The sequence below is a fragment of the Pareuzebyella sediminis genome (genome assembly GCF_008367235.1).
GTDB classification, from domain to species: Bacteria; Bacteroidota; Bacteroidia; order Flavobacteriales; family Flavobacteriaceae; genus Pareuzebyella; species Pareuzebyella sediminis.
Genome location: NZ_VTZS01000003.1, coordinates 57,672 through 115,342, shown reverse-complemented (window position 1 = coordinate 115,342; position 57,671 = coordinate 57,672). Strand labels below are relative to the sequence as shown.

Annotated in this window: 45 protein-coding genes (2 of these 45 cut by a window edge); 28 read left to right on the top strand and 17 right to left on the bottom strand. The window is 40.9% G+C overall.

The features are described 5' to 3' along the window. The 3 genes in view from F2B13_RS11275 to F2B13_RS11265 are tightly spaced (at most 15 nt apart) and all read left to right on the top strand, a layout consistent with a single transcriptional unit that may run on beyond the window. Positions 1–816, top strand: partial view of a SusC/RagA family TonB-linked outer membrane protein gene (locus tag F2B13_RS11275; RefSeq protein WP_149304218.1) — the final stretch only. The gene continues 2,217 nt to the left of window position 1, outside the view; the window shows 816 of its 3,033 coding nt (coding positions 2,218–3,033); its start codon lies beyond the left edge, outside the window; its stop codon occupies positions 814–816. Between the two features lie 15 nt (positions 817–831). Beyond that, positions 832–2,271, top strand: a complete 1,440-nt coding sequence (locus F2B13_RS11270; protein ID WP_149304217.1) for a RagB/SusD family nutrient uptake outer membrane protein — start codon at positions 832–834, stop codon at positions 2,269–2,271. Then, positions 2,258–4,648 (top strand): zinc-dependent metalloprotease, encoded by a 2,391-nt coding sequence (locus F2B13_RS11265; protein ID WP_149304216.1) that lies wholly within the window; start codon positions 2,258–2,260, stop codon positions 4,646–4,648. The genes F2B13_RS11270 and F2B13_RS11265 overlap by 14 nt, the downstream gene beginning before the upstream one ends. A 117-nt stretch (positions 4,649–4,765) precedes the next feature. Here F2B13_RS11265 and F2B13_RS11260 read toward each other — a convergent pair whose 3' ends face one another. The 4 genes from F2B13_RS11260 to F2B13_RS11245 all read right to left on the bottom strand — a co-directional run bounded on the left by F2B13_RS11260 (position 4,766) and on the right by F2B13_RS11245 (position 6,957). Next, on the bottom strand, positions 4,766–5,020 hold the full coding sequence (locus tag F2B13_RS11260) for a DUF6520 family protein (RefSeq protein ID WP_149304215.1): 255 nt from the start codon (positions 5,018–5,020) through the stop codon (positions 4,766–4,768). Positions 5,021–5,079: 59 nt separating this feature from the next. Continuing rightward, the gene (locus F2B13_RS11255; RefSeq protein WP_149304214.1) at positions 5,080–5,529 is read right to left on the bottom strand and encodes a MauE/DoxX family redox-associated membrane protein; all 450 of its coding nucleotides are present in this window, start codon (positions 5,527–5,529) and stop codon (positions 5,080–5,082) included. Between the two features lie 96 nt (positions 5,530–5,625). Further along, complete coding sequence (locus tag F2B13_RS11250) at positions 5,626–6,552, bottom strand: helix-turn-helix transcriptional regulator (protein ID WP_149304213.1); 927 nt, start codon at positions 6,550–6,552, stop codon at positions 5,626–5,628. 18 nt (positions 6,553–6,570) lie between these two features. Further along, positions 6,571–6,957 (bottom strand): DUF7793 family protein, encoded by a 387-nt coding sequence (locus F2B13_RS11245; protein WP_149304212.1) that lies wholly within the window; start codon positions 6,955–6,957, stop codon positions 6,571–6,573. A 198-nt stretch (positions 6,958–7,155) separates the two neighbouring features. Between F2B13_RS11245 and F2B13_RS11240 the strand changes: the two genes are divergently transcribed. The 5 genes from F2B13_RS11240 (at position 7,156) to F2B13_RS11220 (ending at position 12,181) form a co-directional block, all read left to right on the top strand. Continuing rightward, entirely contained in the window at positions 7,156–9,561 is a 2,406-nt protein-coding gene (locus F2B13_RS11240; RefSeq protein ID WP_149304211.1) for an aminotransferase class I/II-fold pyridoxal phosphate-dependent enzyme, read from the top strand. A gap of 12 nt (positions 9,562–9,573) precedes the next feature. Continuing rightward, a complete protein-coding gene (locus F2B13_RS11235; protein ID WP_149304210.1) occupies positions 9,574–10,413 on the top strand; it encodes an RteC domain-containing protein in 840 nt (279 codons plus the stop codon). Between the two features lie 283 nt (positions 10,414–10,696). Next, entirely contained in the window at positions 10,697–10,975 is a 279-nt protein-coding gene (locus F2B13_RS11230; protein WP_149304209.1) for a helix-turn-helix domain-containing protein, read from the top strand. A gap of 2 nt (positions 10,976–10,977) precedes the next feature. Next, on the top strand, positions 10,978–11,517 hold the full coding sequence (locus F2B13_RS11225) for a hypothetical protein (protein ID WP_149304208.1): 540 nt from the start codon (positions 10,978–10,980) through the stop codon (positions 11,515–11,517). Between the two features lies 1 nt (position 11,518). Beyond that, positions 11,519–12,181: an ATPase gene (locus tag F2B13_RS11220; protein ID WP_149304207.1), complete on the top strand. Its 663-nt coding sequence runs from the start codon at positions 11,519–11,521 to the stop codon at positions 12,179–12,181. Between the two features lie 5 nt (positions 12,182–12,186). On the opposite strand, the gene F2B13_RS11215 is transcribed toward F2B13_RS11220, so the two are convergent. Next, the gene (locus F2B13_RS11215; RefSeq protein ID WP_149304206.1) at positions 12,187–14,328 is read right to left on the bottom strand and encodes a KAP family P-loop NTPase fold protein; all 2,142 of its coding nucleotides are present in this window, start codon (positions 14,326–14,328) and stop codon (positions 12,187–12,189) included. 216 nt (positions 14,329–14,544) lie between these two features. Here F2B13_RS11215 and F2B13_RS11210 point away from each other — a divergent pair, with 216 nt between their 5' ends. The 14 genes from F2B13_RS11210 to F2B13_RS11145 all read left to right on the top strand — a co-directional run bounded on the left by F2B13_RS11210 (position 14,545) and on the right by F2B13_RS11145 (position 31,519). Next, positions 14,545–17,364: a TrlF family AAA-like ATPase gene (locus F2B13_RS11210; protein ID WP_149304205.1), complete on the top strand. Its 2,820-nt coding sequence runs from the start codon at positions 14,545–14,547 to the stop codon at positions 17,362–17,364. A 2-nt stretch (positions 17,365–17,366) separates the two neighbouring features. After that, complete coding sequence (locus tag F2B13_RS11205) at positions 17,367–18,686, top strand: hypothetical protein (RefSeq protein ID WP_149304204.1); 1,320 nt, start codon at positions 17,367–17,369, stop codon at positions 18,684–18,686. Beyond that, on the top strand, positions 18,659–19,339 hold the full coding sequence (locus F2B13_RS11200; RefSeq protein WP_149304203.1) for a condensin complex protein MksE: 681 nt from the start codon (positions 18,659–18,661) through the stop codon (positions 19,337–19,339). Before F2B13_RS11205 ends, F2B13_RS11200 begins: the two co-directional genes overlap by 28 nt. Next, on the top strand, positions 19,329–22,625 hold the full coding sequence (locus tag F2B13_RS11195; protein WP_149304202.1) for a hypothetical protein: 3,297 nt from the start codon (positions 19,329–19,331) through the stop codon (positions 22,623–22,625). Before F2B13_RS11200 ends, F2B13_RS11195 begins: the two co-directional genes overlap by 11 nt. Continuing rightward, the gene (locus F2B13_RS11190) at positions 22,615–23,556 is read left to right on the top strand and encodes a hypothetical protein (RefSeq protein ID WP_149304201.1); all 942 of its coding nucleotides are present in this window, start codon (positions 22,615–22,617) and stop codon (positions 23,554–23,556) included. Before F2B13_RS11195 ends, F2B13_RS11190 begins: the two co-directional genes overlap by 11 nt. Before the next feature lie 134 nt (positions 23,557–23,690). Continuing rightward, a complete protein-coding gene (locus F2B13_RS11185; protein ID WP_149304200.1) occupies positions 23,691–24,437 on the top strand; it encodes a hypothetical protein in 747 nt (248 codons plus the stop codon). 310 nt (positions 24,438–24,747) lie between these two features. Next, a complete protein-coding gene (locus F2B13_RS11180; protein WP_149304199.1) occupies positions 24,748–25,035 on the top strand; it encodes a hypothetical protein in 288 nt (95 codons plus the stop codon). Position 25,036: 1 nt separating this feature from the next. After that, positions 25,037–25,315: a hypothetical protein gene (locus F2B13_RS11175; RefSeq protein WP_149304198.1), complete on the top strand. Its 279-nt coding sequence runs from the start codon at positions 25,037–25,039 to the stop codon at positions 25,313–25,315. After that, positions 25,308–27,728 carry a TraG family conjugative transposon ATPase gene (locus tag F2B13_RS11170; protein WP_149304197.1) on the top strand — a complete coding sequence of 807 codons (2,421 nt, stop codon included), beginning with the start codon at positions 25,308–25,310 and terminating at the stop codon, positions 27,726–27,728. The genes F2B13_RS11175 and F2B13_RS11170 overlap by 8 nt, the downstream gene beginning before the upstream one ends. Then, positions 27,715–28,320, top strand: a complete 606-nt coding sequence (locus tag F2B13_RS11165; protein ID WP_149304196.1) for a conjugal transfer protein — start codon at positions 27,715–27,717, stop codon at positions 28,318–28,320. The genes F2B13_RS11170 and F2B13_RS11165 overlap by 14 nt, the downstream gene beginning before the upstream one ends. Continuing rightward, on the top strand, positions 28,320–29,159 hold the full coding sequence (locus F2B13_RS11160; protein WP_149304195.1) for a hypothetical protein: 840 nt from the start codon (positions 28,320–28,322) through the stop codon (positions 29,157–29,159). The genes F2B13_RS11165 and F2B13_RS11160 overlap by 1 nt, the downstream gene beginning before the upstream one ends. A 12-nt stretch (positions 29,160–29,171) precedes the next feature. After that, the gene (locus tag F2B13_RS11155) at positions 29,172–29,798 is read left to right on the top strand and encodes a conjugal transfer protein TraK (RefSeq protein WP_149304194.1); all 627 of its coding nucleotides are present in this window, start codon (positions 29,172–29,174) and stop codon (positions 29,796–29,798) included. Then, the gene (traM, locus tag F2B13_RS11150; RefSeq protein ID WP_149304193.1) at positions 29,779–30,696 is read left to right on the top strand and encodes a conjugative transposon protein TraM; all 918 of its coding nucleotides are present in this window, start codon (positions 29,779–29,781) and stop codon (positions 30,694–30,696) included. Before F2B13_RS11155 ends, traM begins: the two co-directional genes overlap by 20 nt. A 16-nt stretch (positions 30,697–30,712) precedes the next feature. Beyond that, complete coding sequence (locus F2B13_RS11145) at positions 30,713–31,519, top strand: DUF4138 domain-containing protein (protein ID WP_149304192.1); 807 nt, start codon at positions 30,713–30,715, stop codon at positions 31,517–31,519. Here the strand turns inward: F2B13_RS11145 and F2B13_RS11140 are convergent, their stop codons facing one another. From F2B13_RS11140 to dinB, 9 genes are all read right to left on the bottom strand, one after another. Further along, the gene (locus tag F2B13_RS11140; RefSeq protein ID WP_149304191.1) at positions 31,520–33,094 is read right to left on the bottom strand and encodes a type IV secretory system conjugative DNA transfer family protein; all 1,575 of its coding nucleotides are present in this window, start codon (positions 33,092–33,094) and stop codon (positions 31,520–31,522) included. It lies immediately after the preceding gene. Positions 33,095–33,105: 11 nt separating this feature from the next. After that, on the bottom strand, positions 33,106–34,134 hold the full coding sequence (gene mobB / locus F2B13_RS11135; protein WP_149304190.1) for a MobB family relaxase: 1,029 nt from the start codon (positions 34,132–34,134) through the stop codon (positions 33,106–33,108). Between the two features lie 6 nt (positions 34,135–34,140). Continuing rightward, the gene (locus tag F2B13_RS11130) at positions 34,141–34,563 is read right to left on the bottom strand and encodes a BfmA/BtgA family mobilization protein (protein ID WP_149304189.1); all 423 of its coding nucleotides are present in this window, start codon (positions 34,561–34,563) and stop codon (positions 34,141–34,143) included. A 418-nt stretch (positions 34,564–34,981) separates the two neighbouring features. Next, the gene (locus F2B13_RS11125; protein ID WP_149304188.1) at positions 34,982–35,179 is read right to left on the bottom strand and encodes a hypothetical protein; all 198 of its coding nucleotides are present in this window, start codon (positions 35,177–35,179) and stop codon (positions 34,982–34,984) included. A gap of 141 nt (positions 35,180–35,320) precedes the next feature. Then, on the bottom strand, positions 35,321–35,770 hold the full coding sequence (locus F2B13_RS11120) for a JAB domain-containing protein (RefSeq protein WP_090294766.1): 450 nt from the start codon (positions 35,768–35,770) through the stop codon (positions 35,321–35,323). Between the two features lie 61 nt (positions 35,771–35,831). After that, positions 35,832–36,173 (bottom strand): single-stranded DNA-binding protein, encoded by a 342-nt coding sequence (locus tag F2B13_RS11115; protein WP_149304187.1) that lies wholly within the window; start codon positions 36,171–36,173, stop codon positions 35,832–35,834. Between the two features lie 604 nt (positions 36,174–36,777). After that, on the bottom strand, positions 36,778–37,338 hold the full coding sequence (locus tag F2B13_RS11110; protein ID WP_149304186.1) for a hypothetical protein: 561 nt from the start codon (positions 37,336–37,338) through the stop codon (positions 36,778–36,780). 179 nt (positions 37,339–37,517) lie between these two features. After that, positions 37,518–40,499 (bottom strand): DNA polymerase III subunit alpha, encoded by a 2,982-nt coding sequence (locus tag F2B13_RS11105; RefSeq protein WP_149304185.1) that lies wholly within the window; start codon positions 40,497–40,499, stop codon positions 37,518–37,520. After that, the gene (gene dinB / locus F2B13_RS11100; protein WP_149304184.1) at positions 40,499–41,713 is read right to left on the bottom strand and encodes a DNA polymerase IV; all 1,215 of its coding nucleotides are present in this window, start codon (positions 41,711–41,713) and stop codon (positions 40,499–40,501) included. The genes F2B13_RS11105 and dinB overlap by 1 nt, the downstream gene beginning before the upstream one ends. A gap of 119 nt (positions 41,714–41,832) precedes the next feature. On the opposite strand from dinB, the gene F2B13_RS11095 reads away from it, so the two are divergent. Next, a complete protein-coding gene (locus F2B13_RS11095; RefSeq protein WP_149304183.1) occupies positions 41,833–42,591 on the top strand; it encodes an SOS response-associated peptidase in 759 nt (252 codons plus the stop codon). A 47-nt stretch (positions 42,592–42,638) separates the two neighbouring features. Here F2B13_RS11095 and F2B13_RS11090 read toward each other — a convergent pair whose 3' ends face one another. Next, positions 42,639–44,435, bottom strand: coding sequence for a ParB/RepB/Spo0J family partition protein (locus tag F2B13_RS11090; protein ID WP_149304182.1), 1,797 nt, complete (start codon positions 44,433–44,435; stop codon positions 42,639–42,641). Positions 44,436–44,833: 398 nt separating this feature from the next. Here F2B13_RS11090 and F2B13_RS11085 point away from each other — a divergent pair, with 398 nt between their 5' ends. The 5 genes from F2B13_RS11085 to F2B13_RS11065 all read left to right on the top strand — a co-directional run bounded on the left by F2B13_RS11085 (position 44,834) and on the right by F2B13_RS11065 (position 55,599). Beyond that, positions 44,834–49,279 (top strand): DUF3883 domain-containing protein, encoded by a 4,446-nt coding sequence (locus tag F2B13_RS11085; protein WP_198440113.1) that lies wholly within the window; start codon positions 44,834–44,836, stop codon positions 49,277–49,279. A gap of 236 nt (positions 49,280–49,515) precedes the next feature. Then, complete coding sequence (locus tag F2B13_RS11080; protein ID WP_149304180.1) at positions 49,516–49,725, top strand: helix-turn-helix domain-containing protein; 210 nt, start codon at positions 49,516–49,518, stop codon at positions 49,723–49,725. Next, positions 49,722–52,424 (top strand): DNA methyltransferase, encoded by a 2,703-nt coding sequence (locus F2B13_RS11075; RefSeq protein ID WP_149304179.1) that lies wholly within the window; start codon positions 49,722–49,724, stop codon positions 52,422–52,424. The genes F2B13_RS11080 and F2B13_RS11075 overlap by 4 nt, the downstream gene beginning before the upstream one ends. Before the next feature lie 3 nt (positions 52,425–52,427). After that, positions 52,428–54,392, top strand: coding sequence for a DEAD/DEAH box helicase (locus F2B13_RS11070; RefSeq protein WP_149304178.1), 1,965 nt, complete (start codon positions 52,428–52,430; stop codon positions 54,390–54,392). Further along, a complete protein-coding gene (locus F2B13_RS11065; RefSeq protein ID WP_149304177.1) occupies positions 54,385–55,599 on the top strand; it encodes a GIY-YIG nuclease family protein in 1,215 nt (404 codons plus the stop codon). Before F2B13_RS11070 ends, F2B13_RS11065 begins: the two co-directional genes overlap by 8 nt. A 127-nt stretch (positions 55,600–55,726) precedes the next feature. Here F2B13_RS11065 and F2B13_RS11060 read toward each other — a convergent pair whose 3' ends face one another. Further along, on the bottom strand, positions 55,727–56,818 hold the full coding sequence (locus F2B13_RS11060) for a Fic family protein (protein WP_149304176.1): 1,092 nt from the start codon (positions 56,816–56,818) through the stop codon (positions 55,727–55,729). A 127-nt stretch (positions 56,819–56,945) separates the two neighbouring features. Next, positions 56,946–57,671, bottom strand: partial view of a hypothetical protein gene (locus F2B13_RS11055; protein ID WP_149304175.1) — the 3' portion only. Its footprint extends 468 nt past the window's final position; only the last 726 of its 1,194 coding nucleotides appear in the window; its start codon lies off the right edge, out of view; it ends in the stop codon at positions 56,946–56,948.

The following is a 57,671-nucleotide window of genomic DNA, read 5'->3' as shown; positions in this document are numbered from 1 at the left end:
ATTCCTTTGGCAGCCACTACGGGGTTTTCAGAACTGACCGGAAATTTCGATGCCATAGTAGAGAATACAGGATTTGAATTGGACCTAAGAACCGTAAATATAGAATCCAAAAAATTCAAGTGGTCCACGATTATTAATCTGACGGTTCCCAAAAATAGATTAGTGGATTTTGATGGATTGGAGAACTCCACGTTTGCCAATAGATATATAATAGGTAAGCCCCTATCCATTGTAAAATTATACCATTCCCTTGGAGTTGATCCTGAAACAGGGGTTTATATGTTTGAGGATTATAACGATGATGGGAATATCAATAGCCAGGAAGACAAGGAATGGGTCGAGGACCTGGCCCCTAAGTTTTATGGGGGATTGGGCAATACCTTAAATTTTGGAAACCTGACGTTGGATTTCTTTTTCCAGTTCAAAAAACAAAGGACCTTCAATACACTTCAATTCGGTGTTATACCGGGTCGTAAGGGGAATATACCCATGGACCTATATGATCGTTGGCGACAACCTGGGGACATAACAAGCTTCTCACGAGCCTATAGTGGCTTGGTACCCACAGGCGGGCTGGACAATTTCCAACAGCAAAGCAATGCCTCGGTTTCGGATGCCTCCTTTGTTCGGTTACGAAACATTTCACTGAATTATAGCATCCCTAAATTGCAGGAAGGCCTTGATATCGATGTATACCTACAAGGGCAGAATCTCTGGACCATTACAGGCTATAAGGGACCTGACCCAGAGCAGCCAACCAGTACCCGATTGCCGTCATTGCGTCAGATAACCCTTGGATTCCAACTCAGTTTTTAACCTTAAACCCATAACATGAAACGATTTAAACATATAACCTATAAAATACACCTCCCATGCACAGTTCTAGATGGTGCCCATCAATGGAGGAAACGAGTGGCCCAATTTTTTATACTGGCTCTAACCGTAGTGGGATGTACTGATTTTGTGGATGTAGACCCCCCTAAGAACAACTTGGTATCAGAAACCGTGTTTGACAACGCGTCCACGGTGGAATCCGCACTTTCCAATCTCTATTTTGGTATGCGTGAAGAGGGAATCGTGTCCGGGACAACGGGAGTGACACCCGTGTTGGGCATTTATGGGGACGAATTGGATTATTATGGCTTTAGTGCCGATTTAATCCAATTGTATCAGAATGATGTACCGGCTGCAAACGGCATTACAACGAATTGGTGGCGCCAGGCCTACCATCTGATTTATGGAGCCAACGATATAATCCGGGGTGTGGGTGAATCAGAGGCATTGACTATAAGTGAAAAAAACAGGTTCATTGGGCAGGCATTGTTCATCCGTGCTTATCTGCACAGTCAATTGGTATTTGCCTTTGGGAACATACCTTACATCACTTCTACCAATTATTTGGAGAATGGCAAGGTATCCCGAACTCCTGCATCAGAAGTTTATCAAAATGTCATTACAGATTTAACGGAGTCAGCAACAGCGTTGGATGGCAATGATTTTACTTCAACTGAAAGGGTTTACGCAGATAGAGACGTGGCCAAGGCATTATTGGCGAGGATGTACCAATATATTGAGGACTGGGAGATGGCGGAATCCTTGGCCTCTGACCTTATTACCTCCTATGGCTTGGAAGACGATTTGGACAAGGTTTTCGTTAAAGCCTCTCCGGAAACGATTTGGCAGCTTAAGGCAGATACCGAATTTCCTTTGAACACCTTGGAAGGGGAACAGTTGATCATCAAGTCCATTCCGGGACAGTCTTATGCTTTGACAGACGATTTCTTGATGGCTTTTGAAACCAATGACCTGAGAAGGGTTTATTGGGTGGGTAGTATGTCGGATTTGGACAACACCATTAAGTTATTCTTTGCACAAAAGTACAAAGCCGATATCAACGAATCCGAATCCTTGGAGTATTCCATTCTGTTCCGTTTGGCGGAACAGTATTTGATCCGAGCTGAAGCCAGGGCCCATTTAGGCAATATCGCTGGTTCGCAGTCGGACCTTAATGTTATCCGAAACCGTGCTGGACTTCCAAAATCTACGGCCAATACCAAGGACGAGCTACTGGATGCCATTCTCCAAGAACGAAGAATAGAACTATTTACCGAACAGGGGCTACGCTGGTTCGATCTCAAACGTACAGGTTTGGCTAACCAGACAATGAGCCTAATGAAATCCAATTGGCAGGCAACGGATGTCCTCATGCCCATACCAGAGTCAGAGTTGGAGGCCAATCCCAATCTAAAGCCACAAAATGATGGATATTGAACAAAATGTTTATGCAGTGCATTTAGGTCCAGAACCTAACTCTAATGGAACCTTTTCCAAATTGATATTGACCATGGGACGGTTACTCGTTTTGGCTTGTATAGCGATTCTTCCGATTACGACTTTTGCAAGGAATACTTCGGTAATTCTGGCAAATGGTCAGTACGGCGGATTTCTTGAAAAAGAGAACCACTTTTTGACGGTTACCATGGAGCAAGATCAGGTTTATCTAAACGTACCTGAGAAGGTTTTGGATAGACCGGTTCTATTTGTTCGTTATGATAACGGAAATGATCGCTTGTTTTTACAAGTGGTCTGGTCACTGCATGGGGACAAATTACTCTTGAAGGCACCCGTAATCCATTCTACTGCAGGGATTTCCATTCCCATTCAACCAAACATTTCCCTTTCCGATAATATCCTCGGTATCTTTCCCCGTGAAAAGGGGAAGGAAAAACCGGGAAACTATACAGTGAACATAACTGATCTTTTACTGCAACAAATGATTGAATGGGAACCAGGCTTTTCGGAAAAACTGGTTCCCGAAATCTCCTTGTTGTTGGGTGCCAAAAACCTAACCGATGAAGTGATCATCAAGGTCCGAAGAGGATTGGTCAAGGGAGGATCTAAAATATCCATACCTACCTTTTATGGATTCGCTCTGTTGCCGGAGCCAATGAAGGCAAGAAGGTTTGATTATCGGATGGGATTCTATGATGAGGAGACCACTGGTATTCATTTCCATATGAGAAATAGCCTCGCCAACATAGCCAGATGGCGTTTGGAAAAGAAGCATAAGGACCTAGAGATCAGTGCTCCGGTAAAACCCATCACCTTTATCATTTCTCCTGATGTCCCCAAGAAGTGGAGGCCCTATGTCAAAGCAGGAATTGAGGAATGGTTACCAGCCTTTGAGGCGGCAGGTTTCAAGAATGCCCTTGTGGTCAAAGAAGTTGACAGTCTGGATGAATGGACGACCCACAGCCTCCACTCCAACATTGTGTATTGGTCAATGGGAAAATACATGAGGGGTTCCGAATATGAGGATTATGGGGCCACTGTGGCAAGGATCATTGACTTGAGGACCGGGGAAATTTTGCGTGGTGACATCTTTATAGGAGCCTCGGAACGGACCGCCATGGAAAGGTACTTTGTCCGTCTAGCACCATTGGACAAAAGGGCCCAACAATTTCCGTTACCCGATGAAATTGTTGGTTCCATGTTCCAAGTAACAGTTGCTCATGAAGCAGGTCATATTTTTGGGCTTAAGGATGCCAACTATGGAGAATATACCTATCCGTGGGATAAAATGAACGATAGTATATGGCTCAGGAACATGGGTTATACCCCAAGCATCATGAATTATGCGAGACCATCGAATATTCCCCAACCAGAGGACAGTATTTCTCCTTCACTTTTGGTTCAAAAAGTGGGTCCTGCCGATAGGTACAATATCATGTGGGCCTATACTGAATTTGAAGAGGATACGTCAACGGAGCAGGAAAGCTTGGCCTTGGAAAAAATGATCCGGTGGCAGGATTCTGTACCCTGGTATCGTTTCCACAACGCCATATTCGAAACCCTTGGTCCCGCAGCTTCGAACGAAGTGGTCGAAACCAACAATCCTGTCCGTAGTACCGAATTGGCCTTAAAAAATGTCGAAAGGGTAATCTCCCTTTTGCCCAAGGTGACCCAAGACCAAAACGATAATGCGCTTTTGGGTCGATTGTATGAAAAGACCATGGAATTGTGGTACAACCATATGGTCCATGTTTCGACCCTGATCGGAGGATATGACATTCACTACAAACCTTTGGGGCATGAAGGGAAGATGTACACCCCTATTCCTTGGAAAAAGCAATCGGAGGCAATTGATTTTCTATTGGTCAATGCCTTTGATCCACCCAAATGGTTGACCCATCCCGAATTTGAAGAAAAAACAAGGTATTCCACTTTTCCTGACAAGGTCATGGAATACCAACAAAGGATTTTACCGGAACTGATTATGGCACCTCGCTTGAAGCGACTGGAGTATATGGAGTACAGCCTTGACTCAGAAAATTTGGTCCAAACCTATCTCGACCAATTGCAATCAGGGCTGTTTTTGGAATTGCAATCTGGGTATACCGAAGTGGACCGGAGAAGACAGGCCCTACAAACCCTTTATATAGATCAATTGATTATGATTGTAGAACAGCAACGATCTGGATTGGACCCCCAACAACGGTTTTTTGCACATTCCGATTATATGAAAGCCCTGATCCTTGGGCGATTGATCGATTTAAAAAAGGGGATTGAAAAAGGACTGGAACAGCGATGGGACACAACCACTAAATCGCATTGGCAACGATGTCTGCAAAAAATCAATAGGATGTAAGCCCTCGTTGAAGAAACTTCATGGACATAGCTCAATACACTTGGTTCATGAAAGTATTTTGAATTAGTGAAAAAGGTGCCTTTTCCAAGGCACCTTTTAGTTTAGACATAAGAACCATTAAGGTTCATCCTTGGCCAAAGGGGTACTCCCAAAACTTGGCAAGGAATACAATTGGTAACCGTCATGAAGGCAAGGGTATTCCCCATCCTCATCACAACCCGCTTCAGCTGGAATGGATTTCCATTGTTGCACTGAAGTGTCATAATAATGGCCTTGTTGAAAAGTAACCTTTTCCTCCGTTGCAAAGGCCAGGCCAACCGCCAACAAAATGGCGAAGGCCGGTAAAACAAGTTTTAAAAAATTAGATTTCATAATACTTGGTATTAAAAGTTAATGCCTACTCTTTTATAGGTTTTCGGCTTCCCCTGTGACTACGTAGTATTTTGATGTGATTGCATGTTGTATTGTTTCTTTGTCCACAGGATCCCCAATAAGGCAAGGACCATAAAAGTGATATTCAATAGGATATGGTGCTTCCATCCCAAGGCCGATATGACCCCGCCACAAGAACATGGGATGGAATCACTGTATTTAAGAACTATAATGATATAGGTGGTGAATAGCCCCAATAGAATAAAGCTGGCATAAAATGCCATGGTTTGGTATTTAGGAAACCACAATATGCCAGCAATGACCAATTCCAGAAAAGGAACGACCCATGAAATCAAAGAGGCATAGGGGGAAATATAGGGCATCCGCTCCAAGCGCCATTGAAAGAGATCCAAATGGACCAATTTGCTTACCGCTGTATAAACAAAAAGGATGGTCAGCAAAAGGCTGAAGAGGGTAACAAGCTTGGAGTGAATTCCTTTGAATGACATATCATTTGATTTGATATGACAAAGTTCGGGAGTCTGATGTATCTCTAAGGGAGTATTTGTTATCTGAAACGGAGTAAATACATGATTTTAAGGGTTTTATAACCTTAAATCCGTAGGAGACATTCCATATTTGTCCTTGAATGCCCTTGAAAAATGTGTTTTGCTCTTGAATCCTGTCATTTGGATGATTTGCTTTATCGTTAAGGTGCTGTGTTGGATGAGGGTCCTAGCCATTCGAAGACGTTCCCTGATCAGAAATCTAAAAATGGTCGTACCGTAGATCTGTTTGAAACCATATTTCAGTTTGTACTCATTGGTGCCCTCTTGATGTGCAAGATCCTTTAAGGTGGGGAGATCCTTGTCCAAGTTGTTGATGATCATATCATGGACATCCCTGATGATTTGGATGTCCTCTGGGGTCAACGTGACCTTGTGTTCCTTGATGCCCTTGGTCACTTTGAGTTTATTTTTGGGCAACCCCGTTTCAAAGGGTTCCCCCTTGGAAAAGAAGACGGAGTTCAACAGGGTTTTTTGACCACCCCCATCCAGGGCCTGGTACACCGATATTTGACAATCCTTGGCCAGCAAAAGACCATCGTTCGTAATGAATTCCAGGAACAATACCGTTTCAGACCGCTCCCGCTTCAGATGTTTGGCCATCTTCTTGGTCCATCTTTCCCGGGACCTTTCCGTCATGAATTCAGTGATGTGTTTTCCGAAAAGATCCATAGGGGGATAGGACAATAGAGAACAGGTGCCGTTGGTGAGCAATTCGATTTGACCATTCCCATCTAAGATCATGGACAGTTGGATGACACATTGTGGGGTGTTGTGCGCATTTGCAAAACCTTGATGGATAAAGGCCGCCCCTATTTCCTCATTGACCATGTTCAGCATGACCACCAGGGAGGCGATATTGTCATTCTTGTCCATGGGTTCAATGGAATAGAAGAAATTGCCCTTGGCCATTTCCAAGAGCATCTTTTGTATCCGTTTTACCCTAAAGTCATCGCTGTTCGGCATATCCTTTCATTAAATTGATTAGTTATCATCGGTTTCCTTAATGCCCAAATAGGCCAAGGCCTCCGATTTTTTGGTAAAAGATTGTGTAGGCACCTTTTGGGAATGGGTGTCCAGATAAATGGCGCTGATCATGTCAGTAACCGGTGGATAGATCAAGAAGGCCAGTTTTTTGATCCAAAGGGAACCTTCCAGTGCCAAATAGTCCCTAGCGGCCTTATCGATATTCCTGACCTCCCGTATATCGCAGAGCACAGGCATCACTTTGCCTTCTTGTAATTCCATCCGATCCTTGACAATGAGCTCTGCTGCCTTAACATTGATACAAGGCACTTTCTTATATATGATGTGTAACAGATCATCGGTCAACAGATATACGGCAAAGGTGTTTTCATGTGTTTTTTTCATCTCTGGAAAACTGGTTAGCAAAATCAATTTACAAAATTACTGCAATTGAAGTTTTCACTGGAGGGCAGTTATTTGTAATAAAGGGCTTTCTGTTATCCGAAAAGGAGTATTTGTTATCTGAAAAGGATTAACTGGAATATGTATGCTTTATCAGCTTACAAAATCCGTTTCTTTTTATCACAAATAAAAACAAATAAAATGGCCAAGATCAAACACCACAATTTTTTGAACACCGTACATGAAGTATTCACCGATGCAAAACAAGCTGGGGTATTGCACCTTTATGCCGGGGGAAAGTCCTTTTCGGGAAGGACGATAGAAGTCGGCGGTAGGGAACTATACCATTTTGGGACCACGGGTTATTTAGGACTGGAACAGGATTCCCGCTTAAAGGAGGCCGCCATGAATGCCATAGAGAAATACGGCACTCAATTTCCACTCTCCAAGTCCTATATCTCCAATCCACTTTATAAGGAACTTGAAGGCTATATCAAGGAGATGTACGGTCAACCCATTGTCATCACCAAGAACAGTACACTCGGTCATCTGGGCGTCATTCCCAGCGCGGTGGATGACAATGATGTAATCATTTTGGACCATCAGGTGCATTGGAGTGTACAGAATGCGGCCAAGATGTTAAAGACACGAAGTGTTCCCATCGAAATGATACGCCACAATAATTTGGAGATGTTGGAGGACAAAATCAAGAAGTACCAACATTCCAAAAGACACATCTGGTATATGGCCGATGGCATCTATTCCATGTACGGGGACTATGCCCCTGTCACAGAATTGATGGCGCTTTCTGAAAAATACCCACAACTCCATTTTTATTTTGACGATGTCCACGGGATGAGTTGGGTCGGTAAAAATGGTACTGGTTATGTACTGGACCAATTAGGGGAATTACCGGAAAATGTGCTACTCTTCGGCACATTGAGCAAGACCTTTGGAGCCAGTGGTGCTGTATTGGTCTGTTCCAACCCACAACTATACGATAAAATAAAGACCTTTGGGGGTCCCTTGACCTTTTCTGCCCAATTGGAACCCGCTTCTGTGGCCGCTGCCATGGCCTCCGCGCAGATTCATCTTTCCCCCGAGATCTATGACCTACAGCAAGATTTGCGGGAACGGATTGATTATTTCAATGCATGCCTGTCCACAACCGAGCTACCATTAATAGACCAAAACGAATCACCGGTATTTTACATTGGCACAGGAATGCCCAAGACCGGTTACAATTTTGTGAACCGATTGATCCGTGAGGGCTACTATGTCAATTTGGGTATTTTTCCCGCAGTACCGGTAAAAAACACCGGGGTACGAATCACCATTTCAAGACATAACCAAAAGAAAGAAATCAAAGGACTGGCAGAAGCCATGGAATATCATTTTCCACTAGCCCTGGAAGACACCCAAACAAATGCCGAAAGGGTCTTCTATGCCTTTAAATTGGAACACAAGTCCCAAAGCAAACCGCAAGAGTCATCCGAACTGACCATCGAAATTTTCGATACTATTCATCAAGTTGATAAAACCATGTGGAACAAGTACATGGGAGGACAAGGTGTCTACGATTGGGAAGGACTGAAATTTTTGGAAAAGGCTTTTCAAGGAAACTCCCAAAAGGAACACAATTGGTCGTTCCGATATGTGATCATAAAGGACTCCAACGGCTTTCCCATCTTGGTAACCTTTATGACCCTTTCTCCGTGGAAAGATGATATGCTCGCCCAAGCATCAATATCGGCTGTCATTGAACAAGAGCGGAAAGAAAATCCATATCATTTATCGTCCATGGTCCTATCCTTGGGGTGTTTATTCACCGAAGGCAACCACCGTTATTGGGACGAATCACATCCATCCAATAAAGAAGCCATTGATGCCCTATTGGAACTCCTTGAAAAAATGGAACACCAATTCGGGGCAAAAATGACCGTTTTACGAGACTTTGAGGCAAAGACCTCTTGGCATGAAACGCTGTATGGCCATGGGTTCTTGCGGGTGCAGATGCCCAACTCCTGTACCCTGGACTTAACGGGGGTCGATTCCATGACGAAGTATATTGAACAATTATCCTCCAGAAACCGAAGGCATTTCCGGAAGGACATCCAACCCTTTTTGGAATTGACGCAATCCGAAATCATCTCCAAGACCAATGCTTTCCAAATACAGGAATTCAAACGTCTTTTTGGAGAAGTGCAAAAACGGAACCTTGGTCTGAACACCTTTTCATTTCCCGATAAGCTGTTTGAAGAAATGAACGATAATGAACTTTGGGAATTTATCGTACTGACCCCTAACGGGGAACCCAATATCATTCTCGGGGTGATGTTCTGTTATACCAATCAGAACAATGTCTATGTTCCTGCCTTCGTGGGTATGGATTACGACCTATTGGAAAATTATGCGACCTACCGTCAATTGCTATATCGAACCATTGAACGGGCAATTGCCATCAAAATCCCCAAAATCGATTTTGGGATGACCGCCTCTTTTGAAAAAAGAAAGCTGGGAGCGATGGTACATGAGAAATATGCCTATCTCCAGACCAATGACAATTTCATCTTGGAAATGATCGGGGTCATGGAAGGGCAGCAGTAATGGTACAATGTCATGAAATACCAAAAGTTGCTATTGGAATTTGAGGGCCAATTGGAAACCCTGGAAAGCGGGAACGGTGATATTCTCTTCAAGGCGGAGAAGGGCATTGCACTGGTGGAGAAATGTATCCGTAAACTGCAAAAGCAGATAGTGGGCCAGGATTTTGAAACACAGGCCGATGAGATCTATTTTTTTAAGCATGTAAAACCCCAGATCTTTAGCAAGCTCATCTATTACATCAAGCTTTTCAGCATTGAGAGCAAACGGCCCCGTGGAAAGGATGTAGCCCAGATCAAATACCTCCAGCAACAGATAGATAAGCTTCAGACCTTCTTTAACGATAATTTGGAATTCTATAATTATTACAGGCGTGGGGCCATGTCCATGGACGAACAGTATTTTGTCCGGGGCAATCGGGACCTGCGCATGCCCTTGGAATCCTTTCACTTTTTGATCGATGACCAGTTTTCCACCTGTCAGGACGGTACTGTGGCCACCATCATGGCCTATGACATGCTCATCGTTTACCTGAGAAAGGAAGTGGACGATCTCAACAACAATATGGAACCTACTAAGAACACACCTATGGAAAAGCCATCAAAATTATTTTGGACCGGGGGCAAAACGGAGCTTATCGAGCTCCTATATGCCCTGCACACCAGCAAATGCATCAACGGCGGTACCGTTGATATCAAGGAACTGGCCTCACATTTCGAGTACTTTTACAATGTGGACCTGGGCAATTACTATCACACCTTTATTGATATCCGCTCGCGGAAGAGCAGTCGGACGCGGTTTCTGGATCGGCTTATCGAGCTGTTAAACCAGCGGATGGAATCCTTGGAAGAATAGCACCTTGATTTTTCCCAAGTTGGTACCAACTTGGGAATTTTGGTTTTCAGCCGTTTTGAGGCCGTATTTTTACAGTTTCTAGCCTTTTTAGCACCATTGAAAAGTTCAATTGTACCCAAATCCATCCAAATTGTATGTCAAAAAAATCGTTCCCAAGTTGGTACCAACTTGGGAAGTTTTTCCAAAATGCTTTTTCAGTTTTGTGATGAAAGTCAAATCTATGGATGGGCCATCAAATGACATGGTATTCAGGAGGTGGTCCTTCCTTTAAAACACAAAACACATGGGAGCGACCATTATTACCACCGAAGACCTCATGGAGTTCAAAGTCGAACTGCTGGAGGACATCAAGGATTTATTGAACAACCAAAACAAGCAATCGAACAAAAAATGGCTCAGATCCAACGAGGTCCGAGAACTGCTGGGCATCTCGCCTGGCACATTGCAGAACCTTCGGATCAACGGCACCCTCCCCTACACCAAGGTCGGCGGGGTCCTCTATTACGAGTACCATGAAATTATGGAGGTATTGGAGCAGAACAAAATCCATAACCGGATCTAGGTTTGGAAGAAGTCAATTATATAAAACATCTCAATGGGGTTTTTGATCAATTCTCCAAGGACAGCCGACTGAACCCAACCCATATCAGTCTTTATGTGGCGTTGTTCCAGTTCTGGAACACCAACTACTTTAAACCGGAATTTTTTATCAACCGGGACGAAGTCATGCAGTGTGCCAAGATTGGGTCCAAATCCACCTACCATCGATGCATCAAGGAACTCGCCCATTGGAGCTATATCGTCTATACTCCATCCCACAACCCTTTTAAGGGAAGCCGTATCAAGATGTTCGATTTTGGGACAAGTACTGGACAAGTGGTGGACCCAAGCCGTACCAATATCAGGACAAGCAATGGACAAGCAGTGGTACCTATAAACAAACATATACAAACCTTGGAAAACCAAAAAAACAATAACAAACAGGCAGATTTTAAAATTTTGGATGTTGAGGATTTGGAAAACGGAAACAAACAGAAGGCCGGTGTCCCATTTCGGGACAACCTAAAGACCAAGACCCACAAAAACTACAACGAACCTTTGTAACGTGAAGTACAATACCCCACATATCATCACCGAGGGAGCCGTCCAATATCCACTGGGCACCCTGAAGGACAAGGAAATCCACTATGATTTTGAAAAAATCCTCATCTATCTTGATGCCAAGGGAAAACTTCTATTCGGGAAAAAATTCAAAATCCACCGAGAGGACCGGGATATCCTATATAAACTCAGCCTCTACTTCATCCAGGACAAAGCCCGTTGTACCCAAATGGGCATTGATATCCACAAAGGACTCTTACTCTCGGGACCTGTAGGCTGTGGCAAGACCAGCCTCATGAAACTAATGAAACACATCGTCCCACATCAACGACCCTATGAGATCATACCCTGCCGGAACATTGTTTTTGGTTTTAACCATATAGGTTATAAGACCATCGAAGATTATGGCACTTCCCAATTCTTCTGTTTCGATGACCTAGGTGTAGAACCCACCGGACGGCACTTTGGGCAAGACTGCAACGTCATGGGTGAAATATTGCTCTCCCGTCATGAACTCTTTATTGAAGACAAACGCAAGACCCACGCCACCACCAACCTCAATGCCCAGGAGCTGGAGGAACGGTATGGCACTCGCGTGAGATCAAGGATGCGGGAGTTATTTAATCTGGTTGCATTTGATAGGGCGAGCAAGGATAAGAGGAAATGAACACCTCATTCTTTTTCTTTGTCCATCAGGTACCAATAGACGAATTGATCGATATTCTGCTTTTCCGAATTATTGGTCTTATCATCCCATCCTTTGGCCTTGACCTCCAATTCCTTTAAGTCGAATTTATCGGGAATCAGGTCTTCTATTTTAGCGTAGATAGAGCCCATATCCAGATTTAGATGTTCTTTCAAAAATGTATAGTCCTCTTTTTTGAAAATTCCTTGTATGTGGTCGTTCCATAGATACGGAAAGCTTGTTATAAAACTAAATACATTTTCCTTGGATGAAAGGCTGTCCAAAATGAATTGCTGAAATTGACCGCTATCGTGCTTTGACCAAATTTCCATTATCATATTGGAAACATTTCTTTGTTTGTAGAATAGAGGTGAATCAGGCTCCCTGACTTTTTCGATGAGTACTGATTCCAAGTCTTTTAAATACGGTATATTAGGATTTTCCTGTAAGCGTCCCAAAAAATAACTTAGTTGGTAATAGTCAAGTTTTTTAGCTATGTTGAGACAGATTTCTCTGTTCCCAGAGGCTTCATCCGTTCTCAATTTTTCTCCAATATTTTGGATCAGCTGAATGGCATTGGAATACCCTTGTCCCTCTTTGAAAACCTGGATATTATCAATAATAAAAGGGATATATTTTTCATAATCCGGGGTTTTCATGCCATCCAACTCTGAACCCAGACGATAGACAACTTTATATTCATCTGAATTTGACAGCAAATCTTTCAAAACAGTCAGAGCCCCATCTTTATTGCCATCTTGGATATGGCTTTTTAAAGTGGAGAATTTAATTTCTGAGATTTTCCCTTTGGTGTGGAATGAAAAGTATTTCTCAAAATGGGAAATATGGTTGATCCTGAGTTGTTTGTTCAATTCTTTTTCAGATTTGATGTTTTTCGATCGATATCCGTAAACGGTTCCAGTTCTATCCATCGGAAATAGCTTATCAATGATATCATAGGCCTTTTCGCTTTGGTCTTTTAGAATTGACCGCACACCACTTTCGCTTTTACTTTTATCAAACTCGTTGTTGAAGGTAATAACAGAGGTTAATATGTAGTTTGAGATGTGGTCCCGGGCATAGTTTTTTATAGTTTCATAGGATTCGGGATGCTTTACTTTTAAATATTCGATCCAAAACAAATCGTGGGCATTTACTTCGTCACCGATCGCATAAAGGGAGATGGAGAATGAATTGACGATTCGGATTACTTCCCGTGGTGAACCAAAATAGGAAACATTCAGGCTTCTGATCAATTCATCAGACTCATCTTTTCTGATAAGTCTGCTCTTAATTGCGGACTTGACCTTTTCCTTGATGAACAGATCCAAGTCTGCCTTCTCCACCAAGGGAAGCTCTAATGGTATGTTGATGATTTTCTCCAAAAAAAATTTCCCGGATTCGATGTTGGGCCCGTATCTTTTATGGATTGCTTTGGCAACATGCTCTGGGTCCAAGCAAATGAGGAAAACCAAGTTTTTAAAATCAGCATTGATTTTAACAAGCTTTAGGAGCGTATATATTTCATTACGGTCAAGCCTGTCAACATCATCAATAAAAATGATTATTTTCTTTCCAGAATCACGTAAAGCTAAATTTATGTCCTTTTTCATTTCGTCAAGACTTTTGTCCTGTCCCTTAAGATCTTCTCCCAATGCCTTGAGTATATCATGGGGTTCAACCTTGACCCCTAGATTGAAAACACCTGGAATTCCGCCCGAAACGGATAGCCTTACCGACTTTAGGTAACGACTGTATTTGAGGATTTGTTCTCCAGCTTTCTTTAGGTATTCATTCCCGCTATAATGTAACTTTTTGCTTAATATCGTAAAGAAATCAAAGAGCATCTCCTCTTTGGTCTGGTATAACCACGGGTTGTAATGAAATTTTATGTAAGGTTTGTCCTTCTTGTCCTTTTGAAACACCTCTATGTGTTTCTCAATCAAGTTCAACAATGAGGTTTTGCCCACTCCCCATTTTCCATAAATTCCGATGGTCAATGGCTCAGGATTACTGGAGTAGCCTTGAATTATTTCCTTTACTTTTTCGGCAAAAGGATAATAATTCAAAAGATCATCGCTTTTTGACCTTACCGCTACTTCGTTGAGGATTACATTTTTGTTGCCCATCAATCAATTATTTATAAGTGTTAATAGGGTTTTGTACCTAAAATAGTTAACACTCAATATCAGCAAATTATTCCTGCTATTGAATGTCTTACAATTAATAGTAATATTTCTGAATCAGGCATGATATTTTTCTTAAATTTAAAATCCACATAAAATATCTCCCCCCAATAATAATTTATTAATCGGCATTTATGGCCATAAACGAGTTTATAATTCATGAATAAATTGTATCCGAAAGGTTCGGAATGGAGAAAATGGGACCTTCATGTACATACACCTGAATCTGTTTTAAATAATGGATTTGGCAATGATTGGGACATATATGTCAAAGAATTGTTTAGAAGAGCGCTGGACAATGATATTTACACAATTGGCATCACCGATTACTTTACTATTGAAGGTTATAAAAAGTTAAGGGAAGATTATATTGAAAGTGAAGGGAAATTTGCCCATCTGGGATTCTCAGAAGGTGAAATCATAAGAATTAAAGAAATTCTAATACTGCCTAATATAGAATTCAGACTTGATAAATTGGTGAACAGTAACAGAGTGAATTTTCATATCATCTTTTCAAATGAAGTGTCAATAAAAGACATTGAAGAAAACTTCCTCAGGGAACTAAAATTCGTATACCAAGGAAATATTCAGGCTCAGGAAGAAAAACGTCCGCTTACACTTCATAATCTCATGGCTCTAGGAGAACAACTGCAAAAAGAACATGCTGAATTTGCAAAGCATTCTAATCCGCTATATACAGGAATGATGAATGCAGTGGTTTCCGATGAAAAAATAAGCGAAATCCTTAATAAGCCTTCTATTTTTAAAGGTAAGTATCTGATTGTACTACCAAGTGATGAAGATTTGAGCGATGTTGAATGGAATGGTCAAGGCCACCATACTAGAAAAGTTTTGATTCAAAAAGCAGACTGCCTTTTTGCCTCAAATCCAAAAACAATTAGTTGGGGGTTGGGCAAAACTTATGACTCTGAGGCTAACTATATAAAAGAATTCAAATCATTGAAACCATGTCTATGGGGAAGTGATGCACATACTTTCGAAGAGCTCTTTACAAAAAATTCAAATCGTTTATGCTGGATAAAAGCAGATCCAACATTTGAGGGATTGAAACAGATAACATATGAGCCTGAAGAAAGGGTTAGGATTTCTAATCAAAAACCTGACGATAAAAAGATATACGAAATAATAGATAAAGTACGCTTTTTAGATTCCTCATTCACCAATGGTTTCATTCAAATGAATCAAAACCTAAGTTCTATAATTGGCGGCAAATCAACTGGCAAATCCATCTTGCTTAGAAGTATAGCCAGTACTGCGGACAAACTTGAATATGAACGTCGAAACGATTCTGCAGGAATAGAAGACAAAAGACCTGTTAAAGGTTTTGAAGTATTATGGAAGGATGGGCAAATAAGTCAACTAGGGTCTGATAAAAATCCAAGCAAGAAAATAATCTACATCCCCCAATCGTATTTGAATCGAGTTGTTGATGAGGGTGAAAATGGAAGTGATATCGATCAGATTATACAAGACGTTCTACTGCAAAAAAAAGATTTCAAATCTTGGAATGATTCGGTTAAAGAAAGAATTTCAGATATACAGGATAGAACAGAGTCAGCAATTAAAAACTTATTTCAAAATATTCTTTTGAACATTGAAAAAAATCAAAAGAAAAAAGAATTAGGTGATGAAAATGGAATCAGGAAGGAAATCCAACGGCTTGACGATGAAATTAAAAAACAACAACAGAATTCTAAAGTCAGCGAGGATGATCTAAAAACCTTTAACACTGTTTCTGATGAGATAAAAGTGAAAAGAATGAGTATCGACACCTTTAAAAAGGATGTTGAAAGGCTTAAGAACCTTAAGAAAATTTCTATTTCAATCCATGAAAATGATTTGCTTAACCTTCTAAATGAGGCATTGAGATCAGAGGTTCAAAATTTATACAGCCAAAAAAGCAGTCAATATAAACTGGATTGGTCAAATTCCATTGATATAATTGTTAACAGAATAGAAGCTGCCATTTATCAGTTATCAATTGAAATACAAGGATTGGAAGAAAGAATTGTAACTATTCAAAGTGCACTTACTGAACAAAATTTTCTTGAAACTCTTTTAAAGAGTAAAGCTGAAGAAGAGAAGAAGTTGAATGACATCATAGAACTGCTAAAAGAAATAAGTAACTCTTACGAACAAATTACTTTGCTCATAAAATCACTGTCTCAGATAAACGCAGAATATTATCTAATTTATATAGAGGCAAAAGAAAGGGTAGACCTATCTGGTTTTGATGATGAATTAGCCTTTGAAATTGTCACCAAGTTCAAGAAGGAAGGCTTTCAAGAGTCTTTTGTGAACAAGTGCTTCGATGGACGTGCCATAAGAAGCAAGGAATTTGATTACTTGACCGGGTATAACTTCAAAAATGTTGAGGAACATAAAAAATTTCTGGCAGCGGAAACTTGGAAGATTATCAAAAATGAACTTAAAAAAAGGGAGGCTATCACTAATAGAGAAGCAGTAACAGCTCTCTTTCAAAATTGGTTTGGACATGATTATAAGGTTACATATCAGGGAGATAGCATATCTGACATGTCCCCTGGCAAAAAATCATTTGTCCTTCTTAGACTATTAATTGATTTGGATGATAGTCAATGTCCAATTCTTATCGATCAACCTGAAGATGATTTGGATAATAGATCAATTTACAATCAGGTAGTAAAATTTATCAGAAAACGCAAAAGAAAACGACAAATAATTATAGTTACCCACAATCCCAATCTTGTTCTTGGTGCTGATGCCGAACTCGTAATAATAGCTAATCAAAATGGAGAAGATACTAAAAATAAAACATTTGATTTTGAATATGTATCCGGTTCCATAGAAAATACAATTCCTGAAAACGATATAATTAAAGAAGTATTACATAAAAGGGGTATTCAAGAACATATTTGTGATATTTTGGAAGGAGGGCCAGAAGCGTTTGACAAACGTAAGAAAAAATATAATTTTTAATCATGGATACCTTTGACCTCTATAGAGAAGCAAAAGAGCAATATGAAAAATTAATTCCAGAGAAAAATGATGGATTGATTCTTCTCTCTCTATATGCAAAATATAAGGATAAAGACTTTACAGAAGAGAATATTATTTCAACTATTACTAAGGTTTACAAAGACCAAGGCAACGAAAGTTCTCGGACAGAATACAACAGAAACAATTCAATAATACTTAGGTTTCAAGAGTCCTTCCTGTGGCGCAATGCCTCAAAGAAAACCTACCAATTCAAAAAATATGGATTAGAGCTTTGTCAGAATATCGAAAAACGATTAATCGAAAAGTATAATCCAGCAAAGATTAAGCGATTCTTTGCAGAATTACATAAAAGTCTCACTGAAAATATCGAAGAAAATAGGGATTTCAATGAATGGATTGAAGACCATTTTGAGATTAGGCTTCCTGAACTTACTTCCCAAATCGAAATATTGGACCAACAGGTAAACGAGTCCGTAAAAGATTTTAAAACAGGAATAAATTCAGAAGACCAAAATATATTGGAAATTCTCAAAGGTATTGAGATACGTTTGGAAATAATCAAGGAACAAGCATCAGAGCTCAGGAATGCATTTCAAATTTCTTATGACATAGATGACCTCTTGATAGGTCTTCTTGAAGAGAATAAAGCGGAAAACAACATTTCAAATATTCACAGGGTTCAAAAATTTCATGATAATTCTAGAAGCCAATTAGAGCAAGTAAGTAAAAGAATAGAAAAAATAAAGCCAAGAATTAGAGAGTTTATTTACGATTTCAACAAAAAGAATTTCGATAGAAAAACTAATAAGTTTATTGACTATTTACTTCAACATTCGGTTGTGGTTAAAGAAGAAGGAACAAAACGAATACAGTTTCCCAATAGTCTTTCAGGGGTAATCGTAAAATCTACTATAGACAATTTAAAGTTCAATGTTGTTCCCTCAAGAGAAATAAGTCCAAAACTGCCTATTGAAGTCACTCAAAGAACAGTTGATTTCAAAAAGAGGAAAGAATTATTGGAAAAAACACTAAAATGGAAAAGGGATAAAGAAAGAATAGGATACTGGACCGATTTTATATTTAAAGAAGTGGAGGAAAAACATTATCTGGACTTCACCCGCCTTTTCTTCAAAATTCTTGAAGAAGACCAACTTCCAATCGCCGTTAAGACAGCCCACAATATCATTAGAAAAAACGCAACGTATAGGAATCAATACAAATTGAGCATTGAAACAGAACCTGTGCATGACGTGATAAATAATGGAATATCCTTATGGAAAATGATAATTCAGAAAAAATAGTACCGTACGCCTTTTTGAGCAACAGAAAGTCAAAAAGTGTTTTCGCAAAGCTTGATTATACACTCAGAAGTGGTATCCATATTCAAAGAGAATATCCATTGAACGTGAATCTATATCGGTTTTTAAACGAGTCCGATAACTACGAATCCTTAAAGGACTATTATAAAGATTTTTTCAACCTAAATCTCATAAAAGAGGGTACCGATTTTAACAATTACTACTATTTAAACTTCAACGAAGATGGGAGAGGAAATGTACCTTCCGACAATAGGGATTATTTAAAGAGTGAATATATTATTATAGGAATGTTGTTCCTAAAAATGTCCAAGCTAGATGGAAATATAGAGTTAGATAGTGTAACTGAATTCACGACCCTATTGCATGAAGAATATGAGGAACAAAAAAATGCATTGAGAAAACTCATTAATGATAATTCTTCCGATAAGGGAACGGACTTGAGTGACCAAAGATTTGAAGCAGTAATATCCAAGTCCTTTGAAAAATTTGGGGACTTGGGTTGGTTAATGTGGGAAAACGAAGATGAGAAAGATAAATTCAAAGTAATGCCATCGTTTGAACGCCTGCGAATTATCTACCTACCTCAAATTGAAACCATTGATGATTTGATAAATGAGATGAAAAATGCAGAATAATTACCCTCGTATATATAGTCTTTCCACCATTGGCATTAAGCAGCATTTTAATGCCGATTATCTTTTCCATCCCTATAGAACAGATTTCAGTGGCGAGAGTGGAAGTGGAAAGAGTATGATAGCAGATATGATCCAATTGGTTTTAATTGGCTCTAGTGAATTTAAATCTGCAACCGAAGGAAATAATAAGCAGAGAGATGTCAAAGGAATGCTAATTTCCAAAAAAGGACATTCAGTATCTAGAGGTTACGTATTTCTAAATATTGAAGTTAGTCCAAAAAAATATCTAGTCATTGGAGTTTATATTGAAGGAACAAGTAATGTGGTTGAAATGTTCATCATTCAAAATGGTTATGATTGGGATAATCTAACTGTTTTGGACAAGCCTGTTTTGAATAAGGAACTACTCATAGATAATAAGATTGATACCTTAAAGAATCTGTGCGAAAAGGTTGAGTTTGCTAGAATGAAATCCTTCAAAAGAAAAAACTACCATCAAATCCTTTATGCAAATAATATCCTGTCGTTAGACATAACTAAAAATGAAACTCTCAAAACTTATGCAAGTATTCTAAGGTCTTTCTCAAGGGGTAAAGGTTTTAAGACTGAATCCGAGGATTTAAAAAGATTTCTTTTTGGTGATGATGATAAAAATGCCATAAAAGAAAAATACAATGAAGAAGTTGAAAATATAAGTAATGATTTCCATGAGCATAAAAGATATTCTGAAGAAATCAGACTAATAAATGAAAAGCAGACATTATTGAAAACTGTTCTTGAAAAACAAAAAAACTATAAAACTATCTACTCAGATTACCTAATAAAAAAGTTCAGCTATTGGAATAGCTTTAAGAGGAAATGTACCGAGGAAAAGCTTAGAATTATTAAAGATCTAAGAATTAAAAGAGACGAACTTAGATTTGTTGAAAATGAGCTTTTGAAGTTAAAAATAAATAACTTCAAAGAGTTGCTTGATTTTAGAATCAAAGTAAAGCAATTGACTAAGGAGGATGAAAGTGGAGATGACATGGAAAAACAATTTTTTGATGTTAGTCAATCTAAACTGCAAATTGAAGTTGTAGAAAAATGGCTTTCTACTCATGGTAATGATATACAAAAAGTCAATCAATGGTATACGTCTCAGCGGGTAAAGAATAATGATAAATCGGAATTACAAGAATTCATAAAATTCCTTTCTGACAACACTATTCTGGATTCCTTTAAAGTGTCCAATTGGTTAACCGAATACAGAAAAGAAATAAATGAATACCCCGAAAAAATTAAAGAGCTTGAAAAGGAAATAGAAGAACTCGAATCATTATCAAGATTTTCTGATTTGAACAATCCTGAAACTTTGGTAAATTGGGCTATTGATAATCTAAAATTTCCTCTATCACATACCCTTGAAAGTATTTTAATTTACTTCCAAAAATTCGGTAAAATCAAGCCTCTAGAGGAAAATTCCAAAAGGTATGTCCCGTATCCGGAGCATCTATTTCAGAATATTGACTCAAACATCAAGGACAGAACCAAAAATGGATTTTGGCTCAATTTAGATGGTGTCTATGAGTTCATTACATATTCAGAGTATCAAGTTTTAAATATTGAAGATCCAAGTGAGGTTGAAAATTCTCTATCTAAATTAAAGGAAGGTGTTGAAAAGAAATTGTCAAAGCTAAAAGTTAAAAAGAAAAATAAAGAACACCTTAAAAACAAACTTTTTGAACATAGTAATCTTGAAAAGCATATTGGCCTTTTCAACAGAAAAGATGAATTACTCAAATTCAAAATTGATGAAGGTTTGAAAGGTATTACGGAAGATTCTTTTACATATCACCTGCAGGTACATAAAAACAAAACCAAAATTCTCCTAAAACATGATTCTTTAAAGAAGCAGTATGAAGAATATACTAGCAGAAAGAGCCAACAGGAAAATTACCAAAAAAGAGCCAAACAATTAGAGACCGAACTTTTTGAAGATGATATTTCTATTGATGACCAATTAATAGAAGAACAAATTATGGTGGAAGAAAAACGGTTGGCTGAGAACTTTGAGTATTTGAAAGAACAATGTTTTGATGAAAAATCATTTTTTAATGCGTACAATAAAAACACAATCAATCAACAAAAACTATCCGAATTAAAATATAAATTTTCAGGCACTATCAAGGAATTGGATGTAGAAATTCAGAAGAAAGAGAAGCAGCTTAGCTTGGCAGAAGATGAAATCGATGAAGCGAAAAGGTTAAACGAACAACTACTTAAATCGTCACTTAAGTTTGATGAAAAAATTGAAGAAAATGAGAATCCAGATGATGGGAGGGATTCTTTTCAATCTAAGGCAAACTCGGCGCAACTTTCCTATATCGAGTATTTAAAAATGATAACCAAAGATCTTCCCTATGATGAAACGGCTTCAATTGGGCAATTGGCAAATCATCTTTTACCAACTGTATTTCCTAGCACCAAAGTCAATGAAGATCTAATTGAAAATGATATAGTTGATAGATTAAATAAACTAACTCAAGACATTCAGGAAATTGGATCCAGAAAAGTAGAAATTTTGGGAAGCATATTCAATGATGTTTATAAAATCTATTCTGGTTATCTAACAAAGATTAATGAAATTGACAGCTTTCTCAAAAAGGGAAAAAGAGGTATAACCGGCGGTAACAAGGCATCATTGACATCTAAAAAGTCAATTCACTACCCAGATAATTGGCTGACAACTTTCAGGAAGCAGCTGCACAACCAGTTGAGCTATACAGGTTTGTTTAGTGAACTCAGAGAGGAAATTGACATTAATGAAATGATGATCAAAGCGTTTCGAAAACTTGGAGGTAGTACTAAAGTGGAACCAGAAGATTTAATGAATCCCAAATCTTATTTCGACTTGGTTTTTGAGCTTAAACTCGAAAACGAAGAAGTAAATTCTGGTAGTAATGGTCAAACTTATGCAGCTAACGCACTATTATGCCTGGCAAGACTTTCGTTAATTGAGGAAGAAGGCAGGGATGGATTAAAAATCATGCCAATAGATGAAGCAGAAGGCTTAGGAAGTAATTATGATATGCTACATGAACTAGCGAAAGAGGAAAAATATCAAATTGTTACCATGGCCATTGAAACTGCTGGAGAAATCACCTATAATGGTCAATATATCTATATTATGAATGAAAACAATTTGGCAGATGTAGATAGTTTTGTACCTCCCCTAGGAATATTTTCAGATGAAGTGACTGAGGATATAGACCTATATGTCCAATCCTTATCAGATGATGAATAAGAATATTACTTGGAAAGAGTTGAAAGCACTTGATGATTTGTATCATCTTAAAAGAACAAGAGCAGTCATTCAAAGCCATCCATATATTAACTACCTAATCCATGATAAGGGTATTCTGGATTTAAAACCAGATAATATAAAAGTTATAATTCCAACCGAAAAATATGAGGATTTTTACGAGCAGGAGTTTAAAAAAACTCATGATGAGGCCAAAAGGTTTCTTATAGAAAATGATATAAAACCTACAGCTAATAAAGGGTTTTCGATTGAAGACATTAAAACCCTAATGCTCATCGCTGAAAATAAAGAAGAGTTAAAAAATAACCCGACTACGATAGAAGATTTCTCAAACGAATTTTTTGATATATCCAAATATTTAAAAAACAAAAAAAGCGTAAGAGATGCAGTATTTAAGATATTAAATATAGAAAGGTTCTCCTTAGATAAAAAAGAGAATCAATGGCGATTAGTTGTTGATAATAAGAGCCCTAAAGCCATTGTGATGTGTGAGAACAAATCCTTTCTAAAGCAACCTTGGATTGCTAAAGAAGCACAAGTAAAAATGTGGTATGTAGGGGGGAACAATATCGCGATCATTGACGATATCGACGAATATGAATTAATGAAACCCATCTATTATTCTTGCGATTGGGATAAAGTTGGGCTTGAGATTTTTACCAGAATTAACGAGAAACTTAAGGAACGTAATAAGAATATTCAGCTTCTATATCCAAATGAGCCCCATAAAAGAAGAAGTACTTATATTGATTATCATGACAGTCATTGGGATTTAACAAAAACCTTTTCTGGACTCAAAATTGAAAACTTTTCTAAGAGAGATATACAACTTATCAAAACCCTAATTGAAAAGGAGGAGTGGATTGAAGAGGAATCATTCGATTTGATTAGAATAATAAAGGACCTTTTATAAATCCATTTTAACATTTTTGTACCCTCTCTCAATAAATTGATTCTATATTTTCTGCGCCTGGCTAATCCAAAAAATTTACGATTTAAGTTGCTTCCCGAAAATACATATTAATAAAATTTTATAGGATTACACTTATGAAAAAAACTTTACACCCACTCGTTCAAAAAACAAAAATCGAATTAAAAAGATTAGATAAAATAAAAGAGCGAAGGAGCTGGGAGGAAAAGCAAAAATACAATGGTTCATTTTTACCGATATCCGTTGAGCCTAAATTGAGGGGGAGAGCCCTTAGGTTCATGAGCGATATAATCTTCCTTTTGGAGGAAAATGGCCATGGTATCACTTTCGAATATAATCGATGCCATATTGAAATGTACGGACAACTTACTGAGATCAACCTAAGGCAAAAATATTTCAGGAAAAGGGACAAGGATGCATTGGGGTATGGTAGCGAACGCTATGAAAAAAGTGAACTGCTCGAATTCCAGATTGGGTCCTATGCCCGAAAGGGGTGGATGGATAAAAAAACTAAAAGGTTGGAGGATTACCTGATGACCATTTATGAATATCTGGACAAGGACAGCAGACAATGGGCGGATCTCAGGGAAGAGCAGCGCATCCAAGAGGAAAGAAATCGTATCCAAAAGGAGAAAGAAGCTGAGATTGCCAAGAAGAAAGCACTTGAAGCAGAAAAGTTCAATCAATTGATACTAGACGCCGAAAAACATCAAAAAGCTATTATGATTAGGAGTTACTTGAACACACTGGGCAAAAATCTAAACCATAAGGAAGAATTCCAGGGACAAAAACTTCAGGAATACTTGAATTGGGCTTCCCAAAAGGCCAACGAGATCGATCCTTTAAAAAAGGATCATGAATAGTCTAATGATTCTGATTGTCATATGAATTCAATGGTCTACCGATTACTTAATTCTTGAAGATTTATGGACACTATAAGCCATGGGAACGGCCTGAATCGGGCTTTTTCCCAAGTCCTTCCTTGCTCAAATTTTGTGGTTATCAACATCAACCTTCGGAATTTCATTCATTTTCATCTCAACTGACACTATATTGAACCATTCGAAACTATATTTTATTTTATTCACAAATAACTGATAATCAATTTTTTAAAATTTATTATCCACTACTTTTCACATATCAAAAACCGTGTAATCCCAAACAGTTTACGATATGCGAAAATCACATTTCATCACTATTCTTTTATTATTTGTTTCCAGTTCCATTTTGGCCCAGATCGGTGGTATCGAGGATTCCGTCAATGATATTTCTGGTACTATACGGACCATCTTCCCCATCATCCTTGGTGTCATCTTTTTAGTAGGTTTCCTGTTCAATGCCGGACACTTCTTCGGCGAAAATGCCGATCTTAAAAAAGGCATTACCCGGGTATTGGTCTTTGTTCTAATTGCCGGGGCGGTTGTGGGCATCTTTGCCTACCTCATCGGAATTGTGGTGTAAAATGAAGAAGTACGAGATCTATCGAAACATCCGTAAGGGGGCCATGATTATGGGACTTCCCATCTCCCTCTTTGCCCTGATGATGGTATCCGTAATCGGCTCCCTATTAATCATCATATTTTCTTTCAGCTTTAGTGTCATCGTGGTCCTGCTTGTCACCAATACCTTCTTATATGGGGTATTGGTGCGGTGGGCCAAAACCCCTCAATTACTTTCCGTTCAAAAGGTTTTCCCACGCATCATCAGCAACAAAAAACTAAGCCCTCTTTCCTATGCATAAAATCAACCTGAATTCCCATCATCCCATCCTGGACATCCAAAACCATGTGGTCTTTGCAAACAATGGGAATGTGGTCTTGTGCTATGAAGTAGTCCTTCCCGAAATCCATTCCCTCTCCAAGCAAGATTTCGAGGAACTGCACAGCATGTGGTTTCAAGCATTCAAGTCACTTCCCATGGGCACGGTCATCCATAAACAGGACATTTACCAAAAAGTGGGATACGATGCCGAACAATTGCCTAACCGAACTTTTTTGGAAAAGGCGACCCATGACTATTTTCAGGGCAGGGAACACCTGAACCATCAAAGCTATCTATCCTTTATACTGCCCTTGGACAAAACTCTCAACGCCAACAAATATGTCAATCCATTCAGAAAAACGGAAAAAGGCTTTCATCGAAAACTAGATGTCCAAGTGGCGGAGTTCATCTCTTCCGTCAATGATGCCGTTTCCTTTGTCAATAACAGCCAACGCGTGTCATTGGTGCCTATGGTACCTGATGACATTCTCAACCATACAAACGATTATTACAATGGTTTCAATGTTGGTTTTGATACCGATGTACTACTGGATAAGAAACAAATCGAAATCGGCAACCATTTCTTTGATGCCATTGCCGTCAACAACGAAGCTTGTTTTAGTGGAGCGGTCCAGAGCAGCAAGACCAATGAGCGGTTTACTTCAGACGATTTTAACTTTCACCAAGGTTTTATAGACGACCTGGGTCTTGACCTTAACGAGAACCACATGGTGAATCATATCCTCTACCTGGATGACAAACACAAATGGCGCAAGCTCTTGGACAAAAAAGTGGAGGAGCTCAGCAAAAGTTCCAATTTCGGTTCCCAAAACAAGGTAATCCTCAAAAAGGTCCAGCATATTCTTGACCAAATCAATACTGATGATTCGTCACGCATCATCCGGGGACATCTCAATATCATCTTCTGGCATTCGGAATCCGAACATGTAAAACGGATTGCATCCCAAATCAAGGCGGGTTTTAAGGAGTTGGACATCCTTCCCTATTACCCAAATGGCGCGGAACGCAAGCATTACTTTTTGAATTCCCATCCCTGCCATGCCACCAACTTTTCCAACGAAGATCTCTATGTAACAGATTTGAAGCATGCCTTATGTCTCTATATCAACAACACGAACTATACATCCGATGCCACAGGTATCATATTCAATGACCGTCAGTACAACATCCCGGTACTGAAGGATGTATGGGACGAACAAAAGAAACGCATCAAGGCCCGGAACTTTGCCATTTTCGCCCCAACAGGGGAAGGCAAATCCTTTTTGGCGAACAATATCTTACGACAGTATTTTGAGCAGGGTGTTCGGCTGGTACTTATCGATTTGGGCGGCTCCTATGCCAAATTCGCAAAGCTTTATCCCGACCAACATATCATCCTGCGTTACGAGCAGGGAAAAAACCTGGGCATCAATCCTTTTTATATCTCTGAGGAATCCGACCTGAACCCAGAGCGTTTGGAAGACCTCGCTGTTTTTCTCTTGGAACTCCTTGCGGCGGACAGGCCTTCCAAATCGCAAGAAGTAGCCATCAAAAAGGTGTTGCTGCTTTATTACAAAAAAGTCAGACAGAATCATTCCTTGGCTTCCCTCTATCAGTTTGTGGATGACCGGAAAGACAACCTGATCCAAGAACTGCAGATTAAAGAAGCACATTTTAGCACCTATGATTTCCTTCATATCCTATCGGAATATGTGGAAGGTGGTCCCTACAGCTTTCTATTTAATTCGGGGACTGACCAAACTTATACCATCGAGGACAAACGGCTCATCATCTTTGAACTGGATGAGGTCAGGGACAACAAGGAAATCCTATCCGTGATGCTCAAGCTCATCAAGTCGGCCATCCAACGGACCATCTGGCAAAACCGTTCCGAAAAGGGCATCATCCTGTTCGATGAGTTTGCCAAGCAGTTGAAGTTTCCTAATGTCTTGGAAAGTGTCGAATTCTACTATCAGGCCATCCGGAAACAAAACGGGGCCATTGGGATCATCCTGCAATCCATCAACCAATTGCCCCAGAATTCCACTTCGGCCAGTATACTTGAAAACACCCAGGTCATCTACAGTCTGCGGAATGAGAAAGGTTACGACACACTTCAAAAGCGCCTCAACCTCTCAAGCCATGACCTGAACCAATTGAAGTCCATCCGCAACAACCTTACAGGTGAACGGAAATACACTGAAATCTTCATCAAAATCGGGAAGGAGAGCAACATCTTCCGCTTGGAAGTTCCACTCGAAGTCTATGCTGCCTACCTGACTGATGGTAAAGAAAACACCCAAATTATGGAACGCTATGAAGAAACCCAGGATATGGAGCAAGCCATCAAAGCATTTATTCACCTCAAAAAGAATTCTTATGAAAACAATTAAGAATATGTCCATCAGGAAAAACGCCCTAATCCTACTATTGGCCCTAACCACTACCCTATTACTGCCAGCAGGCGCTGCCTGCCAGGGGATGCCAGTATATGACAATACGAACTTCATCAGCATGGCCAAATCTTTAGCCGAATCTGCCAAACAGACCTCGGAACTGTTGAAGACCGTACAGTTTTTAAAGGAACAAAAAGACAACATCGTCAAGGTCAACAACACAATCAAACAATTGAAGGCCCTTCAGGAGTTGACCAAGAACAATGAGATTCTTTTCCGTACCGTACAGATGGATCTCAGGGAGATATTGAACTCCCCCTATATAAAGGCAGGGGAAGTGGAACAAGTATCACGCTCCTTTGAGCAAATCATGGATACGGCCATTGATGATTTGGACTTTGTCAACCAGATCCTTTCCAGCGACTTTTTGAAGATGACCGACGCTGAGCGTACTGCCATCTTGATGGATAAGAAAGTCCAATCCCAGGAAATGGTGGCCGAACTGGAGGTAAAGACCAAACGCTACTGGGAAATCATCTCCTTTCGGAAAATGCAGGACATCATAAATAACCGCGAAACCAACTATTAATGGCAGGTATATTCTTAGGTATCGGATTGGAATATGTGGACGCGGTCTTTCAGACCATCAAGAGCAGTGATTTTTCCCAATACACCATTGTTGGGATGAAAACCTTGGCCGTGCTGTTCTTTCTGATCAACATCCTCAAAAAATACAATGAGGGCATCGCAACCACCGATGGCCATACCTGGGGATTGACCCCTACCGAACTGGCCAAGAACTTTGCGATTGTGGTATTAGTCATTTTTTCCACAGAGGTGTTGAGCGTCTTTGACGGTATCTTGGTCGCCATCGAATCCCAGTACCGGGACACGGCTCCGGCACTCCTCCCCTTACAGCTACAGGATGTGGACCTGGAACGGGATGTGGGTGCCTTGGAAGCCGCCAAAAAGGCCATGGCCATATTATATGAGGCCCTTGTTACTCCCTTGTACGGCCTAAAAATGCTCGCTTTTATCATAGGCGTCATCTTATGGTTGTTGGATATTTTTATCTATCCCCTCTTTCTAGCGGAGCGTTATTTTCTTTTGGGAATCCTTCAGGCTTTTTTTCCTTTGATCATCAGTCTGTCCGTTTTTGAAAAGTTCCGAAACCTAGCCTACACCTATTTCAAGCTCTATGCTGGGGTCTATATGCTGGTACCTGCCTTTTTTTTGGTCAATGTTTTTGTGAACAACCTTTATACCGAGATCAACACCAACTTTTGGGGCAGCTTGTTTGGCACTGATTGGGGCAGTGAATTCTTTGCCCCGGTCATCCAGCTGGGGTCCATCGGATTTATCGTGTTGCTCAAATTCAAACTGTACCGGAAGGCCACAAGTTTCACGTTGCGCTTGTTTACCGGATAAATCCCTATCAAAATGAAAACACCTTTTAAAAACATCCAACAGGTTTTACAGCTGAACCGATTTGTGGTCTTGGCCTTGGTCATCATGACAGGGTTGGTCTGTATCATATCAGTCACACTGGTTGTCAAGATACACAGGGAAAGCCAGGAAAAGGCTTTTGTGGTGAGTTCCAGTGGAACTGTCATTCCCCTTCAACTGACTTCCCAACGCGAAAGCTTAGAAGTTGAGGCCCTCGCGCATTTAGAGCAGTTCCATAACTGGTTCTACGGCGTGGAGGCCAACAGCTATGAAAAAAACATGGAAAAGGCCCTATGGTTGGGCAATGCTTCCGTGGATGCCGTATACCGGCAAAAAAAGGCCGATGGCTTCTATAACCGATTGTTGCAATATTCCTTGGTCCAACAGGTGGAACGCATCGAATCCCAGATCGATATGACCCAGGAACCCTATGCCTTCCAGACCCGTACCGTGATCCGCATCAATCGGGTTGCTGTTACCGACACCTATGAGTTGGTTACCACGGGCAAACTCATCCAAGTGGCCCGCCATTTCCCCCACAACCCCCATGGGTTGTTGATTACTGATTTTTTTGAAAACTCCCTCCGTAAAATAGAAGACTATGAAACCACAGAAGAATAAGATTGTATTTGTATTGGTCCTGGTAGGGGTAGTCCTTTTTATCGTGGCCTATTCCATCTTCACTCTTGGTAAGGACAAGAAAACCGAACTGAAACCAGACCGCATTCCGATGCCCGATCTGGAGGAAAACCAAAAAGTGTATGAATCCAAGATGGAGGCCCTGGATGCCCTCAAGGAGGAGCGCGAGTCCACCCCTCCCCAGATTTATCCCGATCATATGGTCGATGACAAGGGCTATTTCAATCCGGACTATATGGAATATGAGAAACATCGTATCATCGATAGTGTCTACAGTACGGGCAATTTGGCCCCACATAGTAAACCTGTGCAAGCATTGGATACAAAACCGAACAAGGAACCCGAAACAGAACAAAAACCTATCAAAGAGCCATTAAAAGACAATTCCATAAGTGCTACCGAACTGGCCTTGGAACATCAATTGTTCTTTGCCTCCCATCCTAAGGTTCCGGAAAGTGAGACTACTAAAGGTATTTTGGTTGAAGTGGACGGCAAACAGGTCTTACGAAAAAACAGCCGCATCCGGTTGCGCTTAGTGGAACCTACCATGATCAACGGCCAAAGATTTCCCAAATACTCGACTTTGTTCGGCACCGTGCGTTTCCGACCCAATCGGACCATCCTGAACATCACCCAAATTGACCATGTTCCCTTGCAATGGGAAGCCTTTGAACTCCAGGATGGCCTTCCAGGCCTCTATTTGGAAAACTCCCTGCGGGAGGAAGCAGCCCAAGAGGTCATGGACGATATGGTACAGGATATCAATATTGCCGGTTTGCCCCAAGTAAGGGGCCTAAAAAGTGTTTTCCAACGCAGCCATCGCAAGCAGAAAGTAACCGTTTTGGATGGTCATCGCCTGCTTCTAAAACCAAAACAGTAACATAAAAAGCAAAACCATGAAAAATCATATCCTTTTCCCCATCATCTCATGTCTCCTTTTCTCTATCCAAGCCCTAGGTCAAACCTTGGACACCATCTATGCCAACGACCATCAGGTGGTGGCCCTTTCCTTTACGGATCCCATCCAAACGGGCATAACCGGTTCCCCTAACTTTGCCTTCAATTTCAATAGGGAACAAGCGGACAACTTGGGATTGCTGCAGGCAGAAAAAGACAAAGAAAGCAATCTATTGGTGCGGACCACCTCAGGAGACCTCTACACCTTCATCCTCGCCTATCGGGAAGACCTCTCCCAATTGCATTATTTCATAGCCCCGGAACAATGCTTAAAAGACCCTTTTCAACATTCTTCCAATGGTACCTCTGCCCAAGATTCTATAAAGAAAACCGATTCTACCAAAGAAGAACACTTTACACTTTTCTGTACTCAATTGCTTCACAAAAAATCATCCACCCGCCACAGCAAACATCAAAAAGGCATTCAGGTCAAACTCATGCAACGCGTATACCATGATGACCATGTCTTTATGGTTTATGAATTGAAGAATCGTTCCACTATTCCCTATGCACTTGGGCAGTTCCAATTATCCAAGGTATTGGGTACCCCAAAACGGAAAGCCTCTTATCAGGAATTGCCCATAACTCCCCTCTTCGAATTCCAAATGCCCAAACGAATAAGCAAAAATAGTTCGGTTCGCTTTGTGATGGTCTATCCCAAGTTTACCTTGAACTCGGAGGAACGCCTACAAGTAAAGGTATTGGAGGCCAAAGGAAGCCGAAACCTTACCTTAAAACTACGCTGATCATTTCCCGAACAGGGCCCTGATTTCCGCATGGATGCGATAAAAGTTCCCCTCCAAATCTATATCCTTAGGTGGTTCAGGTAACCCCTTTTGGAGCTGGGGCCTTTTGAACTGCACCTTTTTTTCCTTCCCATCCGCAAAGGCAATGAATTCCCCTTGTTGCAACCGAAAGAACACATCGGCCCGTATTTTGCTCACCTCCCGTTCGCCTGTGGTCACACGGGTATCAAAATTAATGGTATGGCTACGATTGATGCTGGTGGTGGGTTTCTTTACGAGTTCAAAAAACCGCTCATAGTATTTGGCCGTCTCTGGGTCGTTCACCTTCCCAAAAAACTGGTAGGATAGGTTACTTAAAATGGCACGACTGGCCTTGTCCCCATAGAGGATATCGTTCTGTACCTTGTCCTGCATCACATATACCGTGGCAATATCATAACTCCTTAAGGTAGCTGGGATGCGATGCATATTCAATAGCCGTAAGGTCGGTGCCTCCTCCATCAAGAGAAAGGATGGCTTGGCGTTGCGTATGGCCATCTGTTTGGTCAAGGTATGGATGATGGTGGCAATAGCAGGACTATAGGCCGTTTCATACTTGGGATTGTTGACCACGGAAACGATAACGGGACGTTTTTGTTCCTTAATATCAAGGGGTACTTCATCCGCTGAAAGCACATAAAAATTCCGTTGGGTTGAGATTTTCTTCAGGGCATTGGAGAGCGTACTGCGGACCCCGGCGGTCTGGCGTTCCGACTTGATGCCATTGACAAAGGCATCGGCCATAGCCTTGGCCGTATGGTTTCCCTTGAGAAAGGCTTCCAGACTTTCCATGTCCAGATATTGGTAAAGGGCCATCAAATGGGGCAGGGTACAATAGTCAGGATAGTCCGATTTCAGTTTCCAGATCATCCCGCCCAACAGTCCCTCCACTGCATCGGTAAAAAACTTGCCGCTGCCCGTAGCACCGGATTCCTTTTGTTCCAAAAGGTTTTCGACCAATACACGGGAGAGTTCATTGACACTTTCCTCCGAGTCCATATACCGGGGAGCAATGGGATTGACCCGGTAATGGATGGGATCAAAACCGACGGGGTAAAAGTCCACCTTTTCAGCATCAATCAAGGGATAGGCGATTTCGGTAAGCTCAAAATCCTTGTAATCATGGATGACCCCTGAAAACCCGTTTTGGACAAAATGGTCCAACAGGGGTGCAACCACACTTTCCGTTTTGCCACTGCCCGCGGCCCCTATGATGGAGATGCCCCTACGGATGTTCTGCAAAACGAGTTTTCCCTTTTGCAAGGGTATATTGACCAGAAAAGGAGTGGGTTTGATCGTAAGGGCTTCCGGCTTTACAAAGACATAACCTACCACATTGATCAAAAGCAGTGGACAGACCCATCCCAGAATCAACTGCGGTCCAGGGAATCCTGCAAAAACATAAAGACATATGCCCAAGCAGACCATGAACAACAAACCGATTCCCAAAGCAAACCGTATCCAGCGATAAAGTGCAAGTGAAAGCAAAGCCCCCACGACTGTGATTGCAATAAGTATGTTCCATTCTACTTCCATAAGCCATGTATTTAAATACCGATCGATCCTGATTTAATGGCCACGTCCACGCCCCGCTTCAGGGCCTTGATGGTCTTTAGGGCCAGCTGTACCTTGTTGGTCGGAATCTGTGGGAGATGGACACCTGATTTGCCCAGCAACTTAAGGGCAAGGGCCTTTTCATTGGTCGGCAACCCTAAGATGGTACTGTAGTACAGTTTTGGGTTCTGTACCATCAGTTTCCGAGACGGGTAGTATTCCACAAAATTCCGTTGGTATTCAAATTTTGCATCGAATACTTTCTCCGCTTGGGTAAAAAACTGGTCCCTATCAAAACCCCGTTTGACCATCTTTCCGTGGAGCATCACTTCCGATGCCCGGTACTTGCTCCCTGGGGAAAGGCTGACGGAGTTACTGGCATCCCTTCGGCTGACAATAAGGTGCACATGGGTCTGGTGGCCCGGTTTGGCCATCCCCTGGACAATACGTTTGCCGTCCAGTTGGTGCGGAGCGGATTGTTCCAATTCGGATATCTTTTCTTTGATCTGCTCTAGATTACCTGTTTCCTCCCCTCGCACTATCCTGCGTTTTTGATGTTGAAGTTCCAGAATCTTTGAGGCCATGGGCTGGTTCTCCCTGACCTCTCGATCCTTGCCCTTGTAATAGCGTTGGTGTTCCACTTTGGCAAAGTATTTTATGTCATTCACGTTGGGTGCCCGACCATGGATTTCCCGATGGAAGGATTGGGCATAGACCTTCATCAGTTCCCGGGTATAGGCCTTCAGGTCCTTGGAATGGTCCTTTAACCGCCTCAGTTCCGCTTGGCTCGGACTGACCGTAATGGCATAGAACTTGGGTTCGTGCTTGCTGAGTTTTTTGGTATTGCCATCGATTTCCGATATGACCTTTTCGGCGGTGATCTTATCCCCGTGCTGATTGAAAAAGTGTTCCTGTTCAGGAAGGGAAAGGGACTCGTTTTCCTTTTCCAGATAGGCCACATAATCCGCCGCACTTTGGCTGAAATTACCCTTGGTTTGCTGTGGGGTGATGGTGATATACATAGCGATTCATTTTTTAGGTTCTTGGTGTTTTTGTGCCTCCTTCTTCTTTATCCAGTTCTGCAGTTCGGATTCCAGGGTCTTGGCCGTTTGCTTGCGTTCCGTCAACAGGGGCTTCTTTTCGGAAGGGTCCTCTCCTTCAAAGAGGGCATGCATCATGGCTGCGGTGGGTTTGGTCTGGTTCTTTTCGATGTCCTTGATCACGGCCATCACCGCATTGATTCGTTTTTTGATCAGGCTCTCCAAGGTATGGATATGGGGTCCCAGGGATTCTTTTGGGGATATCCCATTGGCCTCGAAAAAGTCCAACATCAACAACAAGGTCATGGATTGGGAAGCGCCCATCCGCTTACTGAATTTCTTGAATTTCTGGGCAATCGATGTTTTGATGCTCAAGCTCTCAAACCGTTCCTTTTCATATCCTTTATCCATTTTTCCGTGAAAAATTTGCCAGTTTTAGGGGGCTGGCGGTGTTTTTCCGTGAAAAATGCACAGCAACTCCCCAAAAATTAGTTGCAAAAATTATACAATCAGCTATAAATCAATGTTTTGACAAAAACCGCAAACCTGTAACATGGCGTCAGCCTGTTACCCTCTTGCTTCTCCTTAGTCCCGCGATGCGGGACCAAAAACTCGAACAACTTGGCCTAGGCCGGTTGCCTTTTTATGTACATGTCAAATTGATGGGTACGGACTTAGGGAAAGTCAAACCTGTCTGCCGGGGCAGATCAAATGGATTGCCGCACTCAAATTATGGTGTTTACCAATACCCTAAATTTATGGAATTTAATACGTTGAACATAAAAAAAGCCCATCATAATGGATGGGCTTCGATGGTGTGTATTAAGGTTCACATATTGAATACAAAATCATAATTGTATAGATTTCGCATCGCTTCATCTTCCAAGAGGGCTTCATAGTCCTTATCATGGATTTTTGCAAATTGGCGCAATTCGGTCCCGGAACGACTTTCCACATCTTCTTTGGAATCGGAAAGCAAACGTTCCTGGGTTTCGCTATCAAGGTTTGTAAAATTCAAATAGACCATAATTCAATGCTTAGGATATTCATTGTTCACAAATCGTAAAGACTAGGATCAAATCCATCGGGATAATCCCCAAGATTTTGTTGCAGTTCCGACCCCATTTCAAGATCGGTCATTTCCATATTCGCTTCCATGAACATTGGATTATAAGATTCCATTATCTGCAAAACTGTAGTATCGTCCATCAGGGGCAAGGATGATATGATCCAAAATCTTGACATCAAAAAGCTGCGCCGCCTCTTTGATCTTTTGGGTCAATTGTTTGTCCTGATAACTGGCCTTGAGTTGTCCAGAAGGATGGTTATGGGCGAGTATGATCCCCACGGATAGGGTCTTTAGCGTAATGGCAAAAAGGATGCGCAGATCTACCAAGGTTCCCGTGATGCCTCCATGGGATAAGGGGTAAATGCCCTTTACCTTGTTGGACTGGTTGAGCAGCACGATTTTAAAGGTTTCATGCAGGCCTATGGTCTTGTTGTCCCAATTTTGGAACAATAGATTCGCCACCTCGTTGGAATTGGTCACGGAAAGGGATTTCAGCGTGCTGAGCTTTTCCCTATAACTGATCTGTATTTCATTGACACGGTGTTCCATTTCATATGTTTTAAAGATGAAAAAAGAAAGGGATGCCCAATAGTTGGACACCCCTATTCCATCAATCGTTGTTACCGCCCAACAATAGGATTTCACTGGCCACCACTTCGGTCACATACTTTTTATTGCCCTCTTTGTCCTCATAGGATCGGGAGGTCAATTTCCCTTCGATGGCAACTTCCTTGCCCTTGGTCACAAAACCTTCGATGATGTCGGCCAGTTTCCCCCATGCGATAATCGTGTGCCATTCGGTGTTGGTCACCCGTTCCCCTTCGGAGTTCTTGTAATGTTCATTGGTGGCCATAGTGAACCGTGCCACACGTTTGCCTTTGTCAAGGTCTGTGATGGTGGGATCCTGCCCCACGTTTCCGATAAGTTGCACTTTGTTTCTCAATGTACTCATGATAAAAAGTTTTAAAAGCCTGCCGTCTTCCTTTATTGGATAGATTGGCAAACAGGGTTAAAATTCCCCCTCTATTTTTTTGGTCATTGTTTCCCAAATTTTAAGGGGCGTTTGTTTGCTTCTTACGTGCGTAGCACAATAAAAGAAGGGGGTTCTGTCAAGGCTTTTGGACGGAAATCGGGAGGCTCCGCGACGTAGCAAAATCCTAGGATTTTCAAGGAAGTGGAAACCCTATTTGTGGACAAAACCTGTCTTGGCCTTGACAGGTTCTATGAGGGCCTTAGGAATTCCATCCGACCCATTGGCAAGGGAGTGTACGGGAAGTTAAGCGACCGAGGGCGATGGTGTCCTGATTGGAAGTCCTTGGGCACTGCCCTGTTTTTCGATGCCCCGAAAAACAACCAGGGCTTCTTTTATTATGGACCCCTTAAAATTTGATGGGCGGACGGACGGATTTGCGTCCTTTCCCGGCAAAGCCCCAAGAAGGGTTTGCAAAGGAAGGACGCACCAAAAATCCGTTTGGACGACTTCCATATTGGCCAAATGACAATACATCAACTATTGTGATAGTAATGGGTCAGTAATCCTAGAACTTGGTTTCTTTTTAGTCTTTCTGGAACAGCTCTCGTTGATCGTTAGTGGAAGATCCGCCCAACTTGGGCATTGAAGTTTTCATACTGTCCTTTAAGGCTTGTCTCCGTTTCTCATAGATCCAGACCCTTAACCTTTTCAAAAGACCCATCTCATATTCGGACAGTTGTTTGGGAGCCACTTCCTCCATGGCCTCGATTTGTGCATCCTTCTTAAAGGTCTTGGCATACTGCATCCCACACCAGGTATAGATGTTCACCCATTCACTGGGCATGGGAGATTCGAAGGTCCTGGGCATCATGTAGGCCACTACCTCTGTCAAGGAGGCCATCTGTTCCCCACGCATCTGGGTCAACATCCGGGCCATGGTGATATTGTTTAAAAGGTCTTTGGGAACGGCATCCTGCCATTGTGATGGATACACAATGATGGGACTTTGCAATAGGTCCATAAAGTCAAGGACAAAATCGGATTTGGCCTTTTTGAAAGACTTGGGGCTTAGGTTTGGAATTGACGTTTTCGCTGGCTCCAGGTCAAAGCCAAAATCCAGTTGCACTACGTTTTGTTTTTCCATGATCTGCGTTTTAAATTGAACAATAGTGACAGACCGCCAAACGCAAGGGAAAATTTTGGAGTGGGAAGGAAACGGAATAAAAAGTGACATCGGCAACGGTTTTATGCCGTCCCTTGTCCGAGAAATATTTTCCGGGTTTATCTTTGGGCAGTATTGATCGGAATACCTTCCACACCCTATTATTTGGCCATCAGTGCACCCGTACCTACCTGCCTTGGGTCGGGTTTTAAAGGTTGCTTGAGGGTCGAAATCACCTCCAAACTAAAATGACCGAACTCTTCGGTCACCGTTCCGTGGCATAGATAGATACCCTTTCCATGAATGGGTGTGGACAACATGGTTTGGGGAAAGTGCACACAGTCAAAAAAATGCCCTTCGAGATCGAGCATGGTGGTAAAGCGCATGGTGTCTCCTTTAGATGTGGTGTTCAATCGGGTATGCACTAGGGAACCATATATCCATATCTTTTGGTTGACATGGGCCTCAAAATCACCGGCGGTCAATCGGCTCCTTACCTTGCCGTCCATGAGTTCGTAATACCCACATAGCGGAAATCCTAAGAGTTCCATTTGGTCATAGGCATCCTCAATAGGATGGGAAGGTAAATTTGGCAATGTAAAATGCCTGTGGTTGGGTTTAAAGAGTAGTTTCTGGACCGTATCCTTTCGATGGGCCTTGGTCTTGAACACGGCCTGCCAAAGCACTTGTTTCTTGGGCACCCCAAAGTCACGAAAGGCATCAATACGCACCAAGATGGTCAACTGTTCAATGGCAATGGGGACACGATCAATGAAATCATCAAAATCCTTGAACTTGCCATGGAGTTGCCTTTCGTTCAAAATGCGTTGGATGACCAAACGTTCCAGACTCCGAAGCTGTCCCAGTCCCAAATAGATGTGCTTTCCATAAATGGTATTGACATGGTCACTGCGGTTGATACATGGCGGATGGATGACACCGCCCCACATCTTGATCTCATGCACATAAAGTTCGGTATCGTAGAACCCTCCCCCATTGTTGAGCACGGCCACCATAAACTCCAAAGGGAAGTAGCATTTTAGGTAAAGGCTTTGGTAGCTTTCCACCGCATAGGAAGCGGAATGTCCCTTGGCAAAGGCATAACCAGCAAAACTCTCAATCTGTTCCCAAACCATCTGGGTCAGGGCGGCATCATGCCCTCGCTGCTTGCAGTTTTCAAAAAACTTGAGTTTCACTGCCTGAAATTCCTCTCGGGAACGGAATTTTCCACTCATCCCCCGTCGCAGCACATCGGCCTCCCCAAGGTCAAGTCCTGCAAAAAGGTGGGCCACTTTCAGCACATCCTCTTGATAGACCATGATCCCATGAGTCTCCGGCATGATCTCCAAAAGGATGGGATTGGCCTCCTTGCGGCGTTCCGGTTCCCGCTCCCTACGGATGTATTCATCCTTCATTCCAGAAGAGGACACCCCTGGACGGATTACGGAACTGGCCGCTACCAGTCCCAAATAGTCATGGGTCCGTAGTTTCTTCATCAGCCCCCGCATGGCAGGGGATTCCACATAATAGGCCCCTATGGCCCTCCCCTGGCTCAACAGCCGGTTGATATTTGCATCCTGCTTCATCGCCTCCACACTCTTGATGTCCCAAAGCATGGCATCGGGTTGGTTGCCCTTGATCACCTCAACCGCCTCCTTGATCTTGGCCAATCCCCGTTGGCCCAAAATATCAAACTTGAACAGCCCCACATCCTCGGCAATGATCATATCGAACTGTACCGTCGGGAACCCTTTCGGTGGCAGGGTCGTGGCTGAGTAGTAGTGCTCGGAACGGTCCAAAATCAAGATCCCCGAGGAATGCACACTGATGTAATTGGGCATGCCATGAATATAGGTGGCGTATTTCAGTACCAACCGGGCCAGTTCGTCCAAGGCTCCCTGCTCGTACCGACCTGAACTGAGCTTATCAATTTCCTCGGTGGGCAGACCGAACACCTTGCCCAGTTCCCGAACAGCGGCCCGGTACTTAAAGGTGTTGTAGGTGCCCAATAGGGCCACATGCTCAAAACGTTTAAAAATATAGGCCGTGACATCGTCCCGGTCCCAAGTGGAAAAATCAATGTCAAAATCTGGGGGCGAGGCCCGAAAGGGATTGATGAACCGTTCGAAATACAGGTCCAGTTCAATGGGATCCACATCGGTGATTCCAATCAGATAGGCCACCAGACTGTTGGCCCCGCTCCCCCTGCCCACATAGGGATACCCTTTGGACTTGGCATAGGAGACAATGTCATGGTTGATCAAAAAATAAGACACGAAGTCCAGTTCCTGAATGGTACGCAGTTCCCGGAACATCCGCTCCTTGACCTTTTCCGTGGGATGGGCATAGCGTCTGGGCAGCCCATCCAATGCCAGTTCCCGCAACCGTTCCACATCCAATGCTTTGGACTCCAAAAAACGGGACTGGTTCTGGGAAACCCTATCACTTCCAAACCCAAAGGCAATGGAGCAGGAATCCATCAACCGCTGCGTATTCTCCCAGATATGTTGAACATCGGCCAAGGCTTTTTTCAGTTCCTCCATGGGCCGAAGGGTATCGGTCGGTCTGGCCTCCTCGGACTGGGGCAGTTTGCTCAACAGTGTGTTCAAGCCTATGGCCCGAAGCAACCGATGGGTATTGAAATCCTTTTTACTGCGAAAGCTCACGGGCTGCAACAACACCAACCTATCCTTAAATTCGCGATAAAGTGAGAACCGCAATTTCCGGAGTTCTTCCACCGAGACCCCAATATATTCATAGGCCCTAAAATCCGTCCGTTCCTCCTCTTGGATCTTCTCGAAGGGATAGATGACATGGACATGTTCAAAAATTGGGGCCACAGTCGGAATAGGCGTTCCTTTGTGCAGGTGTTCGGATAGAAAGGCATTGATCTCACGAAACCCTTCATTGTTTTGGGCCAGTCCCACAAACTCCTGTACGTTCCCGTTCCGAAAATCGATGCCCAGAATGGGACGTATCCCCCGCTCATTGGCCAATCGAACAAAGTTCATGCCCGCCGAACTGTTGTTGATGTCGGTCAGGGCCAAGGTTTCCACCCCATGGGAACAGGCCAACTCCAAAAGCTCGGTTTCGGAGAGCACCCCGTAGTTCAAAGAGTAATATGTATGGCAGTTCAGGTACATTATTGCTGTCTATGGGCCAATAAGATGGGTGGTTGTCCATCAAAGGGGTTTCCGCCCCTTCCTATACTATGGGCTCCCATGGCCGAGGCCCGCATCAGACTGGATTCCCCAAAGCGGTTCCTTACTCGGTCCATGGCCTGGTAGAGGTTAAGCAGCTTTTCATCATCGGCAAAAAGGTCTATCTGATAGTGTCCCCCAACGATATGACTGTAGTTGACCCCCACAAGTCGAATCAACATCCTACGGTCATAGAGGGAGGCAAAGAGTTCCTTCACCAAGGGTACCAACACATGGTCCGCAGAAGTATAGGGAACCCGTTTCTGTTTCGTATAGGTCTTGAAATCACTATATCGGATCTTGACGCTCACACAACCCGTCATCTTATTGGCCCTTCGAAGTTGGTAGGCCAGGTTCTCCGCCATGGCGAACAAAGTGGTCTCCAATTTGACCATATCGGTGGTATCCTTTCCATAGGTCCGTTCCGTGGAAATGGACTTCCGCTCATGAAATGGGACCAAGGGGGAATTGTCCAGCCCTTGGGCCCGCATCCAGATGGTCCGTCCATGCAGGCCAAAGGCACTTTCGAGCATTTCCAAGGGCAGTTCCTGTACGGTCTGTATGGTGGTCACCCCCATATTGGAGAGAAGCCCATAGGTCTTTTCCCCCACCGAGGGCAGTTTACGGATGTGCAGGGGCGCCAAAAACTCCTTTTCAAGTCCAAGGTCGATCTTCATCTGGTTGTTGGGCTTGGCCTCCCCGGTGGCCACTTTGGAGACCACCTTGTTCTGGGAAAGCCCAAAGGAAATGGGCAGTCCCGTTTCCCTTAAGATCCGTTGCCGCATTTCCGAGGCGTACTTATAACAGCCAAAAAAACGGTCCATACCGGAAAGGTCAGCATAAAACTCATCCACGCTTGCCTTTTCAAAGACCGGGACACTCTCCTTGATGATCTCGGTCACATTGTCCGAGAACTTCATATAGGTCCCCGCATTGCCCTTAATCACCGTGGCCTCTGGGCACAACCTACGGGCCACTTTCATGGACATCCCTGAATGCACCCCAAAGCGCCGGGTCTCATAACTACAGGCCGCGACCACCCCTCTGTCCCCCAACCCTCCGACCAAAAGGGGCCGCTTCGTCAGACGGCTGTCCAGCAGCCGCTCACAGGAGACGAAGAAGGTATCCAGATCGAGATGGAGAATGGTGGGTTTCATAAAAATATATTGGATTATTTCCTATTGTTTGGAATATATCCAAATGTACGGAAAGGGACGAGCTGTTTCAAAACTTTAACAATTTTCACTATCTTAATACAGCATAATTCAACCTCAAGATGTGCTATTCGACCAGACAGACCCGGGAACGGAAGGAGCTGGAAAAACTGCTATCCGTCAAGGCCATGTACGGTGATATTGACACCGACCTGGAACTCATTTATTTTCACGCCAACGGCTGGAGCCATCCTGTGATGTGGACCTTGGGCCAAGAAGAGCCCAACAACCTGCTCCCTGCCATGTGGGGCATCATGCCCCCTAAGGAAAAGCAGGAAAATTATACGGAGTATTTTAAGAACCCGAAGACCTTTGGAGGACTCAATGCCAAATCCGAAAAGCTCTTTGACCATTTCGTGTACCGGTACTGTTGGGAGAACCAGCGGTGCATCATTCCAGTGGATGGTTTCTTTGAGCCCCACAATACGAAAGTGAAGGTCAAGGGCAAAGACTTTAAGGTTCCCTTTTATTTCCATAGAAAGAATGGTGACCCCATATACCTAGCGGGTATCTATACCAACACGGCCGATGGACGGAGGACCTTTGCTGTCCTCACCAAGGATGCCACCCCTATGTTTGAAGAGATCCACAATGAAAAGAAAAGGCGACCCGTCATCATTGATGACGAAAACTTGGATGCTTGGTTACATAACGGCAACAATGAATCAGATGTTCAAGATCTTATCGATGACGATCTTTGGGAAGGGGATTTGGAAGCCTATCCAGTCACCAAGGACCTATATAGTAGAAGTGTGGATTCCAACTATGCCGGAATCATTGACAAAGTGGACTATGAAGAGGTTTCCATTTCCTATGGGTGACCATAAAAAAAGAGGAGCCTGTTCCCAGACTCCTCCAATACTACCGTCTAATCCTCAATCGCCTTGGCCTGCTGTTCCAAGACCGTAACCCTTTCCTTGATCCGTGCTTCTCGCTTTTGCCGACTTTCGGCATAGGTTTCGTCAATGACCGAGATCTTATCATTGTAGAAGGATTGCATTGCGACATAAAAGGATCGGTTGGTCAAGTCATTGGTATGATTGCTCTCCCCGAGGTGCACCTGACGGGTCAACAGGAACCGGAGCAATTTGTACAACGTCTCTTTCTTGAAGTTTTCTTTGAACCGGGCCACCAGTTCTTCATGAGATAACCTTGAATCATCCCCAAAGAAGTCCTTAAAATGTTCCCTTTGACTATAAAATCCGATGTTATTCTCGAACAATGAGATGGAAATGGCCACCATTTCGTCCGTGGACAACGGTTTTTTACGATTGATATAATCGGTATCTCGGACCATATCCACGACTTCCTTGAACTGGTTGTTGTTCTCAATCTGCTTTTTCCGCATTTCCCGAGCATTGATCTTGATGATTTGTTCCCCTGGGGTACACTCGGACATCTTTCGTTTCTCCAAGGACTTGGCACCTGAACTTCCCTGATTGGTTTCTTCCCTGACCCTTACAAAAATGGCCTGTGTCAAGTAGGTATCCGTTTCCAATAGAATACCCTTTTCAAACCCATGATCGATGGCATTATCCCATGCCTCCTTTTTCTCAGTAAAGGATTCTAAAGCCTCTGAAAGGAATTCAGCCAATTCTTCCTCTGTGTATTCATAGTGTCGGTGCTCCTCTTTAATGTTTTCCAAGGTAGGCTCAATTGGCTGCTTTAAAATATCCAGTTCATTGGTCAAATGCACCTCAAGACCTTCTTTTTCCATTTGGGCCATGACCCATTGGTTCCGCTCCTCGTCCACCCAATATTTGCTGATGTTGGGTACCAGTTTCAATCCCTCTTTTTTTACTCTTTTCAGGAGTTGCATAAAGGTTTTGGTCTTTTTGTTCTCAAAACAGGATGTCCGGGTACAGATCATCTTGCCTTCCCCGAACAGGTTCCCTTGGTTTGCGGCATTGAAGGGACACAGAGTACATGCCCCTGCCTTGGTCACTAAGGTCTTGTCGGTCACATCAAAACAGGCTTTGGTCAAATCATAGGTCCGGCTCTCTATCATCCGTTTGATCCGATGTCCCTGAAAATCCCCTTCCAGACTGTCCAACATCATCTGCTGCTCATCAGGCTCAAAAAGTGCCACTGCCACCGCAAGGGAGATGGTCATCTCCCCAGTACGGACAAAGGCCTTGAATCCCTCTATCAATCCGGCCAATTTAATGCGCTGGCGGACATAGTTCTCGGAACGCCCCAAACGCTTTGCAATCTCACCGGGTTCGTAACGGTCCAACAGAAACTGGATGGCCTCGGCCTCCTCTGTGGGTTCCACATCCTTGCGTTGCAGGTTCTCAATGATCTGCACTTCCAGAACTTCCGTATCCACATAGTCCCTCACCATGGCCGGGATAGTGGTCAACCCTGCCAATTTACTGGCCCGATACCTCCGTTCACCCATGACGATGATATAGCCATCATCGGATTTGCGGACCGTGATGGGCTGTAATACCCCATGTTCAGTAATGCTATGTGCCAAATGTTCCAAGCTTTGCGCATCAAAGGTTTTTCGGGGCTGAACCGGATCCGGTGAAACCGAACCGATTTCCAAGATCTGGATCTGTGGAACGGAATTCTGTTCCTTCTGCGGTGTGGGTCGCTTTGGTTTTGAAGATTGCTTCGCATTTCTTTTTCGTGTCGCTCTTTGTTTTGTTTGTGCTTCCATGATTTTTGGATTTTTATTAAACAATATTTGAGCGTAGACCAAGCGGAAGACAAAATTTTGGAGTGGCAAGGAAACGGAATAAATAGTGACCCTCGAAACGGCTTTATGCCGTCCCTTGTCCAAGAAAATTATGCGAGCTTAACTTTCGGGAATATTGATTAGATAATAATTATCACAGGAAAGTAAAGTCCCCCACAACCCAATAATTACCAGCTAGGTCAGTCATTAAAAAAGTCATTTCTTATCCTTTTGGAGATAGATGGTCATTTGATAAAAGAAAGTATATTTATATCCCCCCTTTATAAAGTAAAACCTTACAACAAAATCCACAAGACGGTTTGGAACAAGAATAGTTTTGACAAGTCGTATTCTGTTTTAAAAGCTTGGAATCTATGCACATGAAAGAATTTGTAATAAAATTAAGGGAAGGTAAAGTAGACCTTTTTAAAAGGGATTATCATGAAATGGTGGCAGCCTATAATGGAGAGGTTGCAACGACAAAGGGATATAACGGACGGCAAATTTTAGAGCTCCTCCAGAATTGCGACGATCAAAAATCGGACAGTGTTTTCATTAAAATAGATACAGAAAATTGCATTCTATCCATAGCCAATAAAGGAGTCCCATTTTCAAGTGAGGGTTATCGATCTTTGGCAACAAGCAATTTATCTTCCAAAATTGATAAAACCCAATATATTGGAAACAAAGGCTTAGGATTTCGTTCAATTCTAAATTGGTCGAACGAAATTGCCATATTCAGCAACAGGTTCAAAGTATCCTATTCGGATTTACAACGAGAAAGAATGTTCTCCAGCATGTTTGACGAGGCTATTAGCAATGAAATCAGAACTAAATATAAATTTTCCGACTCCACCTTCCCTATACCCATGTTGGCCGTTCCCGAGATCACTGAAACAGAAAGATACCAGGAGTATGCCACTGTAATAGAATTAGGCTTTAAAAAACGCTTTCTACAAAGTATAATTGAACAAATAAATGCCATTACCCCAGAGACGATTCTGTTTTTACATCACATAAAGAGCATAACCTTCGAAGGTTTTGACCATAAAAAGGATATCCACATTGAAAGAAATTCGGAAGACTTAAAAAAAGGTAGTATTCAGCAAATTACAAGCAATGGGGAAGCTTGGGATATTTTCCATGATGAAGGTGTTTTACCTGACGAATTTCAAAACGACCAAGAAGTTGTGGAGAACTACCAAATACGTATTGCCGTACCAAGAAATGATCCTAAAACCAGTTATAGGCTCTATTCCTTTTTTGCCACAAGTATTAATTTAACTTTCCCCTATATCATCCATGCCACCTTTGATTTAGATCAAAACAGAAAGCATTTGGAAAATTCCGAAAAGAACAGATATGTGGTTGAAAGACTAACGCACTTAATGTGTAAGATGGCCTTGTTTAAAACAGATGAACAAGTTGATTGGACCGCTTACAAGTTATTGCAGTACAAAACTGAAAATGAAAACCTTCAAGAGCTTGGTTTTTATCAAAAGTTGGATGAAATATTACAAAATGAAAAAATCATTCCTTGTGCAGGTAACTATTACCTTCCACTGACAGAAGCAGTTTGTTTAAATGATGAGTTTGGAAAATTAATACAACTTGGCAATGGAGGAAATATATTTAAAAGCCACATAAAACCGTTGGTAACAGGGGTCGATTTTAATGATTCCAAGCTAAAACCAAGATACAATGCCTATACTCATTTTGTTGATTTAATTGATAAATGGAGTGAATCCATAACTGATATTCCTGTAAGGGCGAAACTCATCCAGTATTTGATTCTAAAAAATAAGGAAGATGGGCTTTCAGATAACTTCAACATTTTATTGAATGGTGCCAGCAAGATCATTGACAAGAGGAACGAAATATTCACCCACTTGAATGACGAATTGGAAATCCCAGATTTTTGTCTGATTGATGTTTTACATCCGATGCTTTTTGATGAATTGGTCAGAGTATTTGGAATCAAAGAGGATACAAAAAGGGATAGGGCCAGAACTTTACAGAACCACTTAAAAAGCATTGCCAATGTCCATGCATATGAATTTATTCCGCTTTCCAGAAAAATTGTAAATAATACCAATCAATATATTTCCACCCATCCCGAAGAGATGACTGTTGCAGTAAAAAAGATGCTATCTGCCCTGTTCAACAATTTTAATCCAGAGACTAATGTCAATTCCATCGGTATCGCTGAGGTTCCCTTAATTGATTTGAACAACGAGCTTGCAAATGCATCTGACCTTTTTTTTTCGGATTCTTATACAATTGGCCAAACCTGTTTGGACATATTTGAAGACATCTACAAAGAAAGGCGCCAATTAGCTTCACCGACTGTATTGGGCCTTTCTGATGGTTCCATGGAGAATTTGGAAATTTTTCTTTCATGGTTAGGGGTCAATAGATTTGTTAAGTACAAACAACTCGCCATTACAGACCCTTATCATAAATATGTGAGAAGAGTAGTTGGCTATGTCCCAACATCAGCTTCGGTGCTTGTCTTGGATTTTGAAGATAGGGAGTCAATTCTTAAAACTTTAACCGCTGAGCAATTTTTATTATGGACCATTAAGGATGGAACATTGTTGAATAATTTGAACCAAATAGAAAAGAAGCATGGTGAAGTTGTCAGGTTTTTGTTTCGTACGAATCAATCAAGATTAGACTACAAAAGTTATTTGGCTGAGAAAGTCGAAGAAACATTTTATAACTTCCGAAATCATTTACTGGATAGTACTTTTAAAACCATCAACAAGATTGAAATAGATTATTCCAGCCATCTATTTAAAAAGTACCATATAAAGCGAAAGGAAATTGATATAGTGTTGAGGTTATTAGGGGCTTGTTTGGATTTTAATGAGTTAACCATTGAACGTGTCCATGAAATTCTTGAAAAAATCAATATCATTCATCATAATGGAAGGAATTCATCGACCTATTATAGAAGAGCATATTTACATTATGAAGAAAATGATGAATCATTAAAGAAAGAACTTAAGTTATTTGCTAGAGACCATGAAGGCCTAAAGCTCTACAACCAAGACGAGATTTACTTTAGTGACAAAGTAAAATTACCCAATAAACTGCGTTCCCAATTCCCGATTTTTAATTTTCCTAAAAGATCCGGTGGCAAAAAAGCAATTGAGTTTTTTGGCATCAATGATTTATCCACCATTGTCATTGAATTGGATGATTTTAAAAAAGATGACCTTATTACCAAATTAGTACATGACTATCTGGTTGAGTTGTTCCCCTACATAGTGATTCATAGAATAAATGCATTGGACAACGAAGCTGCTAAAAGGAAAGAGGCGTCCAAATTACAACAGCTAGTGATCAATGTATGCAATGAAGTAATAACCAGGGTTGGAAACAAACAATTCATACTGGACAATTATGAGTTTATCTTCTTGGAAGATTCTGGTTATTATTTAAAATTACCAAAATCAGATGGTTTGGGTCATTTCAAAAAGCATCCTGAATTTAAGGATGCCATTACGGATATTCTATCCCATGTCTTTGATGTCTCCGGCCATAAAAGCGATTTTAGGGCATTACTATCCACCGACTTAGAGGATGTCAGGCATATCTCAAGAGTTAATTTTGGGGAAGACCTACTTGATGAAACCATGCACATTTTGGGATTTTCAAGTTCCATCATTGCATTTTGGACCACCATTTATAGGATCAAAGGACTTGATTTAGATTTCAATGTGGACAACACTGTTGAGATCACACAAATAAACAAGGATTTGAATTTGTCACTGTCTTCACACTTGCCTGATTACAGTGTTTTAAACAATGAAAGGAATATTCCTTACCTAGCAGATCTATTTTCCAATCTAGAGATTACAATTGTGGATTTTAATGCATACAGCGTTAACACCATTGATTTGTATCATCATCATCTCAATACCCTTACCAATCATTTTATTGGCAAGTTCCTTCACTTTAAGCAATCATTGCACAGTTCTTCCGGAACTAGGGATTTGAGAGAATCCTTTCTACAAAGGTTGCATGACTTTGAAATTAATTTGGACAGTTATGTTAAAGAGGTTGCCCTTGAAAATAAATTAGTTTTCACCGTTGATCCTAAAGTGTATTTTAATGCATTTATGGCGAAAGAGTTTAAGGAAGTTACAATGATTGACCCTAAAGGTTTTAAGGACATTGATTTAATTTATGAAAAGAACAAATCTTGTTTAACGGAAACCGAAATAGAATTGTTGGGGAGTTCAAAAAGCCTTGAAAGTTTACTTTTCTTTGATATTGACATCGAATCTTTCAAAAGGGATTTATCAGCTACAGATACCAAATCAATGATCCCCTTAAAACCTGACCATTCATCCACTCAAGATAAACCATTGACGGAGCACAGAATCAGCAGTTTTCAAACAAAGAAATTGTCCGGCTACAAAAACAGAAAGGAATTATATAATCCAAAAAGTAGCTTCAATGGGTCCAATTCACAGATAGGAAAAAGTTCAGAGGAAAAAGTATATCGACATTTATGTGATAAATACAATAAAGAATTTGTTCACTATAAGGCAAGGGAAGATGAAGGGCTGCACTATGATATACGGTACAGCCCTGACAATGGGAACAAATATATTTATGTAGAAGTCAAAACTTTTTCAAATGATTCTTTTATTATTACCAGGGAGGAATATGAATTTGGGAAGGATAAAAAGGACTCGTATGAAATATGGTTGGTCAAAAACGACAAGATAATTGTATTTGACCATAAGCTTGAGGAAAAGGATCTATTGGTCAAAGACTACTATGTGATATTTTCGGAATTGGAGATCGAATAGCAAATCATAAACAGTTGAGTTAACAAACTTGGGTAAACAAATAAATCACTGGCCACAATGGATACGCTTGCTTTCCTCCCTTTCATTCCATTAAGGAACTTGAAAAATCCAAAATCAAAACCAAAAGAGCTTTCTCCCTAGTACCAAAACCTAAACGGAATGATAGTTTTTATACTCATTCTGTGAGTATGCCTAAAATCTTTCCTACATTAGTTAACCGAATAAAATAATTCAAAATGAACCGAATTAAAGAGGTTTTAGACAGGAAAGGAATTAAGCAAATTTGGTTGGCTGAGCAATTGGGAAAAAGCTACAATATGGTTCATTCCTATGCCCGGAATAAAAGACAGCCCAGTATAGATAATCTATATAAGATTGCGGAAATTCTGAATGTGGACATCAAAGAATTGCTAGTTTCCAATAAACCTGAACAAACCAACAAATGAATACGACCGAAATACAACATAACGTTCAGAATCTCATCGACAACTTCTCGAAAGAGAATTTTGTCTTTGACCTTTTGGTTGCTTATGGCATTTCCAAAACCTCTGTAACCCGACTAAAAAAAGGAGATTATAACCTCTCAAAGGTAGATGGTGAAATATTGTACAAAAAGAAAATCTTCTTTAAAGTTGAAGCCACAGGAAAACTACTCAGCAGTATTGATTCCATTTCAAAAGAAGAACGAATCTTAAAACACAAACCAAGGTTTGTCATTCTTACCGACCATAAACAAATCGTTGCCAAAGACCTTCTAAAAGGCAAAAACTTAGATGTCACAATAAAAGAATTACCGAATTACTTCGACTTCTTTTTACCATTGGCTGGTAGTGAAGTATACAATGCGAGTAACGACAACGAAGCCGACAGAAATGCTTCTTACAAAATGGCTTCCTTATACGATGTATTGATTGAGGGGAACCCAACTATTTACAATTCAAAAGAAAGCATTCATCACCTCAATATTTTCTTATCACGATTGTTGTTCTGTTTTTTTGCCGAAGACACTGAAATCTTCAAAGAAGAAAGTATTTTCACTGATACATTGGCACAACATACAGCAGAAAATGGAAGTGATACTCACAGCTTTCTTAATGATTTATTTGATAGGTTGAATACCGAAGATGTTAAACATCTACCTGATTATCTAAAAAAATTCGAATATGTGAACGGTGGTTTGTTCGGGCAAAAAATCAAGTCACCAAAATTCACTTCAAAAGCGAGAAAAACGCTTATTGAGTTAGGTGAGTTACAATGGAAAGATATCAATCCAGACATTTTTGGCTCAATGATACAAGCCGTTGTAGACAAAGACTACCGTAGTGACTTGGGAATGCACTACACCTCAGTAGAAAACATCAAAAAGCTGATAAAGCCTTTGTTTTTAGATGAAATGTATGAGGAATTTGAAAATGCCTCCACAGCAAAACAACTTCAAAAACTCATAAAGCGAATTTCTAAGATCAAATTCTTTGACCCAGCTTGTGGCAGTGGTAATTTCTTGATTATTACCTATAAGGAAATCCGTTTATTGGAAATTAAGATTTTACAAAAAATCACTGATTTAGAAGCAACCCCAACTTTTAAATGGACTTCCGTCCAACTCTCTCAATTCTACGGGATAGAGATAGACGATTTTGCCCACGAAATGGCGATTCTGTCACTTTGGTTGGCAGAACACCAAATGAACCGTGTTTTTGAGGAAATGCTTTTTGATTATGGTAAATCAAAACCTATTCTACCCTTAAAGGAAGCCGGACAAATCCAACAAGGAAATGCTACAAGAAGAAATTGGAATGAGGTATGCCCTATTTCCGGGAAGGATGAAGTGTATGTAATTGGTAATCCGCCCTATTTGGGAAGCCGAAATCAAGATAAAGACCAAAAAGATGATTTGAAATTTGTCTTTTCAAAGGATTATAAAAGCTTAGATTACATCGCAGCTTGGTTTTATAAAGGTGCAAATTATATCAAAGGAATGAATGGAAAATGTGCTTTTGTTTCTACAAATTCCGTTTGTCAAGGTGACCAAGTAGCATTAACCTGGAGTAGAATTCTTTCGGATAAAATAGAAATCGATTTTGCGTACCAATCATTCAAATGGGTAAACAATGCCAAGGGCAATGCAGGAGTTACAGTAATAATTTTAGGATTAAGAAACGTATCAAACCAACCTAAATATCTGTTTAGAGATAAATTTAAACAAGAAGTCAAAAACATTAATCCTTATTTAGTAGATGCTCCGAATATTGTAGTAAAAGGAGTTAGTAACCCTTTGTCAAAGTTTCCTGAAATGAGATATGGTAACATGCCTAATGATGGAGGAAACCTAATACTATCCGAAGAGGAAAAAGATGAAATTTTAAAGAATAGTTATGTCAAAAATTATTGGATAAAAGAATTTATTGGTTCTTCTGAATTTATAAGAGGGAAACAAAGGTTTTGTTTATTTATAGATGATGAAGATTTGGATGAAGCAACTAAAGTTTTTGAAATCAAAAATCGGTTAGATAAAGTTGAGATTCATAGATTAAACAGTACCGAGGTTAGCACACGTGATAAAGCCAAAACACCTAATCATTTTTACTTTTCATCACATTTAGATACGGATTCTATACTGATACCACGCCATTCATCAGAAAACAGAGACTATATTCCGATTGGCATATTCACTTCAGAAACAATTATCGCGGACTCTGCAATGGCCGTTTATAATGCCGAACCTTGGCTGTTTGCTGTGATAACCTCCCGAATGCATATGGTTTGGGTTAGAAATGTGGGTGGTAAATTAAAAACAGATTATCGCTATTCCGCAAAACTTTGTTACAATACCTTCCCATTCCCGGACATAAGCAGCAAACAAAAGGAAAACCTAAATCAATATGTGTTTGATATTCTTGATGAACGAGCCAAACACCCAAGTAAAACCATGGCTCAGTTGTACAATCCAACTACAATGCCCAAAGGTTTGCTACAAGCCCATCAGGCACTCGATACTGCCATTGAGCAATGTTACCGTTTGCAACCTTTTAAAAACGATACCGAGCGTCTGGAGTATTTGTTCAAGCAGTATGAGGAAATGCTAAAAAAGGATTCGCTTTTTGCCAAGGAAAAGAAAACAAGAAAAAGGACCTTCAAAAAATAAGACATGCCAAATTTAGTACACGTAGAATACGAGCAAACGGGGAAAAGCAAAAGCACCAATGCTTTAGGAATGCGGGAAATGCAAGAAAAGGCATATGAAGGACGAACTGCACAATATTTATTATTGAAAGCACCGCCTGCGTCAGGTAAATCAAGGGCATTGATGTTTATTGCTTTGGACAAGCTAAAACACCAGGGCATTAAGAAAGTAATTGTCGCCGTACCCGAAAAGTCCATTGGAGCATCTTTTGGTACAACCGAACTAAAAAAATATGGCTTTTTCGCAGATTGGAATCCCAACCCAAAATACAATCTCTGTACGCCTGGCGAAGAGAAAAGTAAAGTAACGGCATTCTTGAACTTTTTGGAATCCGACGAACAAATTTTGATCTGTACCCATGCTACCTTACGTTTTGCATTTGACGGATTGGATGTAAAGAAATTAAACGATACTTTGATCGCAATTGATGAATTCCATCACGTTTCAGCCGAAGGCGACAATATTCTAGGTCAAGTTTTAAAAAGCATTATGGCAAACTCAAATGCTCATATTGTGGCTATGACAGGTTCTTATTTTCGTGGCGATAGTGTTCCAGTTTTAATGCCGGAAGATGAGGCCAAATTCACCAAAGTGACTTACACCTATTACCATCAATTGAACGGTTACGAGTTTCTAAAATCTTTGGGTATCGGGTACCATTTTTACACAGGAAAATATTTCAAGAAACATCCTGAAAAAGAAATGTCCGCTTTGGCGGAGATATTGGATGAAAATCAAAAAACCATCATTCATATTCCAAGTGTAAACTCAGCCGAATCATCCAAAGAAAAATATGAGGAAGTCAATCATATTATTGATGTGTTGGGCGAGTTGGAATATCAGGATGAAAAAACAGGGGTTTTACACATTAAAAGCCATAAAACAGGCAAGATTTTAAAAGTTGCCGATTTGGTAAATGACAATCCAAAGTCTAGAGATAAAATAAGTGCGTATCTCCGAAATGTAAAATCGGCAGATGACATCGATATCATTATTGCATTGGGAATGGCCAAAGAAGGCTTTGATTGGCCTTATTGCCAACACGCTTTAACCATAGGTTACAGAGGTTCATTGACCGAAATTATTCAGATAATCGGTAGAGCTACAAGAGATAGCAATAATAAAACACATGCCCAATTTACCAACCTCATTGCTCAACCTGACGCAGAAGATGAAGAAGTGAAATTGTCCGTAAACAATATGTTGAAAGCCATTACAGCTTCATTGCTGATGGAGCAAGTTTTAGCGCCAAACTTTAAGTTTAAAATCAAAAAGGATGACGATGATGAGGATGAAGATGAGGACGATAAAACTATCAAAATAAGAGGTTTCAAATTACCAACTTCACAAAGGGCCAAAGACATCATTGATACGGACTTGAATGATTTGAAGGCAAAGATTTTACAGGACCCACAAATGCTCCGGGCAATGCCAGGGAATATTGAACCAGAGGTCATCAATACGGTTCTAATTCCCAAAATCATTCGAGAAGTTTATCCTGATTTGGACGAAGAAGATGTGGAAGCGGTGAGACAACATGTTGTAGTAGATTCTGTAATCAAGAACAGTACCATCGAGGAACAAGGCAATAAGAAATTCATCAGAATGGCCGGAAGTTTTGTAAACATAGATGATATTCATATCGACTTGATTGACCAAGTGAATCCTTTCCAAAAAGCATTTGAAATTTTATCAAAGTCAGTTACCACCCAAGTTTTGAAACTAATTGACGAGCATATTCAATCCACCAAAATTGAAATGACCGAAGAAGAGGCCATTCTGTTGTGGCCAAAAATCAAAGAATGGGTAAAGAACAATAAAGGTGAGCAGCCAAGTATTCAAGCATTTGACCACAAGGAAAAACGAATGGCAGAAGCCATAGTGTTTTTAAGGGAGTTGAAACGTAAAAAAGCACTTGAAAATGGCTAAAAAGAAACTGACAATAGATGACATTTTCAATGATGATGAATTTGGATTGTTAGAATCCAAAGTCAAAACATCAACTGTAAAAACGGATGAGGATAGACTAATCGATTCTTTTGAAGAAATAAATGCATTTATTGACAAAAACGGCAGGGAGCCAAATAAATCCAGTATGTCAGAATATGGTTTGTTGGCAAAACTTAAAAACTTTAAAGAAAACGAGGAGCAAAAAAAAGTGCTGAAACCTTATGATAGACACAGTCTTTTAGGGCATGTGGAAACGGAAAAAAAATCCATTGATGATATTTTGAGTGAAGATGATGAACTCGGTTTGCTGGATGCTGACAATGATTTGGATATTTTCAAATTCAAGCACACGCCCAAACCAGAAGATCGGGCAGAATCTGATTTTGTGGCTCAAAGAAAACCAATAAAGGAAAAGGACTTTGAGAAATATGAGCAGCTATTTTACCAGGTTCACAAGGAAATAAAGGAAGGAAAACGAACGATCAAGCCATTTACCAATATTGAAAAGAATCTACACGTTGGCAATTTCTATCTAATGAATGGTATCCTTCTGTATTTAGAATCTGCGAATTTGAAAAAAGATGAATTTGACCTTGATTCTGGAAATAGGGTAAGAATTGAAGGTCGAACAAGAACGGTTTTCGAGAACGGAACATACAGTAATATGCTTTTCCGTTCTCTAGGGAAACAAATTCAAAAAGACGGTAAGTTGATCACCAATACCTATGACAGCATTGAACAAGACCTATTCGTTAATTCAGGGCTCGTAAAAGAAGAAGACGTACAATCTGGGTGGATTTACGTTTTAAAAACAAAATCAACTAAAAAGGAACTAGCGGATATAAAGGATTTATACAAAATTGGATTTTCGAGTATTTCCGTTGATGACAGAATTAAGAATGCCAAGAATGAAGCGACCTATTTATTTGCGGACGTAAAAAAAATAGCGACCTATAAGGTCTATAATAGGAATGCAGACAAATTAGAGCATCTATTACATCGATTTTTCGCAAATGCTTGTTTGAACATTGATCTTTTCAATGAAAAGGGACAAAGACTAAATCCAAGAGAATGGTTTGTGGTCCCTTTTGAAGTAATAGAGGAAACTATCCAATTGATTTTGAATGAAAACATTGTCCATTACGAATATGACATTGAAGCGAAAAGAATCAAACTAAAAGAATAAGCTATAGTAAGTTCTAGGAGTCCTTACTTTTATTTGATGACCTTTTGTTTTGTACTCAATTGACGGGTCTTCTCTAATGGCGAAACCATTTTAGTAAAATTATCAGATTAAATCATAGCTATTACCACTAAAGCTTGATTTCATATCTTGTACTCCTTCCGCCACCTATTGGGACAAAGACTCCCTTCTCGACCAAATCCTGTAAATCCCTAGTGGCCGTGGCCTTGGATGTACCTGTCAATGAAACATATTTACGTGCGTTCATCCCACCTTCGAAACCCTTATGGCCTTCATCCAACATCCGACGAACAACTTTCTCTTGACGATCATTGAGTCTATCCTTATGCTGATCAAAGAACTTGGTCTTTTTTAAAGTGAATTCGATTTCTTGTTCGGCATCTATTTGCGCCTCGAGAACGGTCTGGGCAAAATAATTGACCCACTCGGTAATTTCATTGGAGTGCTGCGCTTTTTTCAAAGCATCATAATAGGCATTCTTGTTGCCCTCAATGGACTTGGATAAGCTAAAAAGTACAGGGCGATTGATACTTTGGGACAAAGCTTTTTCCGCTATTGCACGACCTATCCTACCATTGCCATCCTCAAACGGGTGTATGGATTCAAAATATAAATGGGCAACTGCGGCCCTTATTATTGGCTTCTTTATGTTATCCTTTGCTCTATTGAACCATGTGATGAAAGCTTTCATCTCTGACGGTATTCTTTCGGATGGTGGTGCCTGAAAATGGACCACCTCCCTACCCATAGCCCCGGATACAATTTGCATCGGTTCTTCATGGGTACGCCATTGGCCTACCTGAACATATGTATTGCCCTTCATCAACATGGAATGCCAATCCAACAACTCCTTTTCACTAAGGGCCTTATTAAAATTCTTCCGGACGGCCAACATAAGCTCTGCCACACCTTCAGCTCTTTTGTCCTTGGTCAAGGGAGCATCTTGTTGTATGCCCAAGTTTCGTTTGATGGAGGACATTACATCATTTCGACTCAAATATTCACCTTCGATCTCTGAGGTCTTAATAGCTTCGGCAACCATTAGGTTAATCATCGCTTCGGTCTGCTCAGTTTCCGAAAGTCCCTCCAATACACCGCTGATACGTCCTGTTCTCTGGGCAAAATCAAACAGTATGTGTTCAATATCATTGGTCTGATATTGAAAATTGGGCCAATCGTTTTGTTGCCAATTGTATTTCATGAGCCGATTAATAATCTTATTCGGCTCAAAAATAATAAAAATATGAGTTGATTAATGCCTGTATTCGGCTCAAAAAAGCATAACATTGGAAAAAAGCCTCTGAATTTTGAATTATTCCATTCAAAAACTAATTGGTACTGTTCGTTTCTATTTCAACATATCTCCCAACAATTTTTACCATCCTACTAGTGGCCGAAGAGATTGAGTCATATCCAAGTGTATTGGTGTTATCACCATTGACTCCGATATTAAATAGTATACCCTTTTCTGAAACCAAAACACTATCCAAAAGATAATCCTTGATATAATTTGCCCTTGCTTGGGCCAAAGACAGGTTATCTCCATAAGATTGAAAGGTTTTCCCCTTCAGCTGTCTTCGGTCCACCCCTCCATAAATACTAATCTCTGAAAACCTCCTATTGGGTTGGGAAAAATTTTCTTTGATGTTTTTCAACTTGACCAAACCTTCATTTTCCAGTATTATAGTGCCTGATTTGAACGGTCCAACACTATCTATGCGAATATTCTCTTTCGTTCCTGAACAATCACATTTGTTGAATTCAAAATTAAACTCGGGGTCAAGGCTAAATTCAGTCTCAAAACCAATACTTAATCCTATTGACAAAGCTATTGAGGCTACTCCGGAAGCTATTATTTTTTCCCCCTTTTCCTTTGATATGAGCCCTACCCCCATTAGTAGGAGCCCAAATATTAATAAAATTCTAATTATGTAAAATCCGAATCCTGCTTTTTCCTTTTGAATAAATTCCGATATTAAATCTCCAGATACATAGACTGTTCCAATTGTATCATTTGCTATTTCTTCTTTCAGCTGTTTGAACTCATAATGAAC

What these genes read in the sequence shown, in the direction of transcription:
- traM (WP_149304193.1), top strand. Translation starts at nt 29,779, where the DNA reads ATGAAACCACAGAAGAATAAGATTGTATTTGTATTGGTCCTGGTAGGG.
- F2B13_RS11130 (WP_149304189.1), bottom strand. Translation starts at nt 34,563, where the DNA reads ATGGATAAAGGATATGAAAAGGAACGGTTTGAGAGCTTGAGCATCAAA.
- F2B13_RS11255 (WP_149304214.1), bottom strand. Translation starts at nt 5,529, where the DNA reads ATGTCATTCAAAGGAATTCACTCCAAGCTTGTTACCCTCTTCAGCCTT.
- F2B13_RS11175 (WP_149304198.1), top strand. Translation starts at nt 25,037, where the DNA reads ATGAAGAAGTACGAGATCTATCGAAACATCCGTAAGGGGGCCATGATT.
- F2B13_RS11195 (WP_149304202.1), top strand. Translation starts at nt 19,329, where the DNA reads ATGCAGAATAATTACCCTCGTATATATAGTCTTTCCACCATTGGCATT.
- F2B13_RS11240 (WP_149304211.1), top strand. Translation starts at nt 7,156, where the DNA reads ATGGCCAAGATCAAACACCACAATTTTTTGAACACCGTACATGAAGTA.
- F2B13_RS11060 (WP_149304176.1), bottom strand. Translation starts at nt 56,818, where the DNA reads ATGAAATACAATTGGCAACAAAACGATTGGCCCAATTTTCAATATCAG.
- F2B13_RS11250 (WP_149304213.1), bottom strand. Translation starts at nt 6,552, where the DNA reads ATGCCGAACAGCGATGACTTTAGGGTAAAACGGATACAAAAGATGCTC.
- F2B13_RS11090 (WP_149304182.1), bottom strand. Translation starts at nt 44,435, where the DNA reads ATGGAAGCACAAACAAAACAAAGAGCGACACGAAAAAGAAATGCGAAG.
- F2B13_RS11265 (WP_149304216.1), top strand. Translation starts at nt 2,258, where the DNA reads ATGATGGATATTGAACAAAATGTTTATGCAGTGCATTTAGGTCCAGAA.
- F2B13_RS11065 (WP_149304177.1), top strand. Translation starts at nt 54,385, where the DNA reads ATGGCTAAAAAGAAACTGACAATAGATGACATTTTCAATGATGATGAA.
- F2B13_RS11235 (WP_149304210.1), top strand. Translation starts at nt 9,574, where the DNA reads ATGAAATACCAAAAGTTGCTATTGGAATTTGAGGGCCAATTGGAAACC.
- F2B13_RS11115 (WP_149304187.1), bottom strand. Translation starts at nt 36,173, where the DNA reads ATGAGTACATTGAGAAACAAAGTGCAACTTATCGGAAACGTGGGGCAG.
- F2B13_RS11205 (WP_149304204.1), top strand. Translation starts at nt 17,367, where the DNA reads ATGGATACCTTTGACCTCTATAGAGAAGCAAAAGAGCAATATGAAAAA.
- F2B13_RS11260 (WP_149304215.1), bottom strand. Translation starts at nt 5,020, where the DNA reads ATGAAATCTAATTTTTTAAAACTTGTTTTACCGGCCTTCGCCATTTTG.
- F2B13_RS11180 (WP_149304199.1), top strand. Translation starts at nt 24,748, where the DNA reads ATGCGAAAATCACATTTCATCACTATTCTTTTATTATTTGTTTCCAGT.
- F2B13_RS11120 (WP_090294766.1), bottom strand. Translation starts at nt 35,770, where the DNA reads ATGGAACACCGTGTCAATGAAATACAGATCAGTTATAGGGAAAAGCTC.
- F2B13_RS11125 (WP_149304188.1), bottom strand. Translation starts at nt 35,179, where the DNA reads ATGGTCTATTTGAATTTTACAAACCTTGATAGCGAAACCCAGGAACGT.
- mobB (WP_149304190.1), bottom strand. Translation starts at nt 34,134, where the DNA reads ATGTATATCACCATCACCCCACAGCAAACCAAGGGTAATTTCAGCCAA.
- F2B13_RS11245 (WP_149304212.1), bottom strand. Translation starts at nt 6,957, where the DNA reads ATGAAAAAAACACATGAAAACACCTTTGCCGTATATCTGTTGACCGAT.
- F2B13_RS11190 (WP_149304201.1), top strand. Translation starts at nt 22,615, where the DNA reads ATGATGAATAAGAATATTACTTGGAAAGAGTTGAAAGCACTTGATGAT.
- F2B13_RS11230 (WP_149304209.1), top strand. Translation starts at nt 10,697, where the DNA reads ATGGGAGCGACCATTATTACCACCGAAGACCTCATGGAGTTCAAAGTC.
- F2B13_RS11215 (WP_149304206.1), bottom strand. Translation starts at nt 14,328, where the DNA reads ATGGGCAACAAAAATGTAATCCTCAACGAAGTAGCGGTAAGGTCAAAA.
- F2B13_RS11270 (WP_149304217.1), top strand. Translation starts at nt 832, where the DNA reads ATGAAACGATTTAAACATATAACCTATAAAATACACCTCCCATGCACA.
- F2B13_RS11210 (WP_149304205.1), top strand. Translation starts at nt 14,545, where the DNA reads ATGAATAAATTGTATCCGAAAGGTTCGGAATGGAGAAAATGGGACCTT.
- F2B13_RS11200 (WP_149304203.1), top strand. Translation starts at nt 18,659, where the DNA reads ATGGAAAATGATAATTCAGAAAAAATAGTACCGTACGCCTTTTTGAGC.
- F2B13_RS11185 (WP_149304200.1), top strand. Translation starts at nt 23,691, where the DNA reads ATGAAAAAAACTTTACACCCACTCGTTCAAAAAACAAAAATCGAATTA.
- dinB (WP_149304184.1), bottom strand. Translation starts at nt 41,713, where the DNA reads ATGAAACCCACCATTCTCCATCTCGATCTGGATACCTTCTTCGTCTCC.
- F2B13_RS11170 (WP_149304197.1), top strand. Translation starts at nt 25,308, where the DNA reads ATGCATAAAATCAACCTGAATTCCCATCATCCCATCCTGGACATCCAA.
- F2B13_RS11080 (WP_149304180.1), top strand. Translation starts at nt 49,516, where the DNA reads ATGAACCGAATTAAAGAGGTTTTAGACAGGAAAGGAATTAAGCAAATT.
- F2B13_RS11165 (WP_149304196.1), top strand. Translation starts at nt 27,715, where the DNA reads ATGAAAACAATTAAGAATATGTCCATCAGGAAAAACGCCCTAATCCTA.
- F2B13_RS11105 (WP_149304185.1), bottom strand. Translation starts at nt 40,499, where the DNA reads ATGTACCTGAACTGCCATACATATTACTCTTTGAACTACGGGGTGCTC.
- F2B13_RS11160 (WP_149304195.1), top strand. Translation starts at nt 28,320, where the DNA reads ATGGCAGGTATATTCTTAGGTATCGGATTGGAATATGTGGACGCGGTC.
- F2B13_RS11070 (WP_149304178.1), top strand. Translation starts at nt 52,428, where the DNA reads ATGCCAAATTTAGTACACGTAGAATACGAGCAAACGGGGAAAAGCAAA.
- F2B13_RS11095 (WP_149304183.1), top strand. Translation starts at nt 41,833, where the DNA reads ATGTGCTATTCGACCAGACAGACCCGGGAACGGAAGGAGCTGGAAAAA.
- F2B13_RS11140 (WP_149304191.1), bottom strand. Translation starts at nt 33,094, where the DNA reads ATGGAAGTAGAATGGAACATACTTATTGCAATCACAGTCGTGGGGGCT.
- F2B13_RS11155 (WP_149304194.1), top strand. Translation starts at nt 29,172, where the DNA reads ATGAAAACACCTTTTAAAAACATCCAACAGGTTTTACAGCTGAACCGA.
- F2B13_RS11075 (WP_149304179.1), top strand. Translation starts at nt 49,722, where the DNA reads ATGAATACGACCGAAATACAACATAACGTTCAGAATCTCATCGACAAC.
- F2B13_RS11145 (WP_149304192.1), top strand. Translation starts at nt 30,713, where the DNA reads ATGAAAAATCATATCCTTTTCCCCATCATCTCATGTCTCCTTTTCTCT.
- F2B13_RS11110 (WP_149304186.1), bottom strand. Translation starts at nt 37,338, where the DNA reads ATGGAAAAACAAAACGTAGTGCAACTGGATTTTGGCTTTGACCTGGAG.
- F2B13_RS11085 (WP_198440113.1), top strand. Translation starts at nt 44,834, where the DNA reads ATGAAAGAATTTGTAATAAAATTAAGGGAAGGTAAAGTAGACCTTTTT.